At 60.1% G+C, this 57,671-nt stretch carries 52 protein-coding genes (1 of these 52 running past the window's edge); 27 read left to right on the forward strand and 25 right to left on the reverse strand.

Annotation, left to right across the window (positions count from 1 at the left end; genetic code table 11):
- Together DTP52_RS31275 and tyrS are read right to left on the reverse strand one after the other, a co-directional pair.
- Positions 1 to 197, reverse strand: a 197-nt coding sequence (locus DTP52_RS31275; RefSeq protein ID WP_218278360.1) for a hypothetical protein, incomplete at its 3' end; no start/stop codon positions are given.
- Positions 198 to 477: 280 nt separating this feature from the next.
- Positions 478 to 1,677: a tyrosine--tRNA ligase gene (tyrS, locus tag DTP52_RS20375; RefSeq protein WP_109754947.1), complete on the reverse strand. Its 1,200-nt coding sequence runs from the start codon at positions 1,675 to 1,677 to the stop codon at positions 478 to 480.
- 212 nt (positions 1,678 to 1,889) lie between these two features.
- On the opposite strand from tyrS, the gene DTP52_RS20380 reads away from it, so the two are divergent.
- Complete coding sequence (locus DTP52_RS20380) at positions 1,890 to 3,308, forward strand: OapA family protein (protein ID WP_109754948.1); 1,419 nt, start codon at positions 1,890 to 1,892, stop codon at positions 3,306 to 3,308.
- Positions 3,309 to 3,310: 2 nt separating this feature from the next.
- Complete coding sequence (locus DTP52_RS20385) at positions 3,311 to 4,402, forward strand: anhydro-N-acetylmuramic acid kinase (RefSeq protein ID WP_109754949.1); 1,092 nt, start codon at positions 3,311 to 3,313, stop codon at positions 4,400 to 4,402.
- 67 nt (positions 4,403 to 4,469) lie between these two features.
- Here DTP52_RS20385 and erpA read toward each other — a convergent pair whose 3' ends face one another.
- Both erpA and argC read right to left on the reverse strand, forming a co-directional pair.
- Complete coding sequence (gene erpA, locus DTP52_RS20390; RefSeq protein WP_003177727.1) at positions 4,470 to 4,820, reverse strand: iron-sulfur cluster insertion protein ErpA; 351 nt, start codon at positions 4,818 to 4,820, stop codon at positions 4,470 to 4,472.
- Between the two features lie 148 nt (positions 4,821 to 4,968).
- Entirely contained in the window at positions 4,969 to 6,003 is a 1,035-nt protein-coding gene (gene argC, locus DTP52_RS20395) for an N-acetyl-gamma-glutamyl-phosphate reductase (protein WP_109754950.1), read from the reverse strand.
- Positions 6,004 to 6,138: 135 nt separating this feature from the next.
- Between argC and hemJ the strand changes: the two genes are divergently transcribed.
- The 6 genes from hemJ to coq7 all read left to right on the forward strand — a co-directional run bounded on the left by hemJ (position 6,139) and on the right by coq7 (position 10,586).
- On the forward strand, positions 6,139 to 6,570 hold the full coding sequence (gene hemJ, locus DTP52_RS20400; RefSeq protein WP_109754951.1) for a protoporphyrinogen oxidase HemJ: 432 nt from the start codon (positions 6,139 to 6,141) through the stop codon (positions 6,568 to 6,570).
- Positions 6,571 to 6,605: 35 nt separating this feature from the next.
- Positions 6,606 to 7,574 (forward strand): nitronate monooxygenase family protein, encoded by a 969-nt coding sequence (locus DTP52_RS20405; protein WP_109754952.1) that lies wholly within the window; start codon positions 6,606 to 6,608, stop codon positions 7,572 to 7,574.
- 51 nt (positions 7,575 to 7,625) lie between these two features.
- Entirely contained in the window at positions 7,626 to 8,591 is a 966-nt protein-coding gene (locus DTP52_RS20410; protein WP_109754953.1) for a DUF805 domain-containing protein, read from the forward strand.
- A gap of 62 nt (positions 8,592 to 8,653) precedes the next feature.
- A complete protein-coding gene (locus DTP52_RS20415) occupies positions 8,654 to 9,442 on the forward strand; it encodes an SDR family oxidoreductase (protein WP_109754954.1) in 789 nt (262 codons plus the stop codon).
- Between the two features lie 82 nt (positions 9,443 to 9,524).
- Positions 9,525 to 9,863: a histidine triad nucleotide-binding protein gene (locus tag DTP52_RS20420; RefSeq protein ID WP_003316306.1), complete on the forward strand. Its 339-nt coding sequence runs from the start codon at positions 9,525 to 9,527 to the stop codon at positions 9,861 to 9,863.
- A 75-nt stretch (positions 9,864 to 9,938) separates the two neighbouring features.
- Entirely contained in the window at positions 9,939 to 10,586 is a 648-nt protein-coding gene (gene coq7, locus DTP52_RS20425) for a 2-polyprenyl-3-methyl-6-methoxy-1,4-benzoquinone monooxygenase (protein WP_109754955.1), read from the forward strand.
- A 132-nt stretch (positions 10,587 to 10,718) separates the two neighbouring features.
- On the opposite strand, the gene DTP52_RS20430 is transcribed toward coq7, so the two are convergent.
- A complete protein-coding gene (locus tag DTP52_RS20430; RefSeq protein ID WP_003206127.1) occupies positions 10,719 to 11,141 on the reverse strand; it encodes an OsmC family protein in 423 nt (140 codons plus the stop codon).
- 235 nt (positions 11,142 to 11,376) lie between these two features.
- Here DTP52_RS20430 and crp point away from each other — a divergent pair, with 235 nt between their 5' ends.
- Positions 11,377 to 12,021, forward strand: a complete 645-nt coding sequence (gene crp, locus DTP52_RS20435) for a cAMP-activated global transcriptional regulator CRP (RefSeq protein ID WP_109754956.1) — start codon at positions 11,377 to 11,379, stop codon at positions 12,019 to 12,021.
- On the opposite strand, the gene DTP52_RS20440 is transcribed toward crp, so the two are convergent.
- From DTP52_RS20440 to DTP52_RS20455, 4 genes are read right to left on the reverse strand one after another with little or no spacing between them, the layout of a single operon-like run.
- Complete coding sequence (locus tag DTP52_RS20440; RefSeq protein ID WP_109754957.1) at positions 12,018 to 12,719, reverse strand: lipoate--protein ligase family protein; 702 nt, start codon at positions 12,717 to 12,719, stop codon at positions 12,018 to 12,020. The genes crp and DTP52_RS20440 overlap by 4 nt on opposite strands.
- Positions 12,720 to 12,722: 3 nt before the next feature.
- Entirely contained in the window at positions 12,723 to 13,559 is an 837-nt protein-coding gene (gene trpC, locus DTP52_RS20445) for an indole-3-glycerol phosphate synthase TrpC (protein WP_109754958.1), read from the reverse strand.
- Positions 13,556 to 14,605, reverse strand: a complete 1,050-nt coding sequence (gene trpD, locus DTP52_RS20450) for an anthranilate phosphoribosyltransferase (protein WP_109754959.1) — start codon at positions 14,603 to 14,605, stop codon at positions 13,556 to 13,558. The genes trpC and trpD overlap by 4 nt, the downstream gene beginning before the upstream one ends.
- A 9-nt stretch (positions 14,606 to 14,614) precedes the next feature.
- Positions 14,615 to 15,208: an aminodeoxychorismate/anthranilate synthase component II gene (locus DTP52_RS20455; RefSeq protein ID WP_018607190.1), complete on the reverse strand. Its 594-nt coding sequence runs from the start codon at positions 15,206 to 15,208 to the stop codon at positions 14,615 to 14,617.
- A 411-nt stretch (positions 15,209 to 15,619) separates the two neighbouring features.
- Between DTP52_RS20455 and estP the strand changes: the two genes are divergently transcribed.
- Positions 15,620 to 17,527: an esterase EstP gene (estP, locus tag DTP52_RS20460; protein ID WP_109754960.1), complete on the forward strand. Its 1,908-nt coding sequence runs from the start codon at positions 15,620 to 15,622 to the stop codon at positions 17,525 to 17,527.
- Positions 17,528 to 17,668: 141 nt separating this feature from the next.
- Here estP and trpE read toward each other — a convergent pair whose 3' ends face one another.
- From trpE to DTP52_RS20515, 10 genes are all read right to left on the reverse strand, one after another.
- Entirely contained in the window at positions 17,669 to 19,150 is a 1,482-nt protein-coding gene (gene trpE, locus DTP52_RS20465; RefSeq protein ID WP_109754961.1) for an anthranilate synthase component I, read from the reverse strand.
- Positions 19,151 to 19,220: 70 nt separating this feature from the next.
- A complete protein-coding gene (locus DTP52_RS20470) occupies positions 19,221 to 20,039 on the reverse strand; it encodes a phosphoglycolate phosphatase (protein ID WP_109754962.1) in 819 nt (272 codons plus the stop codon).
- Entirely contained in the window at positions 20,036 to 20,710 is a 675-nt protein-coding gene (rpe, locus tag DTP52_RS20475) for a ribulose-phosphate 3-epimerase (protein ID WP_109754963.1), read from the reverse strand. The genes DTP52_RS20470 and rpe overlap by 4 nt, the downstream gene beginning before the upstream one ends.
- Positions 20,711 to 20,788: 78 nt before the next feature.
- The gene (locus DTP52_RS20480; protein WP_109754964.1) at positions 20,789 to 21,937 is read right to left on the reverse strand and encodes an iron-containing alcohol dehydrogenase; all 1,149 of its coding nucleotides are present in this window, start codon (positions 21,935 to 21,937) and stop codon (positions 20,789 to 20,791) included.
- A gap of 201 nt (positions 21,938 to 22,138) precedes the next feature.
- Positions 22,139 to 22,963, reverse strand: coding sequence for an ABC transporter permease (locus DTP52_RS20485; RefSeq protein WP_109754965.1), 825 nt, complete (start codon positions 22,961 to 22,963; stop codon positions 22,139 to 22,141).
- A gap of 12 nt (positions 22,964 to 22,975) precedes the next feature.
- The gene (locus DTP52_RS20490) at positions 22,976 to 24,223 is read right to left on the reverse strand and encodes an ABC transporter permease (protein WP_109754966.1); all 1,248 of its coding nucleotides are present in this window, start codon (positions 24,221 to 24,223) and stop codon (positions 22,976 to 22,978) included.
- 199 nt (positions 24,224 to 24,422) lie between these two features.
- Complete coding sequence (locus DTP52_RS20495; protein WP_014340502.1) at positions 24,423 to 25,466, reverse strand: ABC transporter substrate-binding protein; 1,044 nt, start codon at positions 25,464 to 25,466, stop codon at positions 24,423 to 24,425.
- Between the two features lie 49 nt (positions 25,467 to 25,515).
- The gene (locus DTP52_RS20500) at positions 25,516 to 26,640 is read right to left on the reverse strand and encodes an ABC transporter ATP-binding protein (protein ID WP_109754967.1); all 1,125 of its coding nucleotides are present in this window, start codon (positions 26,638 to 26,640) and stop codon (positions 25,516 to 25,518) included.
- 346 nt (positions 26,641 to 26,986) lie between these two features.
- On the reverse strand, positions 26,987 to 27,616 hold the full coding sequence (locus tag DTP52_RS20510) for a response regulator transcription factor (RefSeq protein ID WP_109754968.1): 630 nt from the start codon (positions 27,614 to 27,616) through the stop codon (positions 26,987 to 26,989).
- 121 nt (positions 27,617 to 27,737) lie between these two features.
- A complete protein-coding gene (locus tag DTP52_RS20515; protein ID WP_109754969.1) occupies positions 27,738 to 30,134 on the reverse strand; it encodes a PAS domain S-box protein in 2,397 nt (798 codons plus the stop codon).
- Between the two features lie 74 nt (positions 30,135 to 30,208).
- Between DTP52_RS20515 and DTP52_RS20520 the strand changes: the two genes are divergently transcribed.
- Positions 30,209 to 31,204, forward strand: coding sequence for an alpha/beta hydrolase family protein (locus tag DTP52_RS20520; protein WP_109754970.1), 996 nt, complete (start codon positions 30,209 to 30,211; stop codon positions 31,202 to 31,204).
- A gap of 79 nt (positions 31,205 to 31,283) precedes the next feature.
- Here DTP52_RS20520 and DTP52_RS20525 read toward each other — a convergent pair whose 3' ends face one another.
- The 3 genes from DTP52_RS20525 to DTP52_RS20535 are packed head-to-tail and all read right to left on the reverse strand — an operon-like array spanning position 31,284 to position 33,746.
- On the reverse strand, positions 31,284 to 32,051 hold the full coding sequence (locus DTP52_RS20525; RefSeq protein ID WP_109754971.1) for a TerB family tellurite resistance protein: 768 nt from the start codon (positions 32,049 to 32,051) through the stop codon (positions 31,284 to 31,286).
- Position 32,052: 1 nt separating this feature from the next.
- Positions 32,053 to 32,724, reverse strand: coding sequence for an N-acetylmuramate alpha-1-phosphate uridylyltransferase MurU (gene murU, locus DTP52_RS20530; protein ID WP_109754972.1), 672 nt, complete (start codon positions 32,722 to 32,724; stop codon positions 32,053 to 32,055).
- Positions 32,721 to 33,746: an aminoglycoside phosphotransferase family protein gene (locus tag DTP52_RS20535; RefSeq protein ID WP_109754973.1), complete on the reverse strand. Its 1,026-nt coding sequence runs from the start codon at positions 33,744 to 33,746 to the stop codon at positions 32,721 to 32,723. Before DTP52_RS20535 ends, murU begins: the two co-directional genes overlap by 4 nt.
- A 130-nt stretch (positions 33,747 to 33,876) precedes the next feature.
- On the opposite strand from DTP52_RS20535, the gene DTP52_RS20540 reads away from it, so the two are divergent.
- The 11 genes from DTP52_RS20540 (at position 33,877) to DTP52_RS20590 (ending at position 47,968) form a co-directional block, all read left to right on the forward strand.
- Entirely contained in the window at positions 33,877 to 36,675 is a 2,799-nt protein-coding gene (locus tag DTP52_RS20540; protein ID WP_109754974.1) for an LPS-assembly protein LptD, read from the forward strand.
- Positions 36,656 to 37,972: a peptidylprolyl isomerase SurA gene (surA, locus tag DTP52_RS20545; RefSeq protein WP_146042601.1), complete on the forward strand. Its 1,317-nt coding sequence runs from the start codon at positions 36,656 to 36,658 to the stop codon at positions 37,970 to 37,972. The genes DTP52_RS20540 and surA overlap by 20 nt, the downstream gene beginning before the upstream one ends.
- Positions 37,969 to 38,958, forward strand: a complete 990-nt coding sequence (gene pdxA, locus DTP52_RS20550; protein ID WP_109754975.1) for a 4-hydroxythreonine-4-phosphate dehydrogenase PdxA — start codon at positions 37,969 to 37,971, stop codon at positions 38,956 to 38,958. Before surA ends, pdxA begins: the two co-directional genes overlap by 4 nt.
- Positions 38,955 to 39,773 carry a 16S rRNA (adenine(1518)-N(6)/adenine(1519)-N(6))-dimethyltransferase RsmA gene (gene rsmA, locus DTP52_RS20555; protein ID WP_109754976.1) on the forward strand — a complete coding sequence of 273 codons (819 nt, stop codon included), beginning with the start codon at positions 38,955 to 38,957 and terminating at the stop codon, positions 39,771 to 39,773. The genes pdxA and rsmA overlap by 4 nt, the downstream gene beginning before the upstream one ends.
- 115 nt (positions 39,774 to 39,888) lie before the next feature.
- Positions 39,889 to 40,269 carry a Co2+/Mg2+ efflux protein ApaG gene (apaG, locus tag DTP52_RS20560; protein WP_003206172.1) on the forward strand — a complete coding sequence of 127 codons (381 nt, stop codon included), beginning with the start codon at positions 39,889 to 39,891 and terminating at the stop codon, positions 40,267 to 40,269.
- The gene (locus tag DTP52_RS20565; protein ID WP_109754977.1) at positions 40,269 to 41,144 is read left to right on the forward strand and encodes a symmetrical bis(5'-nucleosyl)-tetraphosphatase; all 876 of its coding nucleotides are present in this window, start codon (positions 40,269 to 40,271) and stop codon (positions 41,142 to 41,144) included. Before apaG ends, DTP52_RS20565 begins: the two co-directional genes overlap by 1 nt.
- Positions 41,145 to 41,177: 33 nt before the next feature.
- Entirely contained in the window at positions 41,178 to 41,507 is a 330-nt protein-coding gene (glpE, locus tag DTP52_RS20570) for a thiosulfate sulfurtransferase GlpE (protein ID WP_109754978.1), read from the forward strand.
- A 302-nt stretch (positions 41,508 to 41,809) separates the two neighbouring features.
- Positions 41,810 to 43,732 (forward strand): PrkA family serine protein kinase, encoded by a 1,923-nt coding sequence (locus DTP52_RS20575; RefSeq protein WP_109754979.1) that lies wholly within the window; start codon positions 41,810 to 41,812, stop codon positions 43,730 to 43,732.
- 112 nt (positions 43,733 to 43,844) lie between these two features.
- On the forward strand, positions 43,845 to 45,116 hold the full coding sequence (locus DTP52_RS20580) for a YeaH/YhbH family protein (protein ID WP_003206179.1): 1,272 nt from the start codon (positions 43,845 to 43,847) through the stop codon (positions 45,114 to 45,116).
- A complete protein-coding gene (locus DTP52_RS20585; RefSeq protein ID WP_092255206.1) occupies positions 45,113 to 46,678 on the forward strand; it encodes a SpoVR family protein in 1,566 nt (521 codons plus the stop codon). Before DTP52_RS20580 ends, DTP52_RS20585 begins: the two co-directional genes overlap by 4 nt.
- A 63-nt stretch (positions 46,679 to 46,741) precedes the next feature.
- On the forward strand, positions 46,742 to 47,968 hold the full coding sequence (locus tag DTP52_RS20590) for a multifunctional CCA addition/repair protein (RefSeq protein WP_109754980.1): 1,227 nt from the start codon (positions 46,742 to 46,744) through the stop codon (positions 47,966 to 47,968).
- Between the two features lie 129 nt (positions 47,969 to 48,097).
- Here DTP52_RS20590 and folK read toward each other — a convergent pair whose 3' ends face one another.
- On the reverse strand, positions 48,098 to 48,625 hold the full coding sequence (gene folK / locus DTP52_RS20595; RefSeq protein WP_109754981.1) for a 2-amino-4-hydroxy-6-hydroxymethyldihydropteridine diphosphokinase: 528 nt from the start codon (positions 48,623 to 48,625) through the stop codon (positions 48,098 to 48,100).
- Positions 48,616 to 48,969: a dihydroneopterin aldolase gene (folB, locus tag DTP52_RS20600; protein ID WP_039590767.1), complete on the reverse strand. Its 354-nt coding sequence runs from the start codon at positions 48,967 to 48,969 to the stop codon at positions 48,616 to 48,618. The genes folK and folB overlap by 10 nt, the downstream gene beginning before the upstream one ends.
- 74 nt (positions 48,970 to 49,043) lie before the next feature.
- Between folB and plsY the strand changes: the two genes are divergently transcribed.
- Positions 49,044 to 49,613: a glycerol-3-phosphate 1-O-acyltransferase PlsY gene (gene plsY, locus DTP52_RS20605; protein WP_003206189.1), complete on the forward strand. Its 570-nt coding sequence runs from the start codon at positions 49,044 to 49,046 to the stop codon at positions 49,611 to 49,613.
- An 8-nt stretch (positions 49,614 to 49,621) separates the two neighbouring features.
- On the opposite strand, the gene tsaD is transcribed toward plsY, so the two are convergent.
- Complete coding sequence (gene tsaD / locus DTP52_RS20610) at positions 49,622 to 50,647, reverse strand: tRNA (adenosine(37)-N6)-threonylcarbamoyltransferase complex transferase subunit TsaD (protein ID WP_109754982.1); 1,026 nt, start codon at positions 50,645 to 50,647, stop codon at positions 49,622 to 49,624.
- A gap of 199 nt (positions 50,648 to 50,846) precedes the next feature.
- On the opposite strand from tsaD, the gene rpsU reads away from it, so the two are divergent.
- The 4 genes from rpsU to DTP52_RS20630 form a co-directional block, all read left to right on the forward strand.
- Positions 50,847 to 51,062 carry a 30S ribosomal protein S21 gene (gene rpsU, locus DTP52_RS20615; RefSeq protein WP_002551877.1) on the forward strand — a complete coding sequence of 72 codons (216 nt, stop codon included), beginning with the start codon at positions 50,847 to 50,849 and terminating at the stop codon, positions 51,060 to 51,062.
- Positions 51,063 to 51,541: 479 nt separating this feature from the next.
- Positions 51,542 to 53,500: a DNA primase gene (gene dnaG, locus DTP52_RS20620; protein WP_109754983.1), complete on the forward strand. Its 1,959-nt coding sequence runs from the start codon at positions 51,542 to 51,544 to the stop codon at positions 53,498 to 53,500.
- A gap of 67 nt (positions 53,501 to 53,567) precedes the next feature.
- Positions 53,568 to 55,415 (forward strand): RNA polymerase sigma factor RpoD, encoded by a 1,848-nt coding sequence (rpoD, locus tag DTP52_RS20625; RefSeq protein WP_109754984.1) that lies wholly within the window; start codon positions 53,568 to 53,570, stop codon positions 55,413 to 55,415.
- 130 nt (positions 55,416 to 55,545) lie between these two features.
- On the forward strand, positions 55,546 to 57,671 hold the 5' portion of the coding sequence (locus DTP52_RS20630) for an EAL domain-containing protein (RefSeq protein WP_109754985.1). 1,618 nt of this gene lie beyond the right edge of the window; the window shows 2,126 of its 3,744 coding nt (coding positions 1–2,126); the start codon lies at positions 55,546 to 55,548; the stop codon falls past the right edge of the window.

The raw sequence follows: 57,671 nt of genomic DNA on the forward strand, positions 1-57,671 counted from the left end.
TAACTTGTGATGCTGATAATCTGTTGACTAGCAGTCTGACTCCACAAGCACCCACACGAATTGCTTGATTCAGTTGTTAAAGAGCGGTTGGTTAAGAGCTTTCGTCTCAACCGAGGCGCGCATTCTACAGCGCCCGGCGTATCTGTCAAGCGGTTATTTTCAGAAGTTTTCAAAGTTTCCTTTTCAACTTCAACCACTTGCGCTTCCGATCTCTCGTTAGCGGGAGGCGAATTCTACAGCGTTACTCGCTGCTGTCAACACCTCTTTTTCACCGCTTTCGACCGAGAAGATCGAACCGCTGACAAGACCAAACCCACACTGCCCTATCAGCTACTTCCTGGCTTCGATAAACTGAAGCCCGACCCCTTCGAAAACTACTTAACTCATTGAATCTCAAGGAGTTTTCCGTTTCGACTGCGCCGGAAGTGGGGCGAATTATAGACGTCCAGAATTTGCCGTCAACACCTATTTTCAGCTTTATTCGGATTTCAGCGTAATTCGCGCGAAAGCTTTCTTGCCGGCCTGGCAAACATGGGTAGAACCCAACGCATATATATAGGTGCGATCCACCACCTCACCATCTATACGCACGCCACCCGAACCCAGGAGATCTCGCGCCACCGCAGCATTCTTGACCAGGCCCGCCTTATTAAGGACTGCCGCAATCGGCATATCCTCGGCAGCAGTCAACTCGATCTCTGGCAGATCATCCGGCAGTTCGCCGTCCTTCATACGATTACCCGCCGCACGATGGGCATTGGCCGCAGCCTCCTCACCATGGAAGCGAGCAACGATCTCTTCGGCCAACTTGATCTTGATGTCCCGCGGATTGGCCCCCGCCTCGACATCGGCACGGAAGGCATTGATCTCTTCCATGGACCGGAAACTCAACAGCTCGAAGTAACGCCACATCAGCACATCAGGAATGGAAACCAGCTTGCTGTACATGACCCCCGGGGCTTCCTGGATACCTACGTAGTTGCCCAACGACTTGGACATCTTTTTCACGCCATCCAGACCTTCCAGCAAAGGCATGGTGAGAATGCACTGCGCCTCCTGACCATAACCGCGCTGCAACTCACGCCCCATCAACAGATTGAACTTCTGGTCGGTGCCGCCGAGCTCAACATCCGCGCGCAACGCGACCGAGTCATAACCCTGTACAAGCGGGTAAAGGAACTCATGAATGGCAATTGGCTGATTGGTTTTATAGCGCTTGTCGAAGTCATCGCGCTCGAGCATGCGAGCCACGGTGTATTGGGACGTCAGGCGAATGAAATCCGCCGGCCCCATTTGATCCATCCACGTGGAGTTGAAAGCCACTTCAGTCTTGGCCGGATCAAGAATCTTGAAAACCTGAGTCTTGTAGGTCTCGGCGTTATCGAGAACCTGCTCACGGGTCAGCGGTGGGCGCGTGGCACTCTTGCCGCTCGGATCACCGATCATCCCGGTGAAGTCACCTATAAGGAAGATGACCTGGTGCCCCAGTTCCTGAAACTGGCGCAGCTTATTAATAAGCACGGTATGACCCAAGTGCAGATCGGGCGCCGTCGGATCGAAACCGGCCTTGATACGCAGCGGCTGCCCGCGCTTGAGCTTTTCGATCAGCTCGGACTCGACCAACAGTTCTTCCGCACCACGTTTGATCAGCGCTAGCTGCTCTTCAACCGACTTCATAACAGACCCGTAAGGCTCAGATTCAAAGGGCCCCAACCATACAAGATCGCGCACCAAATACAAGGTTTGCCCGGCGCGCGGACGCCAATCCACAGAACAGAGCGTCCGCGGGCTTGCTTCGCAGGGGTTTTGGTTATATTTTATACAGTTATTTCATCTTCATCATGTCATTCATCTTTTCCAATTCATCTTTTCAAAAGTCAAAATTACTTATGACCACAGAACCGTCTAAAGCGCCACCGCTTTACCCAAAGACCCACCTGCTTGCCGCAAGCGGCATCGCAGCCCTCCTTAGCCTGGCGCTCCTGGTGTTTCCCTCCAGCGATGTTGAAGCCAAAAAGACGACTCTGAGTCTGGAACTGGAAAGTCCTGCTGAACAACTGACACAAGAACAAGACGCCCCCGAAGCCGTTCAAGCCACAAACGAACCAGCCGCTTCCCCTTTTGCGCAGATTGAAAACAGCCCGCAAGACAACACCGAGGCCGCCGCTCAGGCACAAGCGCCTGTTGCAGAAGAAAAGAAAGGACCAGACCATCGCGAAGTGATCGTTGCCAAGGGCGACACGCTTTCCACCCTCTTCGAAAAGGTTGGCCTGCCCTCGACTTCGGTCCATGAAATCCTGGCCAGCGACAAGCAAGCCAAGCAATTCACGCAACTACAACGTGGCCAGAAACTCGAATTCGAACTCAATCCAGACGGACAGCTGACCAATCTGCACACCAAGCTGAGCGACCTGGAAAGCATCACCCTGACCAAAAACGACAAGGGTTATGTATTCAACCGCGTCACCGCCAAGCCCACTGTTCGCTCGGCCTATGTTCATGGCGTGATCAATAGTTCATTGTCTCAGTCAGCTGCACGCGCCGGCCTTTCCCATAGCCTCACCATGGACATGGCCAGCGTATTTGGCTACGACATCGACTTCGCCCAGGACATTCGCCAGGGTGACGAATTCGACGTCATCTATGAGCAGAAAGTGGTCAACGGCAAGAGCGTCGGCAATGGCCCGATTCTTTCCGCGCGCTTCACCAACCGCGGCAAGACGTACACCGCGGTGCGCTACACCAACAAGCAAGGCAACAGCAGCTACTACACCGCCGACGGCAACAGCATGCGCAAGGCGTTCATCCGTACACCGGTTGATTTTGCTCGCATCAGCTCGAAGTTCTCCGCCGGCCGCAAGCATCCGATTCTGAACAAGATCCGCGCCCATAAAGGTGTCGACTACGCAGCTCCCCGTGGCACGCCAATCAAGGCTGCCGGCGACGGCAAGGTATTGCTGGCCGGACGTCGCGGCGGTTATGGCAACACCGTGATCATCCAGCACGGCAATACCTACCGCACGCTATACGGCCACATGCAGGGCTTCGCCAAAGGCGTGAAGACGGGTGGTACCGTCAAGCAAGGCCAGGTGATCGGATACATCGGTACTACCGGCCTGTCCACCGGCCCGCACTTGCACTATGAATTCCAGGTCAACGGTGTCCACGTCGATCCGCTAGGCCAGAAATTGCCGATGGCCGATCCGATCGCCAAGGCCGAGCGCGCGCGCTTCCTGGCTCAAAGCCAACCGTTGATGGCTCGCATGGATCAAGAGAAAGCCACCATGCTGGCCTCGAGCAAGCGCTAAGCATGGCGCTCTATATCGGTGTGATGTCCGGGACCAGCCTGGATGGTTTGGATATCGCACTGGTCGAACTGACTCCGGCGATCAAATTGATCGCCACGCACTACATTCCGATGCCCACCGCCCTGCGCACCGAGCTGCTTGGACTGTGCAGCAGCGGGCCCGATGAGATCGCCCGCTCCGCCATCGCCCAGCAAAGTTGGGTAAAGCTGGCCGCACAGGGTATCCATACCCTGCTCGACGAACAGAACCTCAAGCCTGAAGACGTCACGGCGATTGGCAGCCACGGCCAGACCATCCGCCATGAACCGGCCCGTGGATTTACCGTACAGATTGGCAATCCGGCCCTGTTGAGCGAGTTGACTGGCATCGCCGTCGTCAGCGATTTCCGCAGCCGTGATGTTGCCGCCGGAGGACAAGGCGCCCCGCTGGTTCCGGCATTTCACGAAGCACTGTTCGAAGAACGAGTCGGCAATCGCGCCGTGCTGAATGTCGGCGGTTTCAGCAATCTCAGCCTGATAGAGCCGGCGAAACCCGTAGCCGGTTTCGACTGTGGCCCAGGCAACGTATTGCTCGATGCCTGGATACATCAACAACGAGGCGAGCATTTCGATCGCGACGGCCAATGGGCTGCCAGCGGGAAAGTCGAACCGGTTCTGCTCAAGACGCTGCTGAGCGACCCTTTCTTCGCCACCAAGGGCCCGAAGAGTACCGGGCGTGAAGTATTCAACCTGCCTTGGCTGAGCCAGCATCTGTCGCAGTTGCCAGCCTTCGCTCCAGAAGACGTGCAGGCGACGCTGCTCGAACTGACAGCCCTGACCATCGTCGAATCACTCCGACATGCCCAGCCCACTACTCAGGAGTTGCTGGTCTGTGGCGGCGGTGCGCACAACCACACGCTCATGACGCGCCTGGCTGACTTGCTGCCGGATGCCAAAGTCAGCAGTACCGCCGTGTACGGCGTAGACCCGGATTGGGTTGAAGCCATGGCTTTCGCCTGGCTTGCCCATTGTTGCCTTGAAGGTATCCCGGGCAACCGCCCAAGTGTCACCGGCGCTCGTGGCCTGCGCGTGCTCGGCGCCATCTATCCGGCCTGAATCCAATAATCACGGACAAAAAAACGCCGCAGGGCCTAAGGCACTGCGGCGTTTTTTATTGAAGCACTCAGATCGAGAACGAAGAACCGCACCCACAGGTCGTGGTCGCGTTAGGGTTCTTGATCACGAAGCGCGAGCCTTCCAGACCTTCCTGATAATCCACCTCGGCACCTGCCAGGTACTGGAAGCTCATCGGATCGACCACCAGGCTGACCCCTTCGCGCTCGACGATGGTGTCATCTTCGGCCACTTCTTCATCAAAAGTGAAGCCGTACTGAAAACCTGAACAACCGCCGCCCGTCACAAATACGCGCAGCTTCAAACGATCATTACCCTCTTCATCGACCAGGCTCTTCACCTTGTGCGCGGCACCGTGGGTGAATTGCAAAGCCGTGGGGGTGAAGGTTTCGACGCTCATGCTGAATATCTCCCGGCGTTTACGCCGCCATAATGCGTGATGGCGGGCATTATCCGCTTCTCCTAGAAAATTGGTCAACTATTTAGAAGAGCAGCGGCGAGCTACAAGCCTCAAGCCTGTAGCTGCCAACCTGAAGCTTGTGCTGCCGTTACGGCAACATCCCGGCATGGGACAACCCCAGGCGCTCATCCAGCCCGAACAGAATGTTCAGGTTCTGAACGGCCTGGCCGGACGCGCCCTTGACCAGGTTATCGATAACCGACAACACCACTACCAGATCACCGTCCTGCGGACGATGCACGGCAATCCGGCAAACGTTCGCACCGCGCACACTGCGGGTTTCCGGGTGGCTGCCGGCCGGCATTACGTCGACGAACGGTTCGTTGGCATAACGTTTTTCAAACAACGCCTGCAGGTCTACCGAACGATCGACGACGGTTGCATACAGGGTGGAGTGGATACCACGAATCATCGGCGTCAGGTGTGGCACGAAGGTCAGGCCGACATCCTTGCCCGCTGCCCGGCGCAACCCCTGGCGAATTTCCGGCAGGTGCCGATGCCCCTTGACCGCGTACGCCTTCATGCTTTCCGAGGTTTCGCTATACAGCGAGCCGACACTGGCTCCGCGCCCGGCACCGCTGACACCGGATTTGCAGTCGGCAATCAGACGCGAGGCATCGGCAAGGCCCGCTTCAAGCAGAGGCAAGAACCCCAGCTGTGTGGCCGTCGGATAGCAACCCGGTACGGCGATCAACCGTGCCTGCTTGATTTTCTCGCGATTGACTTCCGGCAAGCCGTAGACCGCTTCATCGAGCAGTTCCGGTGCACCGTGGGGCTGGCCGTACCATTTGGCCCATTCGTCGGCGTCCTGCAGGCGGAAGTCCGCCGACAGGTCGATGACCTTGGTCCCGGCGGCCAGCAGCTCACCCGCCAGGGCGTGAGCAACACCATGGGGCGTGGCGAAGAACACCACATCGCAGGCGCCGAGGGTCTTGATGTCCGGGACGCTGAACGCCAGGCCGTCGTAATGGCCCCGCAGGTTCGGATACATGTCGGCGACGGCCAGGCCGGCCTCGGATCGGGAGGTGATGACCACCACCTCAGCCTGCGGATGCTGTGCCAGCAGACGCAGCAGTTCGACACCGGTGTAACCCGTGCCGCCGACAATACCGACCTTGACCATAAACCTGCCCTCAACGAACCCACTGGAAAGCCGTCGATGATAGGGGCCGCAAGGCGCGGCGACAACCGTCAAGGTGACGTGTGGCCGCTCCAACCTCTACTATCGGGCTACCGTGAATTCCTGGAATAACTAAAAATGCTCTATCTGTGGCTCAAAGCACTTCACATCGTCAGCATGGTCTGCTGGTTCGCCGGCCTGTTCTACCTGCCTCGCCTGTTTGTCTACCACGCCCAAAGCGAGGACAGCGTCAGCAAAGAACGCTTCAGCGTCATGGAGCGCAAGTTGTACCGCGGCATCATGGGCCCGGCAATGATCGCTACCCTGGTATTTGGCATCTGGCTGCTCAGTCTCAACGCCGGTGCCTACTTCACCCAGGGTGCCTGGATGCATGCCAAGTTGACCTTGGTCGTGCTGCTGATCGGTTACCACCATATGTGCGGCGCCCAGGTGAAGCGCTTCGCCCGCGGCGAAAACACCCGCAGCCATGTCTTTTATCGCTGGTTCAATGAAGTGCCGGTTCTGATATTGCTGGCTATTGTAATTCTGGTGGTCGTCCGACCGTTCTAATCTCCAATCAGCATTTATTATCCGGGGTACTTCCAATGTCGTTGCCCGCTCTGCTTGAACAACGCTTGCGTCTGCCCGTCGTGGCGGCACCGATGTTCCTGATTTCCAATCCACAACTGGTACTGGCCTGCTGCCGCAACGGCATCGTCGGCAGCTTTCCGGCGTTGAACCAGCGTGAAAGCAGTGGCTTGAAGGCCTGGCTGGAGGAAATCGAAGCGGGTCTGGCAGACTTGGAAAATCCGGCGCCCTACGCCGTAAACCTGATCGTCCATCACAGCAACCCGCGACTTCAGGCCGACCTGGCCATCTGCATCGAACACAAGGTGCCGATTGTCATCACTAGCCTGGGCGCGGTGAAGGAACTGGTGGATGCCGTCCACAGCTATGGCGGGCTGGTATTCCACGACGTGACTACCCGGCGTCACGCCGAAAAAGCCGCCGAAGCCGGTGTCGATGGCTTGATCGCCGTTGCCGCCGGCGCAGGCGGGCACGCCGGGACCTGGAGCCCGTTTTCATTGATTGCCGAAATCCGGCAGTTTTTCGATAAGACCTTGCTGCTTGCGGGATGCCTGAATCACGGCCATCAGATTTTGGCCGCCCAACTGCTTGGTGCGGATCTGGCGTACTTCGGTACGCGCTTTATCGGGACAAGCGAAAGCCAAGCCCCTGACGCTTATAAAGAGATGTTGCTCACATCCAGAGCCGCAGACATCGTGCATACTCCCGCTGTGTCCGGGGTACCGGCCAGTTTCATGCGCCAGAGCCTGGAGAATGCCGGGTTCGATCTGGCCGCCCTGCAGAACAAGGGCGAGGTGGATTTCGGCTCGAAACTCAAGCCGCTGAACGATGAAGCCAAGGCCTGGAAAACCGTATGGTCGGCAGGCCAAGGCGTGGGTGAAATCGATGATTTGCCCAGCGTCGATCAGTTGGTGGCTCGCCTGGATGAAGAATATCGTCAGGCACAAACCCGGGCGGCACAGCTTGGCAGGCAATGGCCCCGCTGAAGCCACCCCATAAAAACAGTTAATTAACTTTCAGAGACAAGGATGCCGGGCATGAGCGAAACCCGTTTCAACATCGTATTCGACGGAGGCCTGATGCCTGGCGTCGATACCACCACAGCCAAACTCAACCTCGCCGAGCTGTTCAAAAGCGATATCAGCGCCATTGAACGGCTGTTCACTGGTCGCAGGGTAGCCCTTAAAAGCAACTTGTCCCAGAGCGAAGCGCAGCAGTACCTGGAAGCACTCAACAAGAGCGGCATCGATGCCAGGATCGAAGCCGAACCCGCCCTCCAGCTGAGCCTTGGCGAAGTACAGGAGTCGCCACGACAGCCGGAGGTACGCCACCCAGAGTCGATCGTCGATCCCGTCTCGCCGTACGCGCCTCCCCGGGCCGAAGTGGGTGAAACGCTCGCCGAGTACGGCACGCTCAAGCCCTTCAGCTTCGATGGGCGTATCGGGCGTTTGCGCTACCTGGCCTGGACCATGGTGTTGACCCTGGCCATGCTGCCCCTGGTCGGCTTGGGCTTCTGGCTTGCCACGGCCTGGCTGATGGCTTCCGACTCGATAGCCGCACTGGTCGTCGGCGGTCTGCTCGGCGCAGCCGTCGTGCTTGCCTTTGCCTTCGTGAGTATCCAGTTCAACGTCCAGCGCCTGCACGATCTGGGCTGGTCGGGGTGGCTGTGGCTGATTAACCTGGTTCCATTCGTGGGCAGCATCTTCCCGTTCATCCTCATCATCGCTCCGGGCAATACCGGCGCAAACCAGTACGGCCCGCCACCACCGCGCAATACCACGGCGGTCAAATTGCTGGCGTCGCTTTGGCTTGTGATGATCGTCTTGATTTTCATGGCCACCTTTGCCGGCATCTTCGGAGCCCTCCAGGAGGACTACGACAGCAGCAGCCTGAGCAGCTATGAAAGCAGCGAGTCCAGCAACGAAACCAGCGAAGAACCCGCCGTCGAGGCAGCCGAGCCCGCCCCGCCTTCTGTAGACTATGAAGAAGAAGAGGAACAATAAGCGCGCTTCATGCCGGTGACAGCCCAGTCGACTGGCGGCGGGCTGTTGCGATGGAGAACTGCATGACCCGTTACGCACTGATCACTGGCGCTTCCAGCGGCATTGGCCTGGCCATGGCCGAAGCGCTGGCCCGGCGTGGCCGCAACCTGATACTGGTGGCTCGACAGCGTGATCGGCTGGAAAGTATTGCAATCGAACTGACTCAGCGGTTTGGCGTGGAGGTGTTGTTCCGGGCCTGTGACCTGGGCGAACCGCTGAGGCTTTCAGGCTTTCTCCTGGAACTGGAGGAAGGTGAGCGGCAGATCGACCTGCTGGTCAATTGCGCCGGCATCGGTACCAGCGGGCCGTTCCTGGGGCAGGACTGGATGACCGAACAGGACCTGATCGAAGTCAACATCCTCGCCCTGACACGTCTTTGTCACGCTATCGGTAACAGCATGGCGCTGCTGGGCGGCGGCCAGATCCTCAACGTCGCCTCGATCGCCGCGTTCCAACCCGGCCCCTGGATGAGCACCTATTACGCCAGCAAGGCCTATGTACTGCACTTCTCCGAAGCCCTGCGGGTCGAGCTGAAGAAATGCGCGATCAAGGTTTCGGTACTCTGCCCTGGCCCCACCCACACCGGCTTTTTTTCCAGGGCACAGATGGACGAACAGAAACTCATCGACAGCAAACTGCTGATGAGCCCGGAAGAAGTCGCCCTGTACGCCGTACGCGCGCTGGACCGCAACCGCGCCATCATCATTCCCGGACGCCGTAACCGCTGGCTGGCCACACTGCCGCGGCTGGGATCGCGATGGCTGGTGCGAACCATCACCGGCATGATCAACAAGGCTTATTGCCCACGCTGACCCCTTAGAATTGAACAACCAGGCGCCTCTACCGGTGCCTTCATGACACTCGACCTCGACGAACCCAACGGAGAAAACAGCTGTGGATACTCTGTTTACCAAGATCATCAACCGGGAAATCCCGGCGAAGATCATTTACGAGGATGACCAGGTACTGGCCTTCCACGACATTGCGCCACAGGCGCCCGTGCATTTCCTGGTCATCCCGAAAAAACCGATCCGCACGCTCAACGACCTGACCGAAGAAGACAAAGGCCTGGCTGGACACATTCTGTTCACGGCCCAGCGCCTGGCGCTTGAATTGGGCTGTGAAGAAGGTTTTCGCGTGGTGATGAATTGCAATGAACTGGGTGGGCAAACGGTCTATCACATTCATATGCATGTGCTAGGGCAGCGCCAGATGAACTGGCCGCCGGGCTGATCCCCCTGACCCAGCGCAAATCTTCGGCGGTCGATTGAGTTAAACTGGCCGCTGTGATTTTTCCCGGAGGTAAGCATGACTACCCAACGTCACTACTCGCCGATTGACCGTTTGTTGCTGCAAGCCGATACAGCGATGCGCACGCTGCTGCCCTTCAGTGGTCAGCCGTACCGCCCATCACCGGCTATCGTGCAGCCGGACGCGCAACTGAGTGACGAGCAAACCCGCCACGTCGCCGGACTGATGCGTATCAACCACACCGGCGAAGTCTGTGCCCAGGCGCTGTATCAGGGCCAGGCGCTGACAGCGAAGCTACCGCAAGTGCGTGAGGCAATGGAGCATGCCGCCGAGGAAGAAGTCGACCATCTGGTCTGGTGCGAACAACGCATTCGCCAGCTGGGCAGCCATACCAGCGTCCTGAACCCGCTGTTCTATGGGATGTCATTCGGGATCGGCGCCGTTGCCGGGCTGATCAGTGACAAAGTCAGTCTCGGCTTCGTTGCGGCGACCGAGCATCAGGTGTGCAAGCACTTGAATGAACACCTCGAACAACTACCGGCCGAGGACGAAAAATCCCGGGCGATCCTCGAGCAGATGCGCGTGGATGAGGAACACCATGCCGAGAGTGCCCTTGAGGCCGGAGGCTTCCGTTTCCCGGCTCCGGTGAAATTCGGCATGAGCCTGCTGGCCAAGGTCATGACCAAGAGCACTTATCGGATTTGACGGCGATTGGGGATTGGATGACTCATCCGCATTCCCAGGGAAATTAAAAAAGGCGACTGCCCATTGGGAGTCGCCTTTTTTTCACCGAAAACTTCAGTACGGCATGTTGCAGGCCGTCACCATTGGATCGACTCAACCCAATTCGATGATTTCATAGTCGTGGGTGATTTCGACCCCGGCGGCACCGAGCATGATCGAAGCCGAGCAATATTTCTCGGCGGACAGCTCAATGGCGCGCTTGACCTGGGCCTCCTTCAGGGCTCGCCCCTTCACCACGAAGTGCATGTGGATCTTGGTAAACACTTTGGGATCTTCTGTGGCGCGCTCTGCCTCCAGGAAGGCTTCGCAGCTTTCGACGGCCTGGCGGGACTTTTTAAGAATGCTGACCACGTCGAAGTTACTGCAACCGCCTACGCCCAGCAGGAGCATTTCCATCGGCCGAACACCCAGGTTCCGCCCGCCGGCTTCTGGCGGGCCGTCCATGACGACCACATGACCACTGCCTGACTCACCGAGGAACATGGCTTCGCCAGCCCATTGGATGCGTGCCTTCATCGCCAAGACTCCACTGTTAAAAAAGGGTCGCCAGCTTAGCACAGCGCTGCGGAATGACTGCTCTGCGTCTCAGGAAACCTGACCCGCCAGCACGTAGGTAAATTCTCCAATTAATTAGGGACGCCTCTGTTAAGCTGGCGCCAACTCGCTGGCGTATGGCCAGCTTTTTAGCGATGCCATTCGCGCCTATAAAAAAACCAAACCACTACACTGCGCAGTCTTTCGGGATACAACCATGGTTGCCATTACTCCCACGTTCAAGATCAAGAATCTCGACAAACTCTTGATGCATTGTCAGCGCCGCCGCTATCCAGCCAAACACAACATCATTTGTGCCGGAGATCGTTCCGACACGCTGTTTTTCATCATCAAGGGTTCGGTCACTATCCTGATAGAAGATGATGACGGTCGGGAAATGATCATCGCCTACCTCAATTCCGGGGATTTTTTCGGCGAGCTGGGGTTGTTCGAACAGGCGGGCAAGGAACAGCAACGCAGTGCCTGGGTGCGGACCAAAATTGAATGTGAAGTTGCGGAAATCAGCTACGCCAAATTCCGAGAACTGTCCCTGCAAGACCCGGACATTCTTTACGTCCTGAGCGGACAAATCGCACAGCGCCTACGTAATACCACCCGCAAGGTGGGCGATCTCGCCTTCTTCGACGTCACCGGACGTGTCGCACGTTGCCTGCTGGAGTTGTGCAAGCAGCCCGATGCCATGACTCACCCGGACGGCATGCAGATCAAGGTGACCCGCCAGGAGATTGGTCGGATAGTCGGGTGCTCGCGTGAAATGGTCGGTCGCGTACTCAAGGATCTGGAGGAGCGCAACCTGGTCAGCGTCAAAGGCAAGACCATGGTGGTGTTCGGAACGCGTTAAACGCCCAATAGTTCGATCAGCAGTTTCCGGTACAGCGCCTCGAGCCGCTCCAGCGCGTGAGGCGCCGGGAATTTTTCATGCAGGGCAATATGGCTCTCGGCACGCACTCGCTGCTCCAGGCCACAGGCCTCATTGAAGCGGTTGACTGCTGCGACCATGGACTCGCGCTCGTTCTCCAGCAAAAGTGCGCCATGAACCAGCCCCACCGGACGTTGCCCCCCCTTGCTCTGGCGCCAGCGCTGAGCGGTGCCGACCATTTTCCGACCGTCGAGGTTGACGTTGAAGCGCCCGTCGCAAAAAGCCCCCTCCACTTCTCCCAGCGAAGCCACCCCGCCCAGTTCATCCAGCAACTGGCAGATGGGATCGCACAAGCGGCGGTACCCGGTTTCGATACGGCCGTGATCGCCTTCGCTGCGCGGTGGCGCGTAGACCAGGGCGATGTTGACGGTAGCGGCCGACTGCGGCACCGGTTCACCACCGGTTTCGCGCAACAGAACCGGCCAGCCATGGGCAGCCGATACGTCACTGGCGTGTTCGAACCCCGCAAGGCGACTCAAGCGGCGCGGCATGACCAGCGCACGATCATTGGGCTGCCAGAACAGCAGACCGAACTCGGCGTCGCCCGCGCAGATGCTGGCCAACAGATCCTGTTCGGCTTGCAGGCCAGCTTCGACAGTGAGGGAAATCACAGGCGACATGGATCAGTCCAGCGTCGAGCCGCTCACCGGCAGGCCTCGTTCAGGAAAGAACAGTCGTTGCAATTCCGTGCCCGGGCTCTCCGCCCGCATGAACGCCTCACCCACCAGGAACGAGTACACATCGCTGACTTCCATCAGCTCGACATCGGCCCGGTTGAGGATGCCGCTTTCGGTGATGACCAGGCGATCGCGCGGAATGCGCGGCAACAGGTCCAGGGTGGTTTCCAGGCTCACTTCAAAAGTGTGCAGGTTGCGATTGTTCACGCCGACCAGTTTGGTATCGAGGGTTTTCAGGGCTCGCTCCAACTCGTCACCGTCATGGACTTCCACCAGGACATCCAGCCCGACGCTTTTGGCAACAGCCGCCAGCTCGGCCATTTTTACGTCGTCCAGAGCGGACACGATCAACAACACGCAGTCGGCGCCCAGCGCCCGCGCCTCGACGATCTGGTATGGGTCGATCATGAAGTCCTTGCGAATCACTGGCAACTTGCACGCCGCCCGCGCCTGCTTCAGGTAGTCGTCGGCCCCTTGGAAAAAGTCGATGTCGGTCAACACCGAGAGGCAGGTCGCCCCGCCCTTCTCGTAGCTGCGGGCGATGTCGGCCGGGACGAAATGTTCGCGAATCACGCCCTTGCTGGGGGAGGCCTTCTTGATTTCGGCAATCACCGCCGGCTGTTTTTTCTTGGCCTGATCGATCAGTGCCTTGGCAAAGCCGCGCGGCGCATCCGCTGAACGCGCCAGGTTTTCCAGCTCGGCCAGACTGACGCGAGCGCTGCGCTCAGCCACTTCCTCAGCCTTGCGAGCCAGAATTTTTTCCAGAACCGTTGGCACGCTCATCCTTCGTTCTCCACTTTGAATACGGCGGTAAATGCACCCAACTCTTCGAGCTTTTCCCGGGCCAGGCCAGTGTGCAGTGCATCATGGGCCAGCTCCACGCCCTGCTTGAGGCTGCTGGCGTGGTCGGCGGCGTACAACGCAGCACCGGCATTGAGCACGATCATCTCAGCGGCTTTCTGGCCGTTCTCGGTCTTGCGCCGCCCCAGGGCATCGCGTATCAATTCCAGCGATTGGGCCGGGCCGTCGACCGCCAGGCCGTGCAAGCTCTGGCTTTTCATGCCGAGGTCTTCAGGTTCGACCCAATACTCGCTGATCTGATCATTTTTTAGTTCGGCCACGAATGTGGGCGCCGCCAGGCTGAATTCATCCAGGCCATCCTTGGAGTGGACCACCAGCACGTGCTTGCTGCCCAGGCGTTGCAGGACTTCGGCCAACGGCCGGCACAACGCCTGGCTGAACACCCCAACCACTTGGTGCTTCACGCCGGCCGGATTCGTAAGCGGGCCGAGCATGTTGAACAGCGTACGCAATCCCAGGTCACGGCGCGGCGCGGCAGCGTGTTTCATGGCGCTGTGATGGGTCTGGGCAAACATGAAACCAATGCCGACATTGTCGATACAGCGCGCGACCTGGATCGGCGTCAGGTTCAGGTAGATGCCAGCCGCCTCCAGCAGGTCGGCACTGCCGCTCTTGCCTGAGACTGCGCGGTTGCCGTGCTTGGCAACGGTGCAACCGGCCGCCGCGACCACGAACGCTGACGCGGTGGAAACGTTGAAGATATTGGCGCCGTCACCACCGGTGCCGACCACATCGACCACACCGTCCAGCGTCTTGAGCTCGACCTTGTCCGCCAGCTCGCGCATCACCGACACGGCGCCGACGATTTCATCGATGCTCTCGCTTTTCATGCGCATGGCCATCATGAACGCGCCGATCTGCGCATCCGTGCATTGGCCAGTCATGATTTCGCGCATCACGTCGCGCATCTCGTCGGTGCTCAGGTCGAGATGGCCGACGATACGGCTCAGGGCTGTCTTGATATCCATGGAAAGTCCTTAGCGCGTGCCGCCGGTTTGTTTGAGGAAGTTGGCGAACAGTTCGTGACCCTGTTCGGTGAGAATAGACTCGGGATGAAATTGCACACCCTCGATATTCAATGTCTTGTGGCGCAGCCCCATGATCTCATCGACAGAGCCGTCTTCAAGCTGGGTCCAGGCCGTCAACTCCAGGCAGTCGGGTAGCGTTTCGCGCTTGACGATCAGGGAGTGATAGCGAGTTACGGTAAGCGGATGATTCAGGCCCTCGAACACCCCCTTGTCCTCATGGAATACCGGGCTAGTCTTACCGTGCATGACTTGTCGAGCGCGCACGACATCGCCGCCGAACGCCTGGCCAATCGACTGATGCCCCAGGCAAACACCGAGGATCGGCAGCTTGCCGGCGAAATACTTGATGGCGTCGATGGAAATGCCCGCTTCGGTCGGCGTGCACGGGCCGGGTGAAACCACGATGCGCTCAGGCTTGAGGGCTTCGATTTCGGCGATGGTCAATTCGTCGTTGCGCACGACCTTGACCTCGGAGCCCAGCTCGCCGAGGTACTGCACAACGTTGTAGGTAAAAGAGTCGTAGTTATCGATCATCAGCAACATGGCGTAAGCAACCTATTGAATTCACTGACTTTAAATACAGCCTTCGGAGAGTGACCCGCACACTGCTGCGCTTGGCGAGGCGAGTGATGCCCCTGCGAAGCGGCTCTACAAGCGGGTAAAGAAGGCAAATCGGTACAGGTCCGGCGAGGCCGGCGGAGAATATTCAGGCGCGCCAACGCCAGCGGGCGTGTGCCTTGATCATTTGATCCAGAAGTTTGCTGACAATCGACACAGGAAAAGTCTCGTTCATACGTCCCGGCACAGTAGCTTAGCTGGGCGGAGCACGCAATATGACCGATCCCGAAGGGCCTTGAAACAATCGCGATGTTCTGGAGAGATGGCAAAACGCCGAAAGTTTTTGGTACTGTCGTTTCGTTTTCTAACAAAAATAAGATAAAAACGGATTTTCCCATGATCAAAAAGACGTTGTTCGTACCGATTGCCAGTTGCTTGCTAGCGATGGCCTGCGCCCAGGCGAGCGCCGCTCCCAACCCTTATTCCAAGTTCATCGTGTTTGGCGACAGCCTCAACGACGCCGGCCAGTTTGCCGATCCGAATGGTCCGCCCGGCGCGACCGAGCGCTATACCAACCGAACCGGGCCGATCTACACCGACGGCAGCGGTGAAGCCTACTCCGCCAATTCCACCCAGTTGCTCGGTGGGCGCCTGGGTTACTCCGCCGACGAGACCGCCGCCTCCACTTCAGCGGTCCGCGCCAGCGAGGGGCTGGCAGACGGCAACAACTGGGCGGTAGGCGGTTATCGTACTGACCAGATCCTCGAATCGATTACCGGCGTGTCCGACACTGGCGAGCGCAGCCGTCCCGGCTACCTGCAGTCCAATGGGCTGCGCGCCGATCCGAATGCGCTGTATTACATTTCCGGTGGTGGTAACGATTTCCTTCAAGGCCGGGTGCTGACCCCCGAGCAAGCAAACGCCGCCGCGGACCGCCTCGCCGACAGCGTCCAGGTGCTGCAAACGGCCGGCGCCCGCTATGTGATGGTCTGGCTGTTGCCTGACCTGGGCTTGACCCCTGCCCTCAACGGAGGCCCTTTGCAAGATACCTTTTCGCAACTGGGCAATCAGTTCAACCAACAACTGATCACGCGCCTGCAAGGCATCGACGCTGAAATCATTCCGTTGAATATTCCGCTTTTGCTGAAGGAAAGCTTCGCCGACCCGGCAAGATTCGGCCTCGCCACCGGTGAGAACCTCACTGCCACCTGCTTCAGCGGCAACGGCTGCACGGAAAACGCCACCTACGGCATCAACAGTGCCACGCCTGATCCCAGCAAGCTGATCTACAACGACGCGGTTCATCCAACCGAAACCGGGCAGAAGCTGATCGCCGACTACGCCTATTCCCTGCTCGCGGCGCCATGGGAGCTGACATTGCTGCCGGAAATGGCCCACTCGACCCTACGTGCTCACCAGGACGAGTTGCGCAGCCAGTGGCAATCTGACTGGGAGAACTGGCAGGCCGTGGGCCAGTGGCGAGCCATCGTCGCCGGCGGCGGCCAGCACCTGGACATGGACAGCCAGGACAGCGGCGCCAGCGCCGACGGCAGCGGCTATAGCCTGAACATCGGCGGCAGCTATCGCCTCAATGAGGCTTGGCGCGTAGGTGTCGCCGCCGGCCTCTACCGCCAGGACATGGAGGCAGACCACAACGATTCGCAGTACAAGCTAAACAGCTACCTGGCGACCGCTTTCGCCCAGTTCCAGCAAAACCGCTGGTGGGCCGATGCGGCACTGACCGGCGGCAAGCTCGACTACGACAATCTGGAGCGCAAGTTCGACCTGGGCGTCAACGAAGCCCAGGAGAAAGGCGACACTGACGGCCATCTATGGGCATTCAGTACCCGTGTAGGCTACGACATCGCCCAGCCGGGCAGCCAATGGCATCTCTCACCGTTTATCAGCGCTGACTATGCGAAGGTGGAAGTCGATGGCTATTCGGAAAAGAGCAGCCGCTCCACGGCCCTGACCTTCGATGACCAGACCCGCGACTCGAAACGCCTGGGCATTGGCTTGCAGGGTAAATACAACTTCACCCGCCAGACCCAGGTGTTTGGCGAATATGCCCATGAACGCGAGTACGAGGACGACACGCAAAAGGTCAACATCGCCCTCAACAGCCTGCCAGCCAATGACTTCACGCTGGAAGGCTACACGCCACAGAGCCACCTGAATCGCCTGAGCCTGGGGGTCAGCCACAAGTTGACCAACGACTTGGCGCTGCGTGGCGGTTATACATTGCGCAAGGATGATGACTCCACCCTGCAGGGGGTGAGCCTGGGCGTCAGCCTGGATTTCTGACCGAGAGAGAGCTATGTGGGAGCGAGCCTGCTCGCGATGAGGCCGTCATGTCCGACAAATGCATCGGCTGACAGGCCGCTATCGCGAGCAGGCTCGCTCCCACATTTTGATCGAGTTGCCACAGTTGTTTGTTGAAGGGCTTCAGTCTTCTGAGGTCTGCTCGGCCAGCGCCACGGCGCGGAACATGGCCCGGCGCTTGTTCAGGGTTTCTTCCCACTCCAGCGCCGGCACCGAGTCGGCGACAATGCCACCGCCGGCCTGTACGTGCAGTTCGCCGTTCTTGATGACAGCGGTGCGAATGGCAATGGCGGTGTCCATGTTGCCGTTCCAGGCGAAGTAACCCACGGCCCCGCCGTACACGCCCCGCTTGACCGGCTCCAGTTCGTCGATGATTTCCATCGCGCGGATTTTCGGCGCGCCGGACAAGGTGCCCGCCGGCAGGATCGCCCGCAAGGCGTCCATCGCCGTCAGTCCGTCCTTCAACTGGCCGGTGACGTTGGAAACGATGTGCATCACGTTGGAATAGCGCTCGATGACCATCTTCTCGGTGAGTTTCACCGAACCGATTTCCGAGACTCGTCCAGTATCATTGCGCCCCAGGTCAATCAGCATGAGGTGCTCGGCGATTTCCTTGTCATCCGACAGCAGGTCCTCTTCCAGCGCCCGATCAGCCTCTTCCGTAGCGCCACGTGGGCGAGTGCCGGCAATCGGCCGTACCGTGATGAGGTTATCCTCGACCCGCACCAGCACTTCCGGCGAACTGCCGACGACGTGGAAGTCGCCGAAGTTGAAGAAGTACATATAGGGCGTCGGGTTGAAGCAGCGCAGGGCCCGGTACAGGTCAATGGGCGCCGCCTTGAAGTCGATGGACATCCGCTGCGACGGCACGACCTGCATGCAGTCACCGGCGAGGATGTACTCCTTTATGGTATCGACGGCTCTTTCGTAATCATCCTGGGTGAAACTGGAACGGAACACCGGGTCGGCCGCCGACTGCTTGCTGAAGTCCAGCCCGGGACGCGGGGTGATCGGTTGACGAAGCTTTTCCAGCAGTGCCTGCAGGCTTTGTTGGCCCTGCTCGTAGGCATCTTCCTGGGCCGGATCGGCCAGGACGATGGCGTGCATCTTGCCGGCGAGGTTATCGAAGACCACGACCGCGTCGGACACCATCAGCAAAATATCCGGCACGCCCAACGGATCGGGGTTCGGACAGGTGCCCAGGCGCTTTTCCACGTAGCGCACGCAGTCGTAGCCGAAATAACCCACCAGGCCACCGTTGAAGCGTGGCAGACCGGGGATGGTCGGCACGTTGTAGCGGGCCTTGAAGGTTTCGACGAAGGCCAGCGGGTCCTCGACTTCGAGACTTTCGATCTCGACGCCGTCGTGGGTCACGCTGATGCGATGGTCATGGACCCGCAGCACCGTGCGGCACGGCAGGCCAATGATGGAGTAACGGCCCCATTTCTCACCGCCCTGCACCGATTCGAGCAGGTAGGAATTGGGCTGGTCGGCCAGCTTGAGGTAGATCGACAGCGGCGTGTCGAAGTCGGCCAGGGTTTCGCAGGCAAGCGGGATGCGGTTATAGCCAGCAGCGGCTAGACGCAGGAATTCTTCACGGTTCATGGGGTGCCTCGTGGCAAGAGGAGCTGACAGTCAGGTATGCAAACGCGCCGGATAACCGGCCAGGATCACGTCAGGCGCGCCAACGCCAGCGGGCCAGGGCCTTCATGACTTTCATCCAGAGTTTGCGAGTGACCACCACGATGGTGTTTCCAGAAGAGGATTGAACAGCGTCGGGCAACGTTATCTCAGCGGCAGGGTCCAGGCAACCGGGAATTAACAGACGTAAATCGTCGATCACCAGCGTGGGAAACTCTTCGGCGATCGGCCGGCCATGGTTATAGCCATAACTCAGCGCCACGCATTTGACTCCAGCCGCTTTCGCCGCCAGCACATCGCTGCGCGAGTCGCCGACGAACAACGATTGGGAGGCTGGGATGTTGGCCATTTTCATCACGAAAAACAGCGCGGCCGGATCGGGCTTTTTCTGTGGCAAGGTATCGCCGCCGATGATCCAGCGGAAATAACGGCCGATTTTCATCTGATCCAACAGCGGCGCGACGAAGCGCTCCGGCTTGTTGGTGATCAGCGCCATTTCCACGCCTTGCTTTTGCAGCCATTTGAGGGTGGAGCGCACACCGGGGTAGACCACCGTCAATTCGTGATTGCCCTCATAGGCTTCATTGAACAGCTCCAGCGCCCGCTCAGCCTCGACCTCATCGACGCCTTGGGCATCGATGTGATTGGCCAGGGCCCGGCGCACCAACATGGGCGCACCATTGCCGACCCACTGACGCACAGCGTCGAGACCGGCCGGCGGGCGGCCGAGCTTAAGCAGCATGTGGTCCACGGCCGCCGCAAGGTCCGGGACCGAATCGACCAGAGTGCCATCGAGGTCGAACATCACCAGACGCGGCAGGCTGCCGGGGAACAGCTGCTCGAAGCCGCTCATGGGCGAGCCAGTGCCAATTCGGCGCGCATCTTTTCAATGACCTCTTTGTAATCCGGGGCATTGAAGATCGCCGAGCCTGCGACAAAGGTATCAGCACCCGCCGCAGCGATCTCGCGGATGTTGTTCACGTTCACGCCACCGTCGATCTCCAGGCGGATATCCCGGCCCGAGGCATCGATCAGCGCCCGGGCCTTGCGCAGTTTATCGAGGGTGCCGGGGATGAATTTCTGCCCACCGAAGCCAGGGTTGACGCTCATCAGCAGGATCATGTCGACCTTGTCCATCACGTACTCGAGCACGTCCAGCGGTGTCGCGGGGTTGAACACCAGACCAGACTTGCAACCGCCTTCGCGGATCAACTGCAGGGAGCGATCGATGTGCAGCGTGGCTTCAGGGTGGAAAGTGATGTAGGTGGCGCCGGCTTCGATGAAGTCCCCGACAATGCGGTCCACCGGGCTGACCATCAAGTGCGCGTCGATCGGCGCGGTGACGCCGTACTTGCGCAGCGCCGCGCAGACCATCGGGCCGATGGTCAGGTTGGGCACGTAGTGGTTGTCCATCACATCGAAGTGCACGATGTCGGCCCCGGCGGCCAGAACGTTGTCCACTTCCTCGCCCAGACGGGCGAAGTCGGCGGAGAGAATCGACGGAGCAATAGCGAAGGGCTGCATGACGCACCTGTTTTGAGCGAAATCACGATGGCGCGCATTGTATACCTCAAGATTTGGCGCGCCCACCGTGACAGTCGATCAATACGCCGCGCGGTAGATCTCCTCGATATCGGCGGCGCTCAGTTGGCGCGGATTGTTGCGCATCAAGCGCTCGATCCCAGCGGCTTCCACCGCCATGGCGGGGATGACATCCACGGTCACACCCAGACTGCTCAGGCCATTGGGGATTTGCACCGCGGCGCATAGCGCGACCATGGCCTCCACAGCTTCGTCGGCAGCTTCAAGATCGCTCAGGTGTGCGGTCTTGAGCCCCATGGCCTCGGCGATGTCGCGCATGCGCTCCACGCACGCCATTTTGTTCCACGCCATGACATACGGCAGCAACAAGGCGTTTGCGACGCCATGGGAAACGTGGAAGCGCCCGCCCAACGGATAGGCCAGCGCATGCACCGCCCCGACCCCGGCATTACCGAATGCCATGCCGGCCATCAGGCTGGCGGTGGCCATGTCCTCACGGGCTTGCAGATGAGACGGGTTGGCATAGGCCTTGGGCAATGCCCGGGTGATCAGTTTGATCGCGCCAATGGCCAGGGCATCGGTGATTGGCGAGGCATTGAGCGACAGGTAAGCCTCGATGGCGTGCACCAACGCATCGACGCCACTGGCAGCCGTTACGCTGCGCGGACAGGTGAGGGTCATCTGCGGGCTGACCAGCGCCACGTCCGGCAACAGGTAATCGCTGACGATGCCTTTTTTCAGCTGTGCGGCCTTATCGGAAAGGATCGCCACGTTGGTGACTTCCGAACCGGTCCCGGCCGTGGTGGGGATGGCAATCATGGGCGGGCCTTTGCGCGGCACCTGATCGACGCCGAACATGTCCTGCAGCTCGCCGTGGTAACCGGCATAGACCCCGACGCACTTGGCGATGTCGATGGCACTGCCGCCACCCAGGCCGATCAGCCCATCATGGCCGCCGTCGCGGTAGGCTTGCATGCAGTCTTCGACAATGGCGATTTCCGGGTCCGGCATGACCCGGTCGAAAATCTCGTAGTCCCGTCCGCCCAGGTGTTGCAGGGCCAGCTCCACGGTGCCGGACTTGACCAACGCCGCATCGGTCACGATCAGTGGGTTGTCGACGTCCAGCCGCGTCAACTCGGCGGCCAGTTGCTCGATGGCAGCGGCGCCGGTGATCAGTTTGTGGGCGATCTTGAATGAGGAAAGACTCATGTGCGCGGCCTCTTATTCGAGTTGGGCTGGCACAAGGATAGCTCGGTATTCAAGGTTGTCTGCCATTCAGCCCATGAATACAGCGCAAATTCCCTGTGGGAGCGAGCCTGCTCGCGATGGCGGTAGAGCATTCGACATTTTTATCGACTGACACTCCGTTATCGCGAGCAGGCTCGCTCCCACAGGGTACACCGCTGACCGTCAGACCTGGGCGGTACGCAGCTTCTCGCTCCGCCCACGCAACCACTCCAGGGTCAGCAGCAAAATCACCGAGAAGGCGATCAGCAGCGTCGCGGCGGCGGCAATGGTAGGGCTGAGGTTTTCGCGGATACCACTGAACATCTGCCGTGGCAGGGTTGCCTGCTCGGGACCGGCCAGGAACAGGGTCACTACCACTTCATCGAACGACGTCGCGAATGCGAACAACGCACCGGAGATCACACCGGGGGCGATCAACGGCAAGGTCACCCGACGAAACGCTGTCAGCGGCGATGCGCCAAGGCTGGCAGCGGCCCGAACCAAATTGTGGTTGAAACCCTGAAGGGTCGCCGACACCGTGATGATCACGAACGGCACACCCAGCACGGCGTGGACCACGATCAGCGAGACGAAACTGTTGCCCATCCCCAGTGGCGCGAAAAACAGGTAGCTGGCGACGCCGATGATCACCACCGGCACCACCATAGGCGAGATCACCAGGGCCATCACCAACGCCTTGCCCGGGAAGTCGCCACGGGTCAGGCCGATGGCCGCCAGCGTGCCGAAGATCATCGCCAGCAACGTCGCCGCCGGGGCCACGATGATGCTGTTCTTCAGCGCCCGCATCCATTCGGCCGAAGCGAAGAAATCGTGATACCACTGCAACGAAAAACCTTGCAGCGGGTACACCAGGAAGCTGCCGGAGTTGAACGACAGCGGAATGATCACCAGCACCGGCAGGATCAGGAACAACAGGATCAGCCCGCAGAGGGTGCGCAAGGTGTAGAACCACACCCGTTCGACGGGAGACATGTAAGGACTCAGCATTTCGATCTCCCCTTAGCTCAGGCGCAGGCGACTGGCGCCCACCAGCCGGTTGTAAATCAGGTAAAGCACGACGGTCGCCAGCAACAGCAGCCCGCCGAGCGCCGTGGCCATGCCCCAGTTAATGCTGGTGTTGGTGTAGAACGCGACGAAGTAGCTGACCATCTGATCGTTCGGGCTACCCAGCAACGCCGGCGTGATGTAGTAGCCGATGGCAAGGATGAACACCAACAGGCAACCGGCGCCGACACCGGCATAGGTCTGCGGGAAGTACACCCGCCAGAAACTGGCGAACGGATGACAACCCAGGGAAATCGCCGCCCGCATATAAGTAGGCGAAATACCTTTCATCACGCTGTAGATCGGCAGGATCATGAATGGCAGCAGAATGTGGACCATGGAGATGTAGACGCCGGTGCGGTTGAACACCAGCTCCAGGGGCTTATCGATGACGCCCATGGCCATCAGGGCACTATTGATCAAGCCGCCCGATTGCAGCAGCACGATCCACGCAGCCACCCGCACCAGGATCGAGGTCCAGAACGGCAGCAGCACCAGGATCATCAACAGGTTGCTTTGGCGTGATGGCAGATTCGCCAGCAAGTAGGCCAACGGATAAGCCAGCACCAGGCAGATCGCGGTAATCACCAGGCCCATCCAGAACGTGCGGGTGAAGATATCCAGGTAAATCGCCTGGTCGGGAGTGGCCGGTGCCAGCTCGCCGAGGTCATCGATGCGGTGATCGACGGCCGCCAGCAGGTAATACGGGGTGACGTCGCTGGTGTTACGACGGATCACCTGCCAGTACGCCGGGTCGCCCCAACGCTCATCGAGGTTTTCCAAGGCTTCTTTATAAGAGGTCGGCTCGGTGGCGAACGGCAACGCCCGAGCGGTCTTGGTCAGCAGGCTGCGATAGCCGGCCAGTTCCATGTTCAGGCGCTTGGACAAGTCGCCCAGGGTCTGATTCTTGCGGGCTTCGGCCAGGTCTTCACTGGCAGCCTTGTACACCGGCTCGCCCGGCAACCCGCGTCCGTCCCATGTAGCGACGGCAGCGACGGTACGCGGCATGGCACCCACCACTTCCGGGTTGCTGACACTTTTGAACAGCAGCGCCACGATCGGCACCAGGAACACCAGCAACAGAAACAGCACCAGCGGCGCGATCAAGGCCTGGGCCTTCCAGCGGTTGACCCGCTCGGCGTGCTTGAGCCGCTGCTTCAGGGTGGGGCTGGTGCCCGCGTTCAGTGGAACGGCGATGGCCATGGCGAACTCCGCAAATCTTTTTGATCGTTACAGGGGCGGCGGGCCGCCTCTGTTCTTTTGAAACATCCAACTGAGGCAAGAACCTGTGGGAGCGGGCTTGCTCGCGAAAGCGGTATGTCAGCCAACATTCATGTTGAAAGTGATGACGCCTTCGCGAGCAAGCCCGCTCCCACACAAGCTCTTCTACAACCGTCAGTGGTTACTTCGCAGCCCAGGAATTGAAGCGCTGCTCCAGTTGCTCACCGTTGTCAGCCCAGAAGCTGACGTCGATCTGCACCTGATTGGCGATGTTTTCCGGGGTGGTCGGCATGTTGGTCAGGACATCCTTGGCCAACAACGGGACTGCCTGGGTGTTGGCCGGGCCGTAGGCGATGTTTTCCGAGTAGGTCTTCTGCTGCTGCGGTGCTACGGAGAAGGCGATGAATTTCTTCGCCGCTTCTGCGCGAGTCTTGTCCAGGCCGCGCGGAATAGCCCAAGCGTCGAAGTCGTAGATGCCGCCGTTCCACACCACTTTCAGGTTGCTTTCTTTCTGGACCGCAGCGATCCGGCCGTTGTAGGCCGAGCTCATGACCACGTCACCGGAGGCCAGGTACTGCGGCGGCTGAGCGCCGGCCTCCCACCACTGGATGTTCGGCTTGAGTTCGTCGAGCTTCTTGAACGCACGGTCCTGGCCGTCTTTGCCGGCCAGCACTTTGTAGACGTCTTTCGGCGCGACACCGTCGGCCATCAAGGCGAATTCCAGGGTGTACTTGGCGCCTTTGCGCAGGCCGCGCTTGCCTGGGAATTGCTTGGTGTCCCAGAAGTCTGCCCAACTGGTCGGTGCGGTTTTCAGTTTGTCGGCGTTGTAGGCCAACACGGTCGACCACACGAAGAAACCTACGCCGCAAGGCTGGATGGCGCCCTTGACGTAGTCTTCGGCCTTGCCGAACAGGGCCGGATCGAGTTGTTCGAACATGTCTTCGTCACAACCACGGGACAATTCCGGAGACTCGACTTCCACCAAATCCCAGGAAACGCTCTTGGTGTCGACCATGGCCTTGACCTTGGCCATTTCACCGTTGTACTCGCCAGCTACGATCTTGCCATTACCGGCCGCTTCCCACGGTGCGTAGAAGGCTTTGACCTGAGCCGCCTTGTTCGCCCCGCCGAAAGACACCACGGTCAGGTCCGGGCCCGCCGCCATCGCGCTTGCCGCACCCATCATGCCCAGGGTCAGGGCTGTGAACTTCAGGGATCTCAACATTTATTGTTCTCTCCACGTGCAGGGTTGGTGTTGGTACAGCAGGGGGCGATCAATTCGCCTCTAGAAGGGGATCGAGCGCACGCACGTGCTCGACTTGCCAGCCAAGCGGAACCACGTCCCCGACGGCGAGCCCGGGATCGAGCTCGGCAATCGGTTGTTTCACGAAGAAGTCGTTCTTGCCGCAGACTTCCAGGCGAACGCGGACGTGGTCGCCCAGATAGATGAATTCCGCCACCCTCCCTGAGAAGCGGTTGACACATTGTTCGCTTGCGCCGTTGAGGCTCACCCGCTCCGGGCGGATCGACAGGGTTACCGGCTCGCCGGGCTTGCCGACATTCACCGCCAGCGCCTCGACCTTCTCGCCGCGCCCCAGCTCAACCATGCAACGGTCGCCGGTGTGGCTGTGCAGGCGGCCGTTGAGGCGGTTGTTCTCGCCGATGAAGTTGGCAACGAAGGTGTTTTTCGGCTCTTCATACAGTGTGCGTGGTGGAGCGATCTGCTGGATTTCGCCCTGGTGGAATACCGCCACGCGGTCGGACATGGTCAGGGCTTCGCCCTGGTCATGGGTCACGTAGACCACGGTCACGCCAAGGCGCTGGTGCAGGTGCTTGATTTCCATCTGCATGTGTTCGCGCAGTTGCTTGTCCAACGCACCGAGGGGTTCATCCATCAGCACCAATTGCGGCTCGAATACCAATGCCCGGGCCAGCGCCACCCGTTGTTGCTGGCCGCCGGACAATTGCGCCGGGTAGCGCTGGGCGAAGCTGTCCAGTTGGACCATGCTCAGGACACGCTTGACCCGATCGCTCACGTCACTCTTGTTCAGGCCGCGCACGGTCAGCGGGAACGCGAGGTTCTCGGCGACGGTCATGTGGGGGAACAAGGCGTAGTTCTGGAACACCATGCCGATGTCACGCTTGTGCGGCGGCACATTGTTGATCGAACGCCCGGCCAGTTGGATCTCACCGGCGGTTGGGGTTTCAAACCCGGCGAGCATCATCAGGCTGGTGGTCTTGCCGGAACCGGACGGCCCGAGCAGGGTCAGGAATTCGCCTTTGCGAATATCCAGGTTGAGGTCTTTGACGATCAGGTTCTCGCCATCGTAGCTCTTTTGCACACCACGAAAGCTGACCAGCACATCACTGGCCCCCGCGCTTGAATCGACCTGGCTCATACCCGCACCTTTTGTATTGATGACTGCTTGTGAATCAAGCCTAGTGGAGCCTGGGGCCCGCGCAAATCGGGACGCAGGAGAGAATCGCCTCAGCCGGATGGAAGAGTCGGGGTAGGGATCGCCCTACAAGGATGGCGGGATTGGGTAAATGCAGTGGCGAGTTTTAAGCGGCAAGCTGCAAGCAGGGGTGAAAAGCGGTGTTGGGGCGTGTCGCAAATAGGTATGTCAGTGCATTCCCCCTGTGGGAGCGAACCTGCTCGCGATAGCGGCGTGTCAGCCAACATCGATACTGAATGGTCCGACGCCATCGCGAGCAGGCTCGCTCCCACAGGGGATTGCGGCGAGTTTAGAGCAGCTTGTGCTCCATCGCGTATTTCACCAGCTCCGCCAATGATGTGATGTTGAGCTTCTGCATCAACCGCGCCTTGTGGGTACTGATGGTCTTGCTGCTCAGGGCCAGTTGCTGGGCGATGTCGTTGACGTTGGCGCCCTGGGCCAAGCGCTCGAAGACCGAGAATTCACGCTCGGACAATAGCGAGTGCAACGGGCGGGTGTCGGTCAGGCCGACCTCGAAGACCATTCGGTCGGCCAGGTCCGGGTCGATGTAACGCCCGCCGGCCGCGACCTTGCGAATCGCCATGAGCAGCAGGGCCGGGTCGCTGTCCTTGGTCGCGTAGCCAGCTGCACCGACCTTCAGCGCACGGGCGGCCATTTGCGCCTCGTCATGCATCGACAGCACCAGAATGGCTGGCGGATTATTCAGCGCCCGGATCCGTGGGATCGCCTCCAGGCCGTTGACACCCGGCATGGAAATGTCCAGCAGCACCACTTCGCAGGGCACCTGGCGCAAGGTCTCGAGCAACTGTTCGCCATTGCTCGCCTCCCCGACCACCACCAGATCCTTGGCCAGGCCGATCAACTGCTTGATGCCTTCGCGGACGATGGTGTGGTCTTCGGCTACCAGTACACGGATCACATTGTTCTCCAGATTCAGAATCTCATCGCGAGCAGGCTCGCTCCCACAGGGTTATATGTACATCTCAATCAATGTGGGAGCGAGCCTGCTAGCGATAGGGTCCGCCCAGGCGGCCCACCGATCAGGACTCATGCAACGGCACCCGCACCGACAGGGTCGTCCCCTCCCCGGGCTCACTGTCCAGGGTCAACCGCCCACCCATGATCAACACCCGTTCACGCATGCCGACCAGGCCAAAGGAGGTTGACCGACCTGTATTGGCAATGAAGCCTACACCGTCATCGCTGACTGTCAGACACAATTCGTCGCCTTCCTGAACCAGCGTCAGCTCCACAGTATGCGCTTGGGCATGGCGCATCACATTGGTCAGCGCCTCCTGGAGAATCCGAAACAGGCCGATGGCCTTGGCGTCGCTCAGGGCTGGCAAGTTGTCCGGCACCTGCACCAGGCACGGGATCTGCGTACGCGCCTCGAAGCGCCGGGCCTGCCATTCGATGGCCGAGGCGATACCGGCATCGAGGATCGGCGGGCGCAACGCCGTCGCCACGTCCCGCACCAGTTGGAACAACTGGGCAATCAGGCGCTTCATGCTGTTAAGCCGCTCATGCAGGCCAGGGTCGAGTTGTGCGTAGGCCAATTCACACATGGATGTTTCAAGCTTCAACACCGTCAGCATCTGACCCAGCTCGTCGTGGACCTCCCGGGCAATACGCGCCTTTTCCTCTTCCCGCACGCTTTCCAGGTGCGCCGACAACTCGCGCAACTGCTCCCGGGAGCTGGCCAGTTCCAGTTCGATACGTTTGCTTGCGGTGATGTCCCAGACGATACCGTCCCAGACGTAGGCGCCATCTTCGAGACGACGGGTGATCGCCTTGATCTCGGCCCAGCGCTCCTGGCCTTCACGGGTCAGGATGCGGCCCTGCCATGACCAGTCGCTGTCGGTGTCCAGCGCCTGGTCCTGGGTACGGTGATAGTCGGCCTTGTCCTGCGGATGCACCAGGCTGCGCAGCCCGGTGTCGCTGCGGGCCAGGGTCGCGGGGGAATAGCCCACCAGGCTTTCGCTGCCTTCGCTGATGTAGGCAAAATCGATCTGGCCGGTCACGGGTGCCCGCTCCAGGCGAAAGACCAGGCCTGGCACGTTGGCAGCGATGCCTTGCAAGCGCGCCTCGCTTTCACGCAGCGCCGCCAACGCACGCCGGCGTTCGGTCACGTCGTTGAGGTAAACCACCAGGTATTCGGCGTCGCGAAAGCGCAAAAAACTCAAGGAAACGTCGGCCGGCAGGATGCTGCCGTCGGCACGCACGCATTCGGTCTCGAAACTTTGCGGCCCTTCGTCACTGGCCCGGGCGCGCTTCCACAAATTGAGCCAGCGATCCATGTGCAGGCCGGGCTCGAAGTCGATCAAGGGCCGATCGATGATGGCACCCGGCGCATAGCCGAGCATGGTCTCCGCCGCTCGGTTGGCATAACGCACGTGGCTGTCCCAATTGACCCAGAGGATACCGACCGTGCTTTGATCGATGGAAAACTGCGTCAGGCGCAAGGCTTCCTCGCTGGCCGTACGCTGGGCAATGTCCTCCCGCGCGGCACGCAGGCGGCGCTCCAGTGCGCGTTGCTGGCGGCGCTGCCAGAACACGATGGCAACGCTGCTGAGCAACAGGGCCAGCATCAGCAGGGTCAGGTTCTGCCAGAAACCCGGAGTCTCGGTCAGACGCGGGTATTTCGGCTTGAGCCAACGGCTGTGCAGTTGCTCCAGCTCCTTGGCCGGGATCGCCTGCAAACCGCTGTCGATGATCTCGGCCAGTTCCGGCCAGTCCCGGCGCGTGGCCACCCGTAGCAACTGCGGCAGGCCGATGTCGCCCACCACCGCCAGCTCGGCGAATTCGGGCTCGACCATCAACCGCCCGAGCTGTGCCTCATCGACCACCGCATATCGCGCCTGCTGGGTCAGCAACAATTGCAGGGCCTCGCGCTCCATCGGCACACCTTGCAGATTCAGCGTCGGGTAGTTGCTGCGCAGGTAATCGGCCGTGGCGCTGGGCATGCGTACCGCGACCCGGGCCTGGGTGTCGAGCTTTTCCAACTCCACCCCCTCGGCGCCTTTCTGCCCGCCGACGATCAATTGCGGCACGCGCATGTAGGGATCGGAAAACTGCCAGAGCTTGAGCCCACTCGGGGACTGGGTCAGGCCCGGAGCGACGTCCACCTCGCCGGCGCGCACCGCCGCTTCCAGTTGCGCCACGTCCTGGAAATTGCGCCAGGTCAGCTCGACGTTCAGCGCCTTGCCAAGCCATTGCATCAACTCGACGTTGGTGCCGGACAAACGCTGCAAACGCCGGTCGTATTGCGCATAGGGCGCCTGCAATACCAGGCCGACCCGCCATTGCGGATGTTGCACCAGCCATTGGCGCTGCCCGGCATTCAATTGCACCCCGTGCGCCGACGGTGCAGGCGCGGCCCACGCCATCAAGGGAAGCCATAAACAGCCGATAACCCACAGGCAGCAAAAACGCATCATCGAAGTCTCATGCACTGACAAATACTGACCAACCCATTAGGCTGCCGGAAATACTTCTGGTCATGGAATATCCGATGCCCTCTGTTTATCGCCTGGCGTTGCCAGCATTGTGCCTGTCGCTGATCCTGCCAAGTGCCTTTTCTGTGCAGGCCAGCGAAGCGGCACCCGCCGCCGCGGAACAACCTGCCGAGGAAAAGCCCGTCGAGCGCCAGCCTTTGCTCGAGCGTAGCCAGGAAGAAGCGACCGCACTTGAACGAAAAGTCCCGGCCCAGGAACAGCAACAATTACAGACCGGCAGCGATGCCTTCCTGGCGCTGTGGAAACCGGCCAATACCAGCGACCCCAAGGGCGCAGTCATCATAATCCCCGGCGCCGGTGAAACAGCTGACTGGCCTCAAGTTATCGGCCCTTTGCGTAAAAAGTTGCCCGATGTTGAGTGGAGCAGCCTGAGTATCACCCTGCCAGACCTGCAAAGCGACGTCATTGCACCGCGCGTGGTGGAAACGCCACCGGAGACCAAACCGGCCGACACCGCAGCCGCAGCACCGGACGCCACCACCGCAGCACCGATCGAGCAGGTGGCGGGAGGAGAAGCCGACGCGACCGATCCGGTCGTCGCCCAAACCGATGAAGAACACGCCAAGGCCGATGCCGAGCGTATTTTCACCCGCATCGACGCGGCACTGGCCTACGCCGAACAGCAAAGTGCCCGCCGCATCGTGCTGCTGGGCCATGGCACCGGCGCTTATTGGGCTGCGCGCTACTTGAGCGAAAAACAGCCCTCGCAAGTCGAACGCTTCGTGATGGTCGCCGCCCAGACTCCGGTCACCGCCAAGCCTGCCCTGGCCGAACTGACCCCGACCTTGAAACTGGCGACCGCCGACATTTTCTACATGGACAAGGCGCTGGATCGCAACGCGGCACTGGAGCGCTTGCAGGCAAGCAAACGCTTGAAGGGTTCGACTTTCAGCCAGGTGTCCCTCAAGGCCTTGCCGAACCCGTCGGCAGAGCAGGAGCAGCTGTTTCGTCGGGTTCGGGGTTGGTTGAATCCGCAGAAACCGGGTGAATGAGAATCACGGCAGACATCAGGCCGGAAACAGAATGTGGCGAGGGGATTTATCCCCTCGCCACATTTGCTCCCCCGCAGGGCTAGCGAAAATCCCGCCGTTCGCGAATCAAGCGATAGGCGTTATGCAGCTCCCGAGTCTTGTCGGTGGCCTCGCGAACCTGCAATGGCGTCGCCCCGCTGCCAGCAATCTTGTCCGGGTGGTGACGACTGAGCAGGCGTCGGTAGGCCCGCTTGATCTGCGACGGCTCACTGGTAGCAGAAACCCCCAGCAAACGCATCGCCTCCTGATACGTTATGCCACTGCTGGGCGGCGCCAGTTTCTGCGGTTCGTATTCGCCCGCCAATGCCTGGACCTGTTGCTGCGTCCAGCCCAGCCACTTGCCCCACCGGGCAATCAATTCACGCTCACCTGGCCCCGCCCGCCCATCGGCCCAGACCATCCGCCAGCAGGCCCGCAGCACACCTTCCGCCGCATGCGGCTGAGTGCTGAGGCGACGTAGATAACCGCGTAAGTGATCGTTCCCGGATTTGCCTCGGTTGAACGCCGCGATCGCCCGGCGTTGCGCCGACTCGCTCAAGTCCAGGGCTCGCATTTCCTGGCGAGCCTGCTGAATGTGACCGTCGACCACGCGCCCATCGCATTTGGCCAGGCGCCCCAGCAATACAAACAACAACTCATCGTTGCGCAGTGCCGGGCGTCCACCCAGACGCTCCCGTACCTGCGCCCAGCCCTGCAGGTTCAGGCGCCGATCCAGGGCCTGTCCCAACAACGCCCCAAGCATGGCCCCCGGAATGCTGGCTATGGCAAAGCCCGCCCCGGCTCCAATCAGAGTCCCTGGCCACCACATATCAACCGCTCGCTTCTATCAAGGTTTCGACCTGCGCCAAACGTTCGTGGGTACCGACATCGACCCAATGCCCTTTCAGGTGCTCGCCACTGACGCGCTCCTCGGCCATGGCCGCGCGCAACAGCGGTGCGAGCTTGAACGCACCGCCCGTGCAACCGTCGAACAAACGCGGGTGCAGGACGGCAATGCCGCTATAGGTCAGGTTGTCGGCAGGCGTTTGCCCATCGTGAACCTTTCCGTCGGCCAGGATGAAATCGCCGTCCGGGTGATGCTCCGGATTATCGACCAACACCAGATGCGCCAGCCCTTTTAGCGGCCTGCGCAACGCGCTGAAATCGTAGTCGGTCCAGATATCGCCGTTTACCACCACGAACGCTTCATCGCCCAACAGCGGCAAGGCCCGGAAGATTCCACCACCGGTCTCCAGCGGCTCGCCTTCGGGCGAAAACCGAATACTCACGCCAAACCGTGAACCGTCTCCCAGGTGATCTTCGATCTGCTGGCCGAGCCAGGCGTGATTGATCACGATCTCGGTGAAGCCGGCCCTGGCGAGGGCGCGCAGGTGGTATTCGATCAAGGGAATGCCACCCACGCGAATCAACGGCTTTGGCGTGGTCAGGGTCAGGGGGCGCATGCGCTCGCCCTTGCCCGCCGCCAGGATCATCGCCTTCATGCCGTCGCTCCAGCCGATTGCCGCAGGCTGCCAAGCAGTTCATCGAGCGGAGCCAGTTCCGGACGACGGGCGATGACCGCTTCTATATAAGCAAAGAACCGCGGCACATCACCGAGGTAACGTGGCTTGCCATCACGATGGCAAATACGCGCGAAGATCCCGATGACCTTGAGGTGGCGCTGCACACCCATCAAGTCGCTGGCCCGCAGGAAATCCTCGAAATCCGGCTGGACTGGAATGCCGAGGGCGCCGGCCTGTTGCCAGTAATTCTCCAGCCAGCCCCGCACGCGGGCCTCGGGCCAACTGAGGAAAGCATCCTTGAACAGGCAGGTCACGTCGTAGGTAACCGGGCCATAGACCGCATCCTGAAAGTCCAGCACGCCAGGATTCGGTGCGCTGAGCATCAGGTTGCGCGGCATGTAGTCGCGGTGCACCAGCACTTTGGGCTGGGCCAGGGCGCTGTCGATCAAAAGCTCGGAGGCCTGTTGCCAGAGTTGCTGCTGGGTCGAGTCGAACTCGATGCCCAGCTCGCGCTTGACGTACCACTCGGGGAACAATTCCAGCTCCCGACGCAGCAACGCGACATCGTAGCTCGGCAGCGGCGCGACCATCGGCAATTGCTGGAAAGCCAGCAAGGCTTGCAGGGCATCGCCGAATAAATCGTCGGCATTTTCGCCGTTGATCACGTCCAGATAGGTCTGATTGCCCAGGTCATTGAGCAAAAGAAAGCCGCGCTCGAGGTCTTCGGCATAAATTTTCGGCACGTTAATGCCGGATTTAGCCAGCAAAAAAGCAATATCCACGAAGGGTTTGCAGTTTTCCTGGGGCGGTGGCGCATCCATTACGATCAAGCTACGGCCCTCGCCTTCCCAGCGGAAATAACGCCGGAAACTCGCGTCACTGCTGGCGGCGGTCAACGTGGCCGGGGGTACGGTGCCCCAGCCCTGTTGAGTGAAAAGGATCGGCAGTTGTTCATCGAGCCAAACTTTCAGGTGTTGCAAGCGTACATCTTGGTCGGGCATTGCAAGGGTCTCCGACGGCGCTAGCCGTCAAGCGGGTCATGCTTTATTATCCAGCATCTTTTTCAGACCATCGAGAGGCGTGCGGCCCACACCGCGGGCAGATGGCACGCAGGAAGCCCGGACTAATAAGATGGCATTGAAATCCCCCGCGTTTCGTAAAAAATTTCCGTTGCTGGTCACCGGCAGTCTGCTGGCTCTGCAACCCCTGGCCTCTTCATTCGTCGTCGCGGCGCAGCAGTATGACTGCTCCGTCTCCGCTTCGGGTGCCTGGGACTGTGCGCCCAAGACACCGGCCGCCGCGTTGCCGCCGCGTCCCGTGCATGACGGCAGTGCGGTTTCCGACAGCGGCGCGGCTCCAGCCGACAGCAGCTCGGGCGAGGAAGTCGGCGAAAAGCCGATGCTCGTTACCGAAGCCAAGGGCCGCGGCCTGAAGTCGCGCAGTGCAGACTACAGTCACCTCGACTGGGTTCCGCGCGAGAACCTCACGCCTGCGCAATTGGCTGAGACCGGCCCTTACTGCTCGGGCGCCTACATCGAACCGACTCGTCCTGGCATGAACGACAAGACGGCCAAGAGCGACGCCCCCACCTTCCTTGGCGCCAAGGCGTCACGCTATCAGCAGGAAGAACAGGTGGCGACCCTGGCCGGTGACGTGGTCATGCGCCAGGGCAGCATGCAGGTCGAAGCCGACGAGGCGAGCCTGTACCAGGCCGAGAACCGTGGTGAGCTGAGCGGGAACGTGCGCGTTCGCGACAACGGCGCGCTGATCGTCGGCGACCACGCCGATGTGCAGCTGGACACCGGCGAAGCCAAGGTCGACAACGCCGAATACGTGATGCACAAGTCGCGCATCCGCGGTAACGCGCTGTACGCCAAGCGCGCCGAGAACGCGATCATCCGTCTCAAGGATGGTACGTACACCACGTGCGAACCGAATAGCAACGCCTGGACGCTCAAGGGCAACAACATCACCCTGAACCCGGCCACCGGCTTCGGTACCGCGACCAACGTGACGTTGCGGGTCAAGGACATTCCAGTCCTGTACACGCCTTATATTTATTTCCCGATCGACGACCGTCGCCAGTCCGGCTTCCTGCCGCCGACTATCGGCAGCAGCAGCGACACCGGCTTCCTGCTGGTCACCCCGTACTACTTCAACCTGGCGCCGAACTACGATGCCACGTTGTATCCGCGCTATATGGCCAAGCGCGGCCTGTTGATGGAAGGCGAGTTCCGCTACCTGACCAAATCCAGCGAAGGCCAGTTCGGCGCGGCGTACCTCAACGACGAAGACGATGAGCGCAGCGGGCAGAGCGACTACGACAAGACCCGCTATATGTACAACTGGCAGCACAAGGGCGGCCTCGATTCGCGCGTGCTGACGGAAGTCGACTACACCAAGATCAGCGATCCATACTATTTCCAGGATCTTGAAAGCGATCAGATTGGCATCGAATCCAATGATTACGTCAATCAACAAGGCGCAGTCAGCTATCGCGGCGACAGCTACACGGCGCGGGTGAATGCCCAAGCCTACCAAATGGCGACAATTTCGAAGATCACGCCTTACAACCGCTTGCCTCAGATCACCTTCATCGGTGAACTGCCGCAACACCCATATGGCCTGGACCTCGCTTACAAGACAGAACTGGTGCGGTTTGATCGTGACCTGCGGACCGGCACCTACACCGACGAAGACGGCAACTCCGAGCCGAGGCTGGACTCCAACGTTCGCGGATTGGCCCGGGCTAATGGCACTCGCCTGAATCTGGCGCCGGTAATGAGCCTGCCGATGGAAGCCACCTACGGCTTCATCACGCCGTCGCTCAAATACCAATACACCCAATACGACCTGGATCTGGACGGCATTGGCAAATCCCAGATCGCCGCGCAATCCGCCGAAACTGATCGTCTGCGCGGCACTTACAGCGGCAGCCAGAGCCGCGGCGTCCCAATCGCCAGCATCGATAGCGGCCTGTATTTCGACCGTGATACCCAGTGGTTCGGCACCAACTATCGCCAGACGCTGGAACCACGCCTGTTCTATCTCTACGTACCTGAGAAAGACCAGAGCGATATCCCTGTGTTCGACACCGGTGAGTACACCTTCAGCTACTCCTCGCTGTTCCGTGACAATCGTTTCTCGGGCTCCGACCGTGTCGGCGACGAGAACAAACTGTCGCTGGGCATAACCAGCCGCTGGATCCAGGAAAATGGTTTCGAACGCCAGCGTATCAGCGTCGGCCAGGCCTTGTACTTCAAGGACCGCGAAGTCCAGTTGCCGGGCATCGACTTCAACACGCGTGAAGATGCCAAGTCAGATGTATCGCCATACGCACTGGAATACGAGTTCCGCTGGAACCGCGACTGGCGCACCACGGCTACCTATAACTGGGATCCGGACACTCGCAGCCCGCGCTCGGGCAGTGCGATGTTCCACTATCAGCCGGAAGACAACCCGAACAAGGTCATCAACGCCGGTTATCGCTATCGCAACGACCAGGTCCGTTACGACCAGACCACTGGCCAATGGTCCGTGGGCGGCGGCGACTATGGCACCCCGGGCACCCCGGGCTACGTGAAGGACTACTACAAGATTCAGCAGCACGACTTCTCGGTCATCTGGCCGATCGTGCCGCAGTGGAACGCCATCAGCCGCTGGCAGTATGACTACAACCGCAACCGTACCCTGGAAGCCTTCGGTGGTTTCGAATACGACAACTGCTGCTGGAAACTGCGCCTGATCAACCGTTACTGGGTCGACTATGAAGAGTTCAGTCAAGCCGCCCCGGAAAACGAAAAAGGCGACCACGGCATCTTCCTCCAAATTGTTCTGAAGGGACTCGGCGGTCTTACCGGCACCAAGGTAGAGAGTTTCCTCGACAAAGGCATCCAAGGTTATCGTGAACGTGAAGACCAAGCTTTCTGATTGTCTGCGCCCGCTGATGCTGGGCGCGCTGTTCCTGGGTACCGCGGCCAACGCCGCGGTGCAGTCCATCGATAAAGTGGTGGCCATCGTCGACAACGACGTGGTCATGCAGAGCCAGTTGGACCAGCGCGTCCATGAAGTGCAGCAAACCATCGCCAAGCGCGGCGGTGGCTTGCCGCCAGCGGGTGTACTGGACCAGCAAGTGCTCGAACGCCTGATCGTCGAAAACCTGCAACTGCAGATCGGCGAACGCTCCGGCATTCGTATCACCGATGAAGAACTGAACCAGGCCGTCGGCACCATTGCCCAGCGCAATAACATGAGCATCGACCAGTTCCGCGCCGCCCTGGCTCGCGACGGCCTCTCCTACGAGGACGCCCGCGATCAGATCCGCCGCGAGATGGTCATCAGCCGTGTGCGCCAGCGCCGTGTCGCCGAACGCATCCAGGTGTCCGAGCAGGAAGTGAAGAATTTCCTCGCGTCCGACCTGGGCAAAATGCAGCTTTCCGAAGAACTGCACCTGGCGAACATCCTGATTCCTACCCCGGAAAGCGCTAACTCCGAAGCGATCCAGAGTGCTTATCGCCAGGCGATGGATGTCTACCAGCAGCTCAAGCAAGGCGCTGACTTCGGCCAGATGGCCATTGCCAAGTCGGGCAGCGACAATGCCCTGGAAGGCGGCGACATGGGTTGGCGCAAGCCTGCTCAACTGCCGCCTCCGTTCGACCGTGAACTGAGCGCCATGGCCGTGGGCGACATCACCCAGCCAGCTCGTACGCCCGGCGGTTTCATCATCCTGAAAGTGCTGGAAAAACGCGGTGGCGGAACCCAGGTCCGTGACGAAGTGCATGTTCGCCACATCCTGATCAAGCCAAGTGAAATCCGCAGCGAAGCCGAGACCAAGCGTCTGGCGGAGAAACTCTACGACCGCATCGAAGCGGGCGAAGACTTCGCCGAACTGGCGAAGAGTTTCTCGGAAGACCCGGGATCGGCCCTCAACGGCGGCGACCTGAACTGGGTCGACCCGAATGCACTGGTTCCGGAGTTCCGCCAAGTCATGGCCGACACCCCGCAAGGCCAGCTGTCCAAACCGTTCAAGAGCCCTTATGGCTGGCACGTGCTGGAAGTCCTTGGCCGCCGCGCCACCGACAGCACCACCCAGGCTCGCGAACAACAGGCGATGACCGTGTTGCGCAACCGCAAATACGACGAAGAGTTGCAAACCTGGCTGCGTCAGATTCGCGACGAAGCCTACGTTGAAATCAAACTCCCTGGTGCAGACCAGGCAGCGCAGTGAAACCCAAGCGTTTCGCGCTGACACCCGGCGAACCAGCCGGCATCGGTCCCGACCTGTGCCTGCTGCTCGCCTCGCAACCCCAGCCGTATCCCCTGATTGCCATTACCAGTCGCGACCTGCTCCTTGAGCGGGCCGCGCAGCTGGGGGTGGTCGTCGACCTGCTGCCGGTAACACCGCAAGCCTGGCCGAATGTCCCGGCGCCCGCCAACAGCCTGTACGTCTGGGATACGTCCCTGGGCGCGCCGGTCGTCACCGGGCAGCTGGACAAGGCCAACGCCGCGTTCGTCCTGCAAACTCTGACCCGCGCAGGCGAAGGCTGCCTGGACGGGACTTTCGCAGGCATGATCACCGCTCCGGTGCACAAAGGCGTGATCAACGAATCCGGGATTGCCTTTTCCGGCCACACCGAATTCCTGGCCGACCTGACCCACACCGCGCAAGTGGTGATGATGCTCGCGACCCGCGGCCTGCGTGTGGCCTTGGTGACCACTCACCTGCCCTTGCGGGACATCGCCGACGCCATCACCCCGGAACGCCTTGAGCGGGTCACGCGCATCCTGCACGCCGACCTCCAGGAAAAATTCGGCATCGCCCGGCCACGCATCCTGGTCTGTGGACTCAATCCCCATGCCGGTGAAGGCGGACACCTGGGCCGTGAAGAAATCGACATCATCGAACCCACCTTGGAGCGCTTGCGCAGCGAGGGCATGGACCTGCGTGGCCCGCTGCCTGCCGACACTCTGTTTACCCCAAAATATCTGGAGCACTGCGACGCGGTGCTGGCGATGTACCACGACCAGGGCCTGCCCGTGCTGAAGTACAAAGGCTTCGGCGCAGCGGTCAACGTAACGCTGGGCCTGCCGATCATCCGCACCTCCGTGGACCACGGCACCGCCCTGGACCTGGCCGGCAGCGGCAAGATCGATACCGGCAGCCTGCAAGTCGCGCTGGAAACCGCCTACCAGATGGCCGAGACCCATTTATGACCGAGCAATACCAACACCGCGCGCGCAAGCGCTTCGGCCAGAACTTCCTGCATGACGCCGGCGTGATCGATCGCATCTTGCGTTCCATCCGGGCCAAGCCCGACGATCGCCTGCTGGAAATCGGACCGGGCCAGGGCGCCCTGACCGAAGGCCTGCTCGACAGCGGCGCACAACTGGACGTGGTGGAACTGGACAAGGACCTGGTCCCGATCCTCAACCAGCAGTTCGCCGGCAGGAGCAATTTCAACCTGCACCAGGGCGACGCACTGAAGTTCGACTTCAATAGCCTGGACGCCGCGCCGAGCAGCCTGCGGGTGGTGGGAAACCTGCCGTACAACATCTCCACGCCGCTGATTTTCCACCTGCTGAGCAACGCCAGCCTGATCCGCGACATGCACTTCATGCTGCAGAAAGAAGTGGTCGAGCGCCTCGCCGCCGGCCCGGGTGGTGGCGATTGGGGTCGGCTGTCGATCATGGTCCAGTACCATTGCCGGGTCGAACATCTGTTCAACGTCGGCCCGGGCGCATTCAACCCGCCGCCGAAGGTCGACTCGGCCATCGTCCGCCTGGTGCCTCATGCCGTGCTGCCGCACCCGGCCAAGGATCATCGCCTGCTGGAGCGGGTGGTGCGCGAAGCGTTCAACCAACGACGCAAAACCTTGCGCAACACCTTGAAACTGTTGCTCAGCAGCGCTGAAATCGAAGCCGCCGGCGTCGATGGCAGCCTGCGCCCCGAGCAACTGGACCTGGCAGCTTTCGTGCGCCTGGCCGACAAGCTCAGCGAACAGGTCGCCCCGCAAGTCGACGCCAACTGAGCGGACGACGATCGCTATCGGGCAGTACGCCAGTCTGGCCTACTACCCGATACTTGGCCTAGACTGATCGTCTGAGTCGCGCCCGCGTCCCGCTTCGCTTTTAAGGCCTTTTTGCATGTCCGATCCTCGTTACCAGGTCGACGTCAGCGTCACCACACGTTTTCTGGCAGAACAGTCGCAACCCGAGCATGACCGCTTCGCCTTCGCCTACAGCATTACCGTGCGCAATAACGGCTCCTTGCCCGCCAGGCTGCTGTCGCGGCACTGGATCATCACCGACGGCGATGGCCATGTCGAAGAAGTGCGTGGCGAAGGCGTGGTTGGCCAACAGCCGTTGATCGACGCCGGCAAAAGCCACAGCTACAGCAGCGGAACGGTGATGACGACCAAGGTCGGTACCATGCAGGGCACCTACCAGATGCTGGCCGAGGACGGCAAACGCTTCGACGCCGTCATCAAGCCCTTTCGCCTGGCCGTGCCCGGAGCCCTGCACTAATGGCCACGTACGCGGTCGGTGACCTGCAAGGCTGCCTCGACCCGCTCAAATGCCTGCTGGAGCGCGTCGAGTTCGATCCGCAAAAAGACACGCTGTGGCTGGTGGGTGACCTGGTCAACCGTGGCCCGCAGTCCCTCGAGACGTTACGTTTTCTCTACAGCATCCGCCAGTCGCTGGTGTGCGTGCTCGGCAACCACGACCTGCATCTGCTGGCCGCCTGGCAGAACATCGAACGCCTGAAAAAATCCGATACCCTGAACGAAATACTCGCGGCCCCCGATTGCGTCGAGCTGCTGGAGTGGCTGCGCCAGCAAAAGCTCATGCACTACGACGAAGCGCGCAACCTGGCGCTGGTCCATGCTGGCATCCCGCCCCAATGGTCCCTGCGCAAGGCACTCAAGTGCGCTGGCGAGGTCGAGCAGGCATTGCGCGACGACAATCTGTTCGCCCCCTACCTGGATGGCATGTACGGTAACGAGCCGGTCAAGTGGGACAACGACCTCACCGGTAGCGCCCGTCTTCGGGTCATCACCAATTACTTCACACGCATGCGCTTCTGCACCCGCGACGGCAAGCTCGATCTCAAGGGCAAGGAAGGCATCGAGACCGCACCGCCTGGCTACGCCCCCTGGTTCAAGCACAGCGAGCGCAAGACCCGTCACCTGAAGATCATTTTCGGGCACTGGGCGGCACTGGGAGGCCAATCCGACGAGCCCGGCGTCTTCGCGCTCGATACCGGTTGCGTGTGGGGCAGTGCCATGACGCTGATGAACGTCGATACTTTCGAGCAACTGCGTTGCGATTGCGACGAGCAGGGCCACGCTAAAATCCACCACCCGACCACTGCACCATTGCCGGCCGGCACTGCCGTTTGACCGGCGTTGCGTTTCAGCGCTACAGGAGTCCTCATGACCGAATTCAAACGCATCCCCCCGGAACAGGCCCAGGCCCTGCGCGAGCAAGGCGCAGTCGTCGTCGACGTCCGCGACCCAGCCACTTTTGCGGCTGCGCATATCAGTGGTTCCAGGCATCTGGATAACCACTCCATCGCCGACTTCATCCGGGCCGCCGACCTCGACGCACCTACCGTGGTGGTCTGCTATCACGGCAACTCCAGCCAGAGCGCAGCCGCCTACCTGGTCAGCCAGGGCTTCAGTGACGTCTACAGCATGGACGGCGGTTTTGAGTTGTGGCGTACGACTTATCCTTCAGAAATAGCGAAAGGCACTCACGAATAATTTTTTATGCCGTCCCAAGCCCGCGAGAACCGTGGGCTTGAGCACTGGCAGACGAACGGTCTGCCACAACTAATTACGTATTCCACCTTTACCTCTCCGATTCCGAACTATCCTTAGCCTCAGGCCATCCAAAACAGGGGAGAGCCGGTACACCGGCGCACGGGTCATCGGGAGTAAGCTTTCAAGAGCCTGCATTCTTGAAAGCATTCTGGGGGGTAAACAGCAGCTGGGTTCCACCAGCGGCTGACCAGCATCGACTGATTGATCCGCCACCGGCTCCACGTATCGAGCGAGGTGACGTCATGAGTATTTTTAGCCACTTCCAGCAACGTTTCGAGTCCACGCGGCAGGAGGAATACTCGCTGCAGGAATACCTCGAACTCTGCAAACAGGACCGTAGCGCCTACGCATCGGCTGCGGAGCGTCTGTTGCTGGCAATCGGAGAACCGGAACTGCTGGATACCTCGACCAACTCGAGGCTCTCGCGAATCTTTTCCAACAAGGTGATTCGCCGCTATCCGGCCTTTGCAGACTTCCATGGGATGGAAGAATGCATCGAACAGATCGTGTCCTATTTCCGCCATGCCGCCCAAGGCCTGGAAGAGAAGAAGCAAATCCTTTATCTGCTCGGCCCCGTGGGCGGCGGTAAATCGTCCCTGGCCGAAAAACTCAAGCAACTGATCGAAAAAGTGCCCTTCTACGCGATCAAGGGCTCGCCGGTGTTCGAATCGCCCCTGGGCCTCTTCAACGCCACAGAGGACGGCGCGATCCTCGAGGAAGACTTCGGCATTCCACGCCGCTACCTCAATACCATCATGTCGCCATGGGCCACCAAGCGCCTCGCCGAATTCGGTGGTGACATCAGCCAGTTCCGTGTGGTCAAGCTCTACCCTTCGATCCTTAACCAGATCGCAGTGGCCAAGACCGAGCCGGGCGACGAAAACAACCAGGATATTTCGGCCCTGGTGGGCAAGGTCGATATCCGCAAACTGGAAGAATTCCCACAGAACGACGCCGATGCCTACAGCTACTCGGGTGCGCTGTGCCGGGCCAACCAGGGCCTGATGGAGTTCGTCGAAATGTTCAAGGCGCCCATCAAGGTGCTGCACCCCCTGCTGACCGCCACCCAGGAAGGCAACTACAACAGCACCGAGGGCCTGGGGGCCATTCCGTTCACCGGCATCCTGCTGGCTCACTCCAACGAGTCGGAATGGCATACCTTCCGCAACAACAAGAACAACGAGGCCTTCATCGACCGGATCTACATCGTCAAGGTGCCGTACTGCCTGCGGGTGACCGACGAAGTGAAGATCTACGACAAGCTGCTGTTCAACAGCTCGCTGTCCAAGGCCCATTGCGCCCCTGACACGCTGAAGATGCTGGCCCAGTTCACGGTGCTGTCGCGCCTCAAGGAGCCGGAAAACTCCAACATCTATTCGAAGATGCGCGTGTACGACGGTGAAAACCTCAAGGACACCGATCCGAAGGCCAAGTCGATCCAGGAATACCGCGACAACGCGGGGGTCGATGAAGGCATGAACGGTCTGTCCACACGCTTCGCGTTCAAGATCCTGTCCAAGGTCTTCAACTTCGACCCTCACGAGATCGCGGCCAACCCGGTTCACCTGCTGTATGTGCTGGAACAGCAGATCGAGCAGGAGCAATTCCAGGCCGAAACCCGCGAGCGTTACCTGCGCTTCCTCAAGGAGTACCTGGCCCCGCGCTACATCGAGTTCATCGGCAAGGAAATCCAGACCGCATACCTGGAGTCCTACAGCGAATACGGCCAGAACATCTTCGACCGCTACGTGCTGTACGCAGACTTCTGGATCCAGGACCAGGAATACCGCGACCCGGAAACCGGCGAAATACTCAATCGCGTGGCCCTCAACGAAGAGCTGGAGAAAATCGAGAAACCGGCAGGCATCAGCAATCCGAAGGACTTCCGCAACGAGATCGTCAACTTCGTGCTGCGCGCCCGGGCCAACAACAACGGCAAGAACCCAACCTGGCTCAGCTATGAAAAGCTGCGGGTGGTCATCGAGAAGAAAATGTTCTCCAACACCGAAGACCTGCTGCCAGTCATCAGCTTCAACGCCAAGGCCAGCAAGGAGGACCAGCAAAAACACAACGACTTCGTTACACGCATGGTCGAACGTGGCTACACCGACAAACAGGTACGGCTGCTCTCCGAGTGGTACCTGCGGGTCCGGAAATCGCAGTAAGCAGCGGCAAGCTTCTAGCTACAAGCTGCAAGGAACGGCGTTGAGCCCAAGGCTCGACGCCACTCCTCTTGCAGCCTGAGGCTTACGACTTGAAGCTCCCCCGGAGGGGCCTATGAGCTATGTGATCGACCGACGCCTTAATGGCAAGAACAAGAGCACGGTGAACCGCCAGCGGTTTCTGCGGCGCTACCGTGACCACATCAAGAAGGCCGTCGAAGAGGCGGTCAGCCGGCGCTCCATTACCGACATGGAGCACGGCGAACAGATCAGCATCCCCGGCCGCGATATCGACGAGCCGGTGCTTCACCATGGCCGCGGCGGCAAACAGACCGTCGTGCACCCAGGCAACAAGGAATTCACCAGTGGCGAGCACATCCCCCGTCCCCAGGGTGGTGGTGGCGGCAAAGGGCCCGGTAAAGCCGGCAACTCCGGCGAAGGCATGGATGAGTTCGTGTTCCAGATCACCCAGGAGGAATTCCTGGAGTTCATGTTCGAGGACCTGGAACTGCCGAACCTGGTCAAGCGCAACCTGACCGGCACCGACACCTTCAAGACCGTGCGGGCCGGTATCAGCAATGAAGGCAATCCGTCACGCATCAATATCATCCGCACCCTCCGCTCCGCCCACGCACGGCGTATCGCGCTGTCGGGCAGCAGCCGGGCAAAACTGCGCGAGGCCAAGGAAGAACTGGCCCGCCTGAAACGCGAAGAACCCGACAATTTTGGCGATATTCAGGACCTGGAAGCGGAAATCGAGAAACTCAGCGCACGCATCCACCGCGTACCGTTCCTCGACACCTTCGACCTCAAGTACAACCTGCTGGTGAAACAGCCAAACCCCAGCTCCAAGGCGGTGATGTTCTGCCTGATGGACGTATCCGGCTCCATGACCCAGGCCACCAAGGACATCGCCAAACGCTTCTTCATCCTGTTGTACCTGTTCCTGAAGCGGAACTATGACAAGATCGATGTAGTGTTCATCCGCCACCACACCAGCGCCAGGGAAGTGGACGAAGAGGAATTCTTCTACTCCAGGGAGACCGGCGGCACCATTGTCTCCAGCGCCCTGAAGCTGATGCAGGAGATCATGGCCGAACGCTACCCCGCCAACGAATGGAACATCTACGCAGCCCAGGCGTCGGACGGCGACAACTGGAATGACGACTCACCGATCTGTCGCGACATCCTGATCAACCAGATCATGCCATTCGTCCAGTACTACACTTATGTGGAGATTACTCCACGCGAACACCAGGCCCTGTGGTACGAATACGAACGGATAGCCGAAGCTTTTTCCGACACATTTGCCCAACAGCAACTGGTCTCGGCCGGGGATATCTACCCGGTCTTCCGTGAACTCTTCCAGCGCAGGTTAGTGACATGACCGCCAAAAAAGAGCAGAAGCGCCAGCCCATTTCCACCGGCTCCGAATGGACGTTCGAGCTGATCAAGGCCTACGACCGCGAAATCAGCCGTATCGCGGACCGCTACGCCCTCGACACCTACCCGAACCAGATCGAGGTGATCACCGCCGAGCAAATGATGGACGCCTATGCGTCGGTCGGCATGCCGCTGGGCTATCACCACTGGTCCTACGGCAAGCACTTCCTCAGTACCGAGAAATCCTACAGTCGAGGCCAGATGGGACTGGCCTATGAGATCGTCATCAACTCCGACCCCTGCATCGCCTACCTGATGGAGGAAAACACCATCTGCATGCAGGCCCTGGTGGTGGCGCATGCCTGCTATGGGCACAACAGCTTCTTCAAGGGCAACTACCTGTTCCGCACCTGGACCGATGCCAGCTCGATCATCGATTACCTGGTGTTTGCCAAGCAGTACATCATGCAGTGCGAGGAGCGCCATGGCATCGACGCGGTGGAGGACCTCCTGGACTCCTGCCACGCCCTGATGAACTACGGCGTGGACCGCTACAAACGGCCGTATCCGATTTCCGCCGAAGAAGAACGCCGGCGCCAAAAGGACCGCGAAGAGCACCTGCAAAAACAGATCAACGATCTGTGGCGCACCATTCCCAAGGGTGCAGACAAGTACAACGAAAAAGACAATGCCCGTTTTCCTGCCGAGCCCCAGGAGAACATTCTCTATTTCATTGAAAAACATGCGCCCCTGTTGGAACCGTGGCAGCGGGAAATCGTGCGTATCGTGCGTAAGATCGCCCAGTATTTCTATCCACAACGCCAAACCCAGGTCATGAACGAGGGATGGGCCACGTTCTGGCACTACACGCTGATGAACGACCTGTACGACGAGGGCCTGGTTACCGACGGCTTCATGATGGAGTTCCTGACGTCCCACACCAGCGTGGTGTTCCAACCTGGTTTCGACAGCCCGTACTACAGCGGCATCAACCCTTACGCACTGGGTTTCGCCATGTACCGCGACATCCGCCGCATGTGCGAAAACCCCACCGAGGAAGATCGTCGCTGGTTCCCGGAAATCGCCGGTTCGGACTGGTTGTCCGCCATTAAATTCGCCATGAGCAGTTTCAAGGACGAAAGCTTCATCTTGCAGTACCTCTCGCCCAAGGTGATCCGCGACCTGAAATTGTTCAGCATTCTGGATGATGACCAGAAAGATGACTTGGTAGTGCCCGCCATTCACGATGAGAGCGGCTATCGCATCATCCGCGAAACCCTGGCGGCGCAGTACAACCTGGGCAATCGCGAGCCCAACGTGCAGATCTACAGCATCGACCGCCGCGGCGATCGCTCGCTGACCCTGCGGCACCAGGCGCACAACCGCAAACCACTGGGTGACTCCACCGATGAAGTGCTCAAGCACCTGCACCGGCTCTGGGGTTTCGACATCCACCTGGAAACCCTGCAAGGCGACCAAGTGATGAAAACCCATCATGTACCTCCCAAAGGCGAACAAGCCGAAGGAGACTATGGCCGCCTGGACCTGGCGGTCATTCATCTTTGATCCCGTTTTCGCCTCCGGAGGTCCGACGCAAAGGTTATCCTGTCGGATCAACGGAGGTTTTTTATGCAGATCTATAAAGTTGGCGGCGCCGTTCGCGATCGCCTGCTGGGCATTCCCGTCACCGACATCGATCGGGTCGTCGTGGGGGCCACCGCCGAGGAAATGCTCGCCAAAGGTTTTCGCCCCGTGGGGGCTGACTTTCCGGTATTCCTCGACCCGAAGACCGGCGAGGAATACGCCCTCGCCCGTACCGAACGCAAGAGCGGTCGAGGCTATGGCGGCTTCGTGTTCCATGCCAGCCCTGAAGTGACCTTGGAGGAGGACCTGGTTCGCCGGGACTTGACCATCAACGCCATGGCTGAAGATGACCATGGCAACCTGACCGATCCGTACCACGGCCAACGCGATCTGGAAGCCCGCGTTCTGCGTCACGTATCCCCCGCTTTCGCCGAAGATCCCCTCCGAGTTTTGCGAGTTGCCCGCTTTGCCGCACGCTATGCACCGCTGGGCTTCAAGGTGGCGGACGAAACCCTTGGACTGATGCGCCAGCTCAGTGAGTCCGGCGAATTGGAAGCATTGACGGCTGAGCGCAGCTGGAAAGAAATTTCCCGCGCCCTCATGGAAAAACAGCCACAGGTATTTATTCAGGTCCTACGCGACTGCACGGCCCTCAAGGTCCTGATGCCCGAGGTCGATGCGCTGTTCGGCGTGCCTCAGCCTGAAGCCCACCACCCGGAAATCGACACGGGCTTGCACACCCTGAGCGTGCTGGAACAGGCGGCACTGCACCAGCAACCCCTGACCGTCCGCTGGGCTTGCCTGCTCCATGACCTGGGCAAAGGCCTGACACCCGAACACGAATGGCCGCGGCACATCGCCCATGAGCACAAAGGCTTGAAGCTGATCAAAGCGGTCAATGAGCGCTTCAAGGTACCGCGCGATTGTCAGGAACTGGCACTGTTGGTCGGCCAGTATCACACCCATGGTCATCGTGCGCTTGAGCTGAAGGCGTCCACCTTGCTTGAGCTGTTGCAGAGTTTTGACGTGTACCGTCGGCCTCAGCGCTTCGAGGAGTTCATCGCGGCGTGCGAGATGGATGCCCGTGGTCGCAAAGGCCTGGAAAATCGAAGTTATCCACAGGCGGATTATCTGCGCGGCGCAGCAGCGGCGACCCGCGCAGTGGCAGTGCAGCCTTTGCTGGAGAAAGGCTTCAAGGGTCCGGAGCTGGGTGAGGCGATCAAGCGGGAGCGACTCAGGGTATTGAAAGCGTATAAGGAATCAGCGGGCTGACACCCCGTTTGCAGCTCAGGTGAGCGCGCCGATCTGATCGCGAGCAGGCTCGCTCCCACAGGGCTCGTGGCAGACATGGCCTCTGCGTTCGCATAGATCAATGTGGGAGCGAGCCTGCTCGCGATGACGTTATGAAAGTCGCAGCAGGTCCAAAGGCGTAAGTTGCTCCCCCCGCCATTCGAAAGCCACCGGCGCCAGTACCTGATCAATCTGCGCTTCTTCCCACAACGCGGCAAAGCTCTTGCCCACACCAGGATGAATCCGATCCGGCGCGATCAACGACAACGGCCACAACACGAAGGCATTCTTGAGGATCTCCGCGCGAGGCAGGATCAGCCCGTCGAAGTTGCCAACCTGTTCGCCATATAACAGCACGTCGATATCCAGCGGCAGCCCCTTGCGGTCCGGCGCATAGCGACCGTTGTCCGCCTCGATGAACTTGAGGCGACGATCCAGCTCCATCAACGGCAGATCCGTGAAGGCCGAAACGACAAAATTGAAGAAAGGCCCGCTTTTGATACCCACCGGCTGGCTCTCGAACACGGCCGAACAGCGCATGTCCACCAGGAATCCGGCCAAGGCCTCCAGACCGGCGCATAGATGGGTTTCGCGCTCGATGTTGCTGCCGAGCCCGAGAAAAACCTGAGTCAGCGGCATCCGCGCTCGATCTCCACGCCAACGCCGCTGGCCGCCGGTACGGCGCCGGGCTTGGTCACTTTCAGACGCAACCAGGTGATCTTGAACTCATCCATGAGTTCCTGGGCCAGTCGCTCGGCGAAGGTCTCGACCAATTGGAACTGCGCCTGCTCGGCAAACGCCTGGATGCGCGAGGAGACGCTGGCGTAGTCGAGCGCCAGGGTCAGGTCGTCGCCCGCGGCAGCCGGGCGGTTGTCCCAGGCGAAGCTCAGGTCAAGCCGCAGGCACTGTCGGATGCCTCGCTCCCAGTCGTAGGCACCGATTACCGTGTCGACTTCCAGGCCCTCGATAAACACTCTGTCCAAGCACTCTTCTCCGCAGCACGACAAGGGCGCAATGCGCCGTTAGAATCAGGGCGTCCTCGCCCGGAATAGTTAGCATGTTTTGGTTACTGGCGATTCTCGCCTACCTGCTCGGCTCGCTGTCCTTCGCCATTTTGCTCAGCCGCCTGACCGGTCGCCCGGATCCGCGAATGAGTGGCTCAGGCAATGCCGGAGCCACCAACATGCTGCGCCTGGCCGGACGCAAACTCGCGATCCTGACCCTGCTGGGCGACCTCTGCAAAGGCCTTGTCCCGGTATTGATCGCCAGCCTTGCAGGGCTCTCGTTGCAGCAACAGGCCTGGATCGGCGTCTGCGCCGTCATCGGCCATCTATTCCCGCTGTACTTTCGCTTTCGGGGCGGCAAGGGTGTCGCCACCGCCGCCGGCATGCTGCTGGGCCTGTACCCGCCCGCCGCCCTGCTGGCTGTCTGTGCCTGGCTGCTGACCTTCTACCTGACCCGCACCAGCTCCCTGGCCGCGCTGATCGCCACGCCGTTGACCCTACCGTTGCTGGCCTGGCAGGAACCGGCGGCCTTGCTACCAATGACCGCCCTGGTCGCACTGATCGTCTGGCGTCACCGGGGCAATCTACGCGACCTGTTCGCCGGGCGCGAACGGCATTTTTAAATGACGCCTCACAGCGGCGCCAACTGCTCCATCGGCCAGCGCGCCTGCACACTTATCGCCAGGCTTTCCTGCTGGCCGGCCTGCAATCGCTGGCAGCCGGCAAAGGCAATCATTGCGCCGTTATCTGTACAGAACTCCGGTCGGGCGTAGTAAACGTCGCCCTTCATGTCGCCGAGCATTTTCTCCAGCGATGTGCGCAGGGCCTTGTTCGCGCTCACACCACCGGCGATCACCAGGCGCTTGAGCCCGGCCTGCTTGAGGGCACGCTTGCACTTGATGGTCAAAGTCTCCACCACGGCCTGCTGGAACGCCAGCGAGATGTCGCAACGGGCTTGTTCACTGTCGTCCCCGGCGCTGACGCACTGCTGCCAGGTGTTCAGCGCGAAGGTCTTCAATCCGCTGAAACTGAAATCCAGGCCCGGGCGGTCGCACATCGGTCGCGGGAACACGAAGCGCCCATCGACCCCTTGCGTTGCAAGCCGGGAGATTTCCGGCCCGCCTGGATAATTGAGGCCCATCATTTTTGCAGTTTTGTCGAACGCTTCGCCGGCGGCATCGTCGAGGGTTTCGCCGAGCAACTCGTATTGGCCGATGCCATCGACCCGGATGAGCTGCGTATGGCCGCCCGATACCAACAAAGCGACGAACGGAAACTGTGGCGGTTGCGCCTCCAGCATCGGCGCAAGCAAGTGGCCTTCCATGTGATGCACACCCAAGGCCGGGATACCCCAGGCAAAGGCCAGCGCCTGGGCACAGGAAGCGCCCACCAGCAACGCGCCCACCAGGCCCGGGCCGGCGGTGTAGGCGATGCCGTCGATCTCGGTCGGCACGCAGCCAGCTTCGGCCAGAACCTGACGGATCAAGGGCAGCATGCGCTTGACGTGATCACGGGAGGCCAACTCGGGCACCACCCCGCCATAGGCGCGATGCAGGTCGATCTGGCTGAACAGCGCATCGGCCAGCAGGCCGCGTTCACTGTCGTAAAGTGCGACACCGGTTTCGTCGCAAGAGGTTTCTAATCCCAGTACTAGCATGGGTTTGCGCCTTGTAGAGGCTGAATTCGAAGGCGCGCATAATAGTCGCCACGTTGTGCCCCGACCAGCGGTTTTCGATCAGAGGCTTTGCATTCCGAGCGTTGAGGGGTTAACATCCGCAACCCTTAAAAACCGACGTCTTCAAGTGCTCTTTTGCCGCGAGGATGTTGACCCCGGTAATGAATGAAGGTAGCTCTGGATGCCAGCCGTCAAAGTAAAAGAGAACGAACCCTTCGACGTAGCTCTGCGTCGTTTCAAGCGCTCCTGCGAAAAAGCCGGTGTTCTGGCTGAAGTTCGTAGCCGCGAATTCTACGAGAAGCCGACTTCTGAGCGTAAGCGCAAGGCAGCAGCCGCTGTTAAGCGTCACGCCAAGAAAGTTCAGCGCGAACAGCGCCGCGCCGTACGTCTGTACTAATACACAGACGTCCGTAGCAAGCTTCTGCCAAGCCCGGCCCTCAAGCCGGGCTTATGGCATTTGCGGAATAACGCTTGATGCTTCACCGTCAAAGCCGCAGACGCGACCAAGACAACCTGCTTCACCGCGTCAGACCTGGCTCTTTTGCCAGCGGTGCACGTCTTTCCTGACGAGCCTTCCAAGGCTACCGACGAGCACACCCTGATTCCTCTAACGACGATCAGCCCAAGGCACCTGCCTGCGTGCCCGCTTCATGAGCTATCCGAGGCCTGAACAGCCGTTACCGGACTCAGCGCAACACATTCAAACAGTCGAATACTGATAGTTATTAACGTCAGTGGATTATCGGCAGATACACTTCCCGACAGCGATGATGCAGACGACCCGGTCGAGCCACCGATTTAGCGTGCCTCAAACCCAGACCCGGTTACGCCTGCCGATTTCGGGTCCATATTTCGCGCAGTGATGATGAGAACGCCATGGCCGGGCTGATTCCCCAGAGCTTTATTGACGACCTCCTGAACCGCACCGACATCGTCGACGTGGTCAGCTCTCGCCTGCAAATGAAGAAAGCGGGCAAGAACTACACAGCCTGCTGCCCGTTCCACAAAGAGAAAACGCCTTCTTTCAGCGTCAGCCCCGACAAGCAGTTCTACTATTGCTTCGGCTGTGGCGCTGGCGGCAACGCCCTCGGCTTCATCATGGACCACGACAACCTGGACTTCCCCCAGGCGGTCGAAGAACTGGCCAAAGCCGCCGGCATGGAAGTACCCCGCGAGGAAAGCGGTCGACAGCACAAGCCACGCCAACCGACCGATTCTCCGCTTTACCCACTGCTGACCGCGGCAGCGGATTTTTATCGCCAGGCCCTAAAAAGCCACCCGGCACGCAAGGCCGCGGTGGACTATCTAAAGGGCCGCGGCCTGACCGGCGAAATCGCCCGGGACTTCGGCCTCGGCTTCGCACCGCCCGGCTGGGACAATCTGTACAAGCACCTGAGCAGCGATACGTTGCAGCAGCGCGCCATGATCGACGCCGGCCTGCTGATTGAAAATGCCGAAACCGGCAAGCGCTACGACCGCTTCCGCGACCGGGTCATGTTTCCGATCCGCGACACGCGCGGGCGGATCATTGCCTTTGGTGGCCGGGTGCTGGGCGACGACAAGCCGAAATACCTGAACTCCCCGGAAACCCCGGTGTTCCATAAGGGACAAGAACTCTACGGCTTGTATGAAGCGCGCAAGAACAACCGCAACCTCGATGAAATCATTGTCGTCGAAGGCTACATGGACGTTATTGCCCTGGCCCAACAAGGCCTGCGCAACGCTGTGGCGACCCTGGGCACAGCCACCAGCGAAGAACACATGAAACGCCTGTTTCGCGTCGTGCCCAACGTGCTGTTTTGCTTCGACGGTGACCAGGCCGGTCGCAACGCCGCCTGGCGCGCCCTGGAAGCTACCTTGCCGTGCCTGCAGGACGGCCGCCGGGCACGCTTTCTGTTCCTGCCCGAGGGCGAAGACCCGGACACCCTGGTGCGCTCCGAAGGTACCGACGCGTTCCGGGCACGAATTAACCAGCACGCCCAACCATTGGCCGATTATTTCTTCCAGCAGTTGACCGAGGAAGCCGACCCGCGCTCCCTCGAAGGCAAGGCCCACATGGCCACCCTCGCGGCACCACTGATCGACAAGGTGCCCGGTGCCAACCTGCGCACACTGATGCGCCAGCGCCTGACCGAAATCACCGGCTTGAACAGCGAAGCGGTCAATCAACTGGTGCACAGCGCGCCCCAGGAGGCGCCGCCGGCTTATGACCCGGGCATCGATTACGACGCGATGCCGGATTTCGCCGACTATCATCAACCTCAGCAGGATTACGCCCCCCAGCAGGAATGGACGCCGAAAAAACCCGGTAGCGGCGGCAAGAAATGGGACAAGAAACCCTGGGACAAGAACGGCAAGCGTGGCGATCGCGACCAACCACGTGCCCCGCGCGTGCCGGCCGCCGTCGAACCACCAACACTGGCCGCCTTGCGCACCTTGCTGCATCACCCGCAACTGGCGGAAAAAGTCGAGGACGCAGGGCACTTCGCCGCCGAGGACCACAGCAATACGCAATTGCTGGTGGCACTCCTTGAAGCCGTGCAGAAGAACCCCAAGCTAAACTCTTTCCAGTTGATCGCGCGGTGGCACGGTACCGAGCAGGGACGTCTTTTGAAGGCCCTGGCCGAGAAGGAATGGCTGATTGATGGAGACAACCTTGAACAACAGTTTTTCGACACCATTACTAGCTTGTCCGCCCGCCAACGCGAGCGAAATCTGGAACAACTTCTGCGAAAAGCTCGCCAGAGCGAGTTGACCAGCGAAGAGAAAAACCAATTGCGCGACTTACTTAGCCGCAATGTTTGCGCATCAAACCCGACCTCAACTGGCGCGTGAGGTCACAGCTCAGGTATAATCCTCGGCTTGTTTTTTGCCCGCCAAGACCTTCAGTGGATAGGGTGTTATGTCCGGAAAAGCGCAACAGCAGTCTCGTATCAAAGAGTTGATCCTATTGGGTCGTGAGCAGGGCTACCTGACTTACGCGGAGGTCAACGACCACCTGCCGGAGGATATTTCAGATCCGGAACAGGTGGAAGACATCATCCGCATGATCAACGACATGGGGATCAACGTATTCGAGGTTGCTCCAGATAAGGATGCCCTTATGCTGGCCGACGCCGATACCGACGAGGCGGCCGCTGAAGAAGCGGCCGCAGCGTTGGCAGCGGTCGAGACCGACATTGGTCGCACCACCGACCCCGTGCGCATGTATATGCGTGAAATGGGCACGGTAGAGCTCCTCACACGCGAAGGCGAAATCGAAATCGCCAAGCGTATTGAAGAAGGCATCCGTGAAGTGATGGGCGCAATCGCGCACTTCCCTGGCACGGTTGACCATATTCTCTCCGAGTACACCCGCGTCACCACCGAAGGTGGCCGCCTGTCCGACGTCTTGAGCGGTTATATCGACCCGGACGACGGCATTGCGCCGCCTGCTGCCGAAGTGCCGCCGCCAATCGACGCGAAAGCCGTCAAGGCCGACGACGACACCGATGACGAAGACGCCGAAGCGAGCGACGACGAGGAAGAAGCCGAAAGCGGTCCGGATCCGATCATCGCAGCGCAGCGTTTCGGCGCTGTGTCCGACCAGATGGAAATCACCCGCAAGGCGCTGAAAAAGCACGGCCGCAACAACAAGCAGGCAATTGCCGAGCTGTTGGCACTGGCCGAGCTGTTCATGCCGATCAAGCTGGTACCGAAGCAATTCGAAGGCCTGGTCGAACGTGTGCGCAGTGCCCTGGATCGCTTGCGCCAGCAAGAGCGCGCGATCATGCAGCTTTGCGTGCGTGATGCCCGCATGCCGCGCGCCGACTTCCTGCGTCAGTTCCCTGGTAACGAAGTCGACGAAAGCTGGACCGATGCACTGGCCAAGGGCAAGAGCAAATACGCTGAAGCCATTGCCCGCCTGCAACCGGACATCATTCGTTGCCAGCAGAAGCTGAGCGCGCTGGAAGCCGAGACCGGCCTGAGCATCGCCGAGATCAAGGACATCAACCGTCGCATGTCGATCGGCGAGGCCAAGGCCCGTCGCGCGAAGAAAGAGATGGTCGAAGCGAACTTGCGTCTGGTGATCTCCATCGCCAAGAAGTACACCAACCGCGGCCTGCAATTCCTCGACCTGATCCAGGAAGGCAACATCGGCCTGATGAAGGCGGTGGACAAGTTCGAATACCGTCGCGGCTACAAGTTCTCGACTTATGCCACCTGGTGGATCCGTCAGGCGATCACTCGCTCGATCGCCGACCAGGCCCGCACCATCCGTATCCCGGTGCACATGATCGAGACGATCAACAAGCTCAACCGTATTTCCCGGCAGATGCTGCAGGAAATGGGTCGCGAACCGACGCCGGAAGAGCTGGGCGAACGCATGGAAATGCCTGAGGACAAGATCCGCAAGGTATTGAAGATCGCCAAGGAGCCGATCTCCATGGAAACCCCGATCGGCGATGACGAAGACTCCCATCTGGGTGACTTCATCGAAGACTCCACCATGCAGTCTCCGATCGATGTCGCCACTGTCGAGAGTCTCAAGGAAGCGACTCGCGAAGTGCTTTCCGGCCTCACTGCCCGTGAAGCCAAGGTACTGCGCATGCGTTTCGGCATCGACATGAATACCGACCACACCCTCGAGGAAGTCGGTAAACAGTTCGATGTCACCCGTGAGCGCATTCGTCAGATCGAAGCCAAGGCGTTGCGCAAACTGCGCCACCCGACGCGAAGCGAGCATCTGCGCTCCTTCCTCGACGAGTGACCTTCAAACCCCCCGGCCCTGCCGGGGGTTTTGTTATGTGCAACAGATAAAATCCCCCTCGTTACGCTCCTCACCACCCTGTGGCCCGTCTACACTCGAATCATCCTCCCCAAGCCATGACGAGACAGTGATGCCCAGACTGACGGCCGCGCTTTTGCTGTCATTGATGACCTGGACCGCAACAGCTGGCGCGTTGACGCTCACCGACGAGGAGCTCCGCTGGCTCAAGGACCACCCCGACCTGCGCCTGGGCGTCGATGCCTCATGGCCGCCGTTTGAGTTCCGCGATGACCAGGGCCGCTATCAGGGCCTGGCCGCCGACTACGTCGACATCATTCGTGAGCGGCTGGCCATCAGGCTCACCCCCATCGAGCCCGCTAGCTGGACCGCCGTGCTGGAGCAGGTCGTACAGGGCAAGATAGACCTCCTGCCGGGCATCATGTCCACGCCGGAGCGCCAGAACTACCTGGCGTTTACCCGGCCTTACCTGGACTTCCCCATTGTCATTCTGGCCCATCGCGGTGGCGCCCAGCCCCACAACCTCAAGGAGCTGTACGGGCTGAAAATCGCCGTGGTAGAGAACTATGCCCCCCATGAACTGCTGCGCAACCACCATCCCGACCTGAATCTCGTGGCGCTGCCCAACGTCAGCTCAGCCCTGCAAGCACTGGCAACCGACGAGGTGGATGCGGTGGTCGGCGACCTGGCTTCCAGTGTCTGGAGCCTGCGCCAACTCAAGCTCGAAGGTCTTTATGTCAGCGGGGAAACGCCTTATCGCTATCAGTTGGCAATGGCCGTCCCTCGAGACAACAAGATATTGGTGGGTATCCTGGACAAGGTCATGGCCGACATGAGCCCGGCCGAAGTTGCCGAGATCCAGCAGAAGTGGGTCGGCAATGTGCATGACTACCGCCAGCTCTGGTCAGATTTGCTGGTCTACGGCCTGCCTGCACTATTGCTCCTGGTCGGGATACTGGCGGTGGTGATTCGCATCAACCGCCGACTCAGCTCGGAAATCGCCCGACGGGTCGAGCTGGAACAGGAGCTGCGCAGCAGCGAATACCATTACCGCGGGCTGGTGGAGAGCCTGTCGGCCATTGCCTGGGAGGCAAGGGTCAGCGACTTCACCTACAGCTACGTGTCGCCCCATGCCGAAGACCTGCTGGGTTATCCCCTTTCCCATTGGCTGATCCCAGGCTTCTGGCGCAACATCATTCATCCGGCCGACCTGATCCGTGCCCAGACCTACTGTGATCATGAAGTGCTGGCCGGGCGCGATCACTGCATCGACTATCGCGTGATCACCGCCGATGGCCGCTGCCTGTGGGTGCGCGACATTGTCAGTCTGATCGAACACGGTCACGAACCGGTGATGCGCGGGCTGATGATCGATATCAGCGAAGCCAAGCGCACCGAGGAAGCACTGCGCCTTTCGGAGCAGAAATTTGGCTCAGTGTTCCGCCAATGCCCGGACATCCTGGTGATCGCACGGCTGATGGACGGTTGTCTGCTGGAGGTCAACAAGGCCTTCGAGGAGCAGATCGGCCTGAGTGCCGCCGAGGTGGTGGGGCGCAGCGCAACCGAATTGAATATCTGGGGCATCCAAGGCGTGGGGCCGGGCCTGTTGCAGCGCTTGCAGGCCGGCAGCATTCGCAACCTGGAAATGCCCTTTCGCCGTAGCAATGGCCAGGTGTTCACCGGACTGATCTCCGCCGAACCCTTCGACCTCGACACGACGCCAGCCCTGGTCGTGGTAGTGCGGGACATCAGCCAGCTCAAGGAAACCCAGCAGCAATTGCAGACCTCCGAAGAGAAGTTTGCCAAGGCATTCCACGCCTCGCCCGATGGCTTGCTACTGTCCCGGCAAAGCGATGGTTTGCTGATTGAAGTCAACGAAGGTTTCAGCCGCATTACCGGTTTCAACAGCGCCCTGTCGGTGGACCGCTCTACCCTGGACCTGGGCATCTGGGTCAACCTCAACGAGCGCAAGCAGATGCTCAACCTGCTGAAACGGGACGGCTTCGTGAAGGACTTCAGCTGCCATATCCGTCGCAACGACGGGCAGGTACGGCTTTGCGAAGTCTCCAGTCGCCCGCTGCCCATCGGCAACGAAGACTGCATGCTGACCATCGCCCGAGACATCACCGAACGCCATCTCATGCAGGAGAAACTGCAACAAGCCGCCACCGTGTTCGAAAGCACGGCCGAAGGCGTGCTGATCACCGATACGCAACAGCACATCAGCGCGGTGAACCG

Source organism: Pseudomonas sp. 43mfcvi1.1 (assembly GCF_900115935.1).
GTDB lineage: Bacteria > Pseudomonadota > Gammaproteobacteria > Pseudomonadales > Pseudomonadaceae > Aquipseudomonas > Aquipseudomonas bijieensis.

Bases quoted from the DNA above. Each gene is read 5' to 3' on its own strand.
- tyrS (WP_109754947.1), bottom strand. From the start codon at position 1,677: ATGAAGTCGGTTGAAGAGCAGCTAGCGCTGATCAAACGTGGTGCGGAA.
- DTP52_RS20380 (WP_109754948.1), top strand. From the start codon at position 1,890: ATGACCACAGAACCGTCTAAAGCGCCACCGCTTTACCCAAAGACCCAC.
- DTP52_RS20385 (WP_109754949.1), top strand. From the start codon at position 3,311: ATGGCGCTCTATATCGGTGTGATGTCCGGGACCAGCCTGGATGGTTTG.
- erpA (WP_003177727.1), bottom strand. From the start codon at position 4,820: ATGAGCGTCGAAACCTTCACCCCCACGGCTTTGCAATTCACCCACGGT.
- argC (WP_109754950.1), bottom strand. From the start codon at position 6,003: ATGGTCAAGGTCGGTATTGTCGGCGGCACGGGTTACACCGGTGTCGAA.
- hemJ (WP_109754951.1), top strand. From the start codon at position 6,139: ATGCTCTATCTGTGGCTCAAAGCACTTCACATCGTCAGCATGGTCTGC.
- DTP52_RS20405 (WP_109754952.1), top strand. From the start codon at position 6,606: ATGTCGTTGCCCGCTCTGCTTGAACAACGCTTGCGTCTGCCCGTCGTG.
- DTP52_RS20410 (WP_109754953.1), top strand. From the start codon at position 7,626: ATGAGCGAAACCCGTTTCAACATCGTATTCGACGGAGGCCTGATGCCT.
- DTP52_RS20415 (WP_109754954.1), top strand. From the start codon at position 8,654: ATGACCCGTTACGCACTGATCACTGGCGCTTCCAGCGGCATTGGCCTG.
- coq7 (WP_109754955.1), top strand. From the start codon at position 9,939: ATGACTACCCAACGTCACTACTCGCCGATTGACCGTTTGTTGCTGCAA.
- DTP52_RS20430 (WP_003206127.1), bottom strand. From the start codon at position 11,141: ATGAAGGCACGCATCCAATGGGCTGGCGAAGCCATGTTCCTCGGTGAG.
- crp (WP_109754956.1), top strand. From the start codon at position 11,377: ATGGTTGCCATTACTCCCACGTTCAAGATCAAGAATCTCGACAAACTC.
- DTP52_RS20440 (WP_109754957.1), bottom strand. From the start codon at position 12,719: ATGTCGCCTGTGATTTCCCTCACTGTCGAAGCTGGCCTGCAAGCCGAA.
- trpC (WP_109754958.1), bottom strand. From the start codon at position 13,559: ATGAGCGTGCCAACGGTTCTGGAAAAAATTCTGGCTCGCAAGGCTGAG.
- trpD (WP_109754959.1), bottom strand. From the start codon at position 14,605: ATGGATATCAAGACAGCCCTGAGCCGTATCGTCGGCCATCTCGACCTG.
- DTP52_RS20455 (WP_018607190.1), bottom strand. From the start codon at position 15,208: ATGTTGCTGATGATCGATAACTACGACTCTTTTACCTACAACGTTGTG.
- estP (WP_109754960.1), top strand. From the start codon at position 15,620: ATGATCAAAAAGACGTTGTTCGTACCGATTGCCAGTTGCTTGCTAGCG.
- trpE (WP_109754961.1), bottom strand. From the start codon at position 19,150: ATGAACCGTGAAGAATTCCTGCGTCTAGCCGCTGCTGGCTATAACCGC.
- DTP52_RS20470 (WP_109754962.1), bottom strand. From the start codon at position 20,039: ATGAGCGGCTTCGAGCAGCTGTTCCCCGGCAGCCTGCCGCGTCTGGTG.
- rpe (WP_109754963.1), bottom strand. From the start codon at position 20,710: ATGCAGCCCTTCGCTATTGCTCCGTCGATTCTCTCCGCCGACTTCGCC.
- DTP52_RS20480 (WP_109754964.1), bottom strand. From the start codon at position 21,937: ATGAGTCTTTCCTCATTCAAGATCGCCCACAAACTGATCACCGGCGCC.
- DTP52_RS20485 (WP_109754965.1), bottom strand. From the start codon at position 22,963: ATGCTGAGTCCTTACATGTCTCCCGTCGAACGGGTGTGGTTCTACACC.
- DTP52_RS20490 (WP_109754966.1), bottom strand. From the start codon at position 24,223: ATGGCCATCGCCGTTCCACTGAACGCGGGCACCAGCCCCACCCTGAAG.
- DTP52_RS20495 (WP_014340502.1), bottom strand. From the start codon at position 25,466: ATGTTGAGATCCCTGAAGTTCACAGCCCTGACCCTGGGCATGATGGGT.
- DTP52_RS20500 (WP_109754967.1), bottom strand. From the start codon at position 26,640: ATGAGCCAGGTCGATTCAAGCGCGGGGGCCAGTGATGTGCTGGTCAGC.
- DTP52_RS20515 (WP_109754969.1), bottom strand. From the start codon at position 30,134: ATGATGCGTTTTTGCTGCCTGTGGGTTATCGGCTGTTTATGGCTTCCC.
- DTP52_RS20520 (WP_109754970.1), top strand. From the start codon at position 30,209: ATGCCCTCTGTTTATCGCCTGGCGTTGCCAGCATTGTGCCTGTCGCTG.
- DTP52_RS20525 (WP_109754971.1), bottom strand. From the start codon at position 32,051: ATGTGGTGGCCAGGGACTCTGATTGGAGCCGGGGCGGGCTTTGCCATA.
- murU (WP_109754972.1), bottom strand. From the start codon at position 32,724: ATGAAGGCGATGATCCTGGCGGCGGGCAAGGGCGAGCGCATGCGCCCC.
- DTP52_RS20535 (WP_109754973.1), bottom strand. From the start codon at position 33,746: ATGCCCGACCAAGATGTACGCTTGCAACACCTGAAAGTTTGGCTCGAT.
- DTP52_RS20540 (WP_109754974.1), top strand. From the start codon at position 33,877: ATGGCATTGAAATCCCCCGCGTTTCGTAAAAAATTTCCGTTGCTGGTC.
- rsmA (WP_109754976.1), top strand. From the start codon at position 38,955: ATGACCGAGCAATACCAACACCGCGCGCGCAAGCGCTTCGGCCAGAAC.
- apaG (WP_003206172.1), top strand. From the start codon at position 39,889: ATGTCCGATCCTCGTTACCAGGTCGACGTCAGCGTCACCACACGTTTT.
- DTP52_RS20565 (WP_109754977.1), top strand. From the start codon at position 40,269: ATGGCCACGTACGCGGTCGGTGACCTGCAAGGCTGCCTCGACCCGCTC.
- glpE (WP_109754978.1), top strand. From the start codon at position 41,178: ATGACCGAATTCAAACGCATCCCCCCGGAACAGGCCCAGGCCCTGCGC.
- DTP52_RS20575 (WP_109754979.1), top strand. From the start codon at position 41,810: ATGAGTATTTTTAGCCACTTCCAGCAACGTTTCGAGTCCACGCGGCAG.
- DTP52_RS20580 (WP_003206179.1), top strand. From the start codon at position 43,845: ATGAGCTATGTGATCGACCGACGCCTTAATGGCAAGAACAAGAGCACG.
- DTP52_RS20585 (WP_092255206.1), top strand. From the start codon at position 45,113: ATGACCGCCAAAAAAGAGCAGAAGCGCCAGCCCATTTCCACCGGCTCC.
- DTP52_RS20590 (WP_109754980.1), top strand. From the start codon at position 46,742: ATGCAGATCTATAAAGTTGGCGGCGCCGTTCGCGATCGCCTGCTGGGC.
- folK (WP_109754981.1), bottom strand. From the start codon at position 48,625: ATGCCGCTGACTCAGGTTTTTCTCGGGCTCGGCAGCAACATCGAGCGC.
- plsY (WP_003206189.1), top strand. From the start codon at position 49,044: ATGTTTTGGTTACTGGCGATTCTCGCCTACCTGCTCGGCTCGCTGTCC.
- tsaD (WP_109754982.1), bottom strand. From the start codon at position 50,647: ATGCTAGTACTGGGATTAGAAACCTCTTGCGACGAAACCGGTGTCGCA.
- rpsU (WP_002551877.1), top strand. From the start codon at position 50,847: ATGCCAGCCGTCAAAGTAAAAGAGAACGAACCCTTCGACGTAGCTCTG.
- dnaG (WP_109754983.1), top strand. From the start codon at position 51,542: ATGGCCGGGCTGATTCCCCAGAGCTTTATTGACGACCTCCTGAACCGC.
- rpoD (WP_109754984.1), top strand. From the start codon at position 53,568: ATGTCCGGAAAAGCGCAACAGCAGTCTCGTATCAAAGAGTTGATCCTA.